The sequence below is a fragment of the Streptomyces sp. NPDC093801 genome (assembly GCF_040701585.1).
Taxonomy (GTDB): Bacteria; Actinomycetota; Actinomycetes; order Streptomycetales; family Streptomycetaceae; genus Streptomyces.
On sequence record NZ_JBFBDP010000051.1, the window covers coordinates 1 to 53,448 of the forward strand.

Here is a 53,448-nt window from a genome sequence, read left to right on the forward strand (position 1 = left end):
GACGCCTTCCCCCAGTGGCTCCACACCTACAATCACCACCGCGGACACACCGCGCTCGCAGGCAAACCACCCGCCAGCCGCGTCCCCAACCTCACTGGGCAATACACCTAGCCGGCGCCGCGGGCCAGGATCAGCAGGACGTCGCCCGCCGCGACCGCGATCACCCCCAGGAACGGGATCCGGCCCGGGGCCCCGCCCGTGGCCAGGAGCAGTACCCCGGTCAGGGCGAGGAGGGTCCAGCCGTACGGGGTGACGGGACCCGGCGGGCCCAGCAGCAGCAGGGCCGCGGAGCCGAGGACGAGCAGGGCTGCCACCGCGGCGGAGGTGCGGGCGCCGAGCCGCTGCGGCAGCCCGCGCACCCCGGCGGCGAGGTCGTCGGCGATGTCGGGCAGCACGTTGGCGAAGTGGGCGCCCGCGCCGAGCAGGGCGGCGGCGCCGGTCAGCCAGAGCGGCGGCCGGGGCGCGCCGGGCAGGCCGAGCGTGACGAAGGCCGGGAGCAGGCCGAAGGCGAGGGCGTACGGGAGCCAGGAGGCGGCCGTGCCCTTGAGCCGCAGGTTGTAGGCCCAGGCGGCGGCGACCCCGACCAGGTGCGCGGCCCCGGCGGCCGGGCCCGCGGCCAGCGACAGCGGTACGCACAGGGCCAGCGCCGCGAGCGCGGCGGCGGTGACGGCGCCGGCCGGTACGCCGCCCGTGGCGAGGGGTTTGTCGCGGCGTCCGGCCGCCCGGTCGCGCCGCAGGTCGACGCGGTCGTTGCACCAGCCGACCGAGAGCTGGCCGGCCGCCACGGCGCCCGCCGTGAGGGCGGTTCCGGCGGGCCCCCTTCCGGCGGCGGCGGCGAGCGCCGCTGCGAAGAGGGTGACGGCGGCGGCCGGGAGCGGGTGGCAGGCCCGCAGCAGTCCGGCCACCGGGACGGTCGGCGCGGACAGGACGGGTGAGGGGGCGGGCACGACGTCACGCTACGCCGTGACGGCACGTTAATTTCATACCTTCGCGCGCTTAGCCCGAGTATGGGCGCTTCTTCCCTATGTTGGGCCAATGACCCGTGTCCTTGCGGTGAGCAGCGTGTTCCCGCCCCACCTGTACCCGCAGGCCCAGATCACGGAGGCGCTGGTCCGCTGTCTGCCGCCCGGCGCCGACGCGGCCCTGCTGCGCCGGGTGCACGCCTCGGTACGGGTCGGCTCCCGCCATCTCGCGCTGCCGCTGGAGCACTACGGGCCGGACCGCGACTTCGGCACCACCAACGCCCTGTTCCTCCGCACGGCCCTGGAACTGGGCGCCGAGGCGGTCGGACGCGCCCTCGCCGGGGCCGGCCTGGCGGCCGCGGACATCGCCCTGGTGGTGTCGACGACCGTCACCGGGCTCGCCACCCCCTCCCTGGAGGCCCGGATCGCCTCCCGGACCGGGCTGCGGCCGGGCGTGCGGCGCGTGCCCCTGTTCGGACTGGGCTGCGCGGCGGGCGCCGCCGGGCTGGGGATGCTGCACGAACAGCTGGCCGGCCGGCCGGCGCAGGCGGCGCTGCTGCTGTCCACGGAGCTCTGCTCGCTGACGCTCCAGCCCCACGACACCTCGATGGCGAACCTCGTGGCGGGCGCCCTCTTCGGCGACGGGGCCGGGGCCCTGGTCGCGGTGGGGCCGGAGCACCCCCTCCACGACGGCCCCGGCGGGCCGTCGGTGGTGGACGCGCGCAGCCGGCTGTACCCGGGCACCGAGCACCTCCTCGGATGGGACATCGGCCACTGGGGCCTGCGCATGGTGCTGGGCCGGGAGCTGCCCGAACTGGTCGGCCTGCACGTGGTGGAGGAGGTCGAGTCCTTCCTGGCCGGGCACGACCTCAAGCCCGCCGACGTCGACGTCTGGATCTGCCACCCGGGCGGCCCGAAGATCCTCGACGTGCTGGCCGGCTCCCTGGGGCTGTCCGGGCAGGCCCTCGCGGCGAGCCGCGATTCGCTCGCGGCCGTCGGGAACCTCTCCTCCGCGTCCGTCCTGCACGTCCTCGGCGCCGTCCAGGCCGCCGGGCCGCCCGCGCCCGGATCGGTCGGGCTGATGCTCGCCTTCGGTCCGGGTTTCGCCTCCGAACTCGTCCTGCTGCGCTGGTGAGGTCCCCATGCCGCTGATCCCGTCGATCCCGTCGACCCCGCTGACCTGGTACGTCCTGCTCCTCCTGCTGGTGGCCGCCGAGCGGCTGGCCGAGCTGGCCACGGCCCGGCGCAACGCCGCCTGGAGCCTGGCGCGCGGCGGCCGCGAGTACGGCCGCAGCCACTATCCGGTCATCGTCGCCCTGCACGCCGCACTCCTTCTGGGCTGCGCGGCGGAGGCCGTGCACCGGCCCTTCCTGCCCGCGCTCGGCTGGCCGGCGCTCGCCGTCGTGGCGGCGGCGCAGGGGCTGCGGTGGTGGTGCGTCCTGTCCCTCGGGCCGCGCTGGAACACCCGGGTCATCGTGGTGCCCGGGCTGCCGTTGGTGGCCGCGGGCCCCTACCGGCTGCTGCGCCACCCCAACTACGCGGCGGTGGTGCTGGAGGGGCTGGCACTGCCGCTGGTGCACACGGCGTGGGTGACCGCGCTCGGCTTCACCCTGCTCAACGCCGTACTGCTGCGGGTGCGGATCCGCTGCGAGAACAGCGCGCTCACCTACGCCCGTACGGCCGATCCGCTGCTGGGCCTGGTGCGGTGATCGACCTGCTCGTGGCGGGCGGCGGGCCGGCGGGGCTGGCGACCGCGATCCACGGGGCGCTGGCCGGGCTGGAGGTGGTGGTCCTGGAGCCGCGCCCGACGCCGATCGACAAGGCCTGCGGGGAGGGGCTGATGCCGGGTGCCGTCCGCCGGTTCGAGGAGCTGGGCGTGGCGGTGCCGGGCCGCGCGTTCCACGGCATCCGCTACGTGGACGGGGACACCGGGCTGCGCGCGGAGGGGCTCTTCCGCTCCGGCCCCGGGCGCGGGTGCCCCCGTACGGACCTCCAGGCGGCCCTCGCCGACCGCGCGGAGCGGCTCGGCGTACGGGTGCTGGCACGGCGCGTCGGGGAGGTCCGCCAGGACGGGCGGCGGGTGTGCGCGGCCGGGCTGACGGCCCGGTACCTGGTGGCGGCGGACGGACTGCACTCGCCGGTGCGGCGCGGTCTGGGCCTGGCGGTGCCGGCCGCGCCGGGGCGGCCGGCCCGGTACGGGCTGCGCCGCCACTACGCGGTGGCCCCGTGGAGCGAGCTGGTGGAGGTGCACTGGGCGCGCGGCGCGGAGGCGTACGTGACCCCGCTGGCCCCGGACCGGATCGGGGTGGCGGTGCTGACGTCGGAGCAGGCGCCGTTCGACGTGCAGCTGGCCCGGTTCCCGCTGCTGGCGGCCCGGCTGCCGGCGCCGCCCGGCCGGGGCGCGGGGGTGCGCGGCGCGGGGCCGCTGCGGCAGCGGGCGCGGACCCGGGTGGCGGGGCGGGTGCTGTTCGTGGGGGACGCGGCGGGGTACGTGGACGCGCTGACCGGGGAGGGGCTGACGCTGGCGGTCTCGGCGGCGGGGGAACTCGTCCGGTGCGTGCGCGCGGGCCGGCCGCAGGAGTACGAGCGGGCCTGGCGGGAGCTGTCGCGCGGCTACCGCGCCCTGACCTCGTCCCTGCTGTGGGCCCGGCGGCGTACGCCGCTGGCGGGCCGGATCGTCCCGCTGGCGGCCCGGATGCCGCGGGTGTTCACGGGGGCGGTGAACCTGCTGGCGCGGTGAGGCCCCCGGCCGCGCGTGCGGCCGGGGGCCCCTCGTGCGGGGTCAGGCCCCTTCGCCGGTCCGGCGGTCCGGCGGACGGTGGGTCAGCGCGAGGCCGGCCAGGACCGCCGAGACCCCGGCGCCGAGCACCACCGCGACCCAGGCCCACGGGTAGGGCGCGCCGAGCGTGGCGTCGAGGGGGTCGAAGTACGCGACCCCGCCCACGATGTGCAGCGCGACCACGGCCAGGGCGGCCACGGCCGCGCCCCGCCACACCGCCGGCGTGTCCCGGACGGCCAGCAGGACGCCGAGCGGCAGGCAGACCAGGGCCACCGCCAGCGGCGCCAGCCGGGCGGGGCCGGGCGGTTCCGCGAGGTTCCCCGGCAGGTGCAGCACGCCGCAGAACAGCAGGGCGGCGGCCGTCGGCCAGCGCAGGACGTGGCCCAGTACGCCCCCGCGCCGGGCCGCGCGTTCCGCTATGGCGTCGGCCGCGGCGGGGAGGGGGACGGGGACCGCGGCGCGGACCGGGGCGGGCCGGGGCGCGGGTTCGGGCGGCGGGGCGGTTCCGGCAGGGGGCCGGTCGGACCGGCCCCGCCACCCGGGCGTGGCCGCCGGGCCGGTCGAAGGGCCGCCGCGGGGGGCGGCGCCGGGGGCTTCGGGGCCGAGGATGGCGGCCAGCAGGGCCACGTCCTCGATGGGCCGGCCGACGGCCGCCGCACGCAGGGTGATGTCGGCCTCGGCCTCCTCCTCGGGGTGCTCGCCGAGCAGGGCGACCATGCGGCGGACCTCGTCCACGGGCCGGGAGACGGCGGCCGCGCGGAGGGCGTCGTGCCCGGGGTCGGCGAGCCGGCCGGAGTCCTTCAGCAGGCCCACCAGCGCGGTGACCTCCTCGACGGGCCGACAGGTGGCGGCCGTCTCCAGCAGCGTACGCAGGGGCTCGGGGTGGGCTGCGGGGCCGGTCCCGGCGGCCGCGGGGAGCACCTGCGGCACCGGGCCGGTGTCGGGCCGGTTCACCGAGGCCGCCGCGAGGGGCGGAAGACCGCCGGGGACGGCAACACCGGATCCGGGCCCGTCCACCGGGCCCTCGGGGAAGGGGCGGAGGCCGGCCGGCGCCACCGGGCCGGTGCCGGGCCGGCCCGCGGAGGCCGCCGCGAGGGGCGGGAGGCCGCCGGGCAACGCGGCCCCGGCATCGGGCCGGTTCACAGGGGTGTCGGGGAAGGACGGGAAACCGGCCGGCAGACGGCCGGAATCGGGGGCGCTCGCCGAAGCCGCCGCGGAGGGCGGGAGGCCTTCGGGGAAGGCGGCGCCGGGTCCGGGGCGGTTCACCGGGGCGCCGGGGAGGGGCTGGAGGTCGGCGGGGGGTGCGGAGGGGGGCTGGGGTGTCGGAGGTTCGGGGAGGGGGCCGTCGGTCGGTTCCGGGGTGGGGATGGGCAGGCCGTCGCGGTCGCCGTGGTCCGTCGCCGCGAGGGTGCTGGGGTCATTCATGGAAAGCTCCGTCTCGCCGACGCACGGGTCTACACATCGCACGCCGGTCATCGTGCGTCATGGGAAGCGCACGCTTGGTCACATTCAGCGGCAGGGGTGCTGACTGCGCCATTCGGGGCGGGCAAACGGGGGGCTCCCCCGGCGTGTCCGGGGCGCCGGCCCCGACACGCCGCGCCCCGGAGGACCCGCGCGGCGGCGGGCGGGCGCGGGGGCCGGGGACCCCCGCGCGCCGCGGGACCCGGTCGGGGGGCACGGCCTCCCGACCGGGTCCCGTGGAGGGTTACAGCCGGACGTCCCAGCTCGCGGTGGAGGACAGGGTGCGTGCGATCGCGGGGTCGCGGACGGCGGGGGTGGCGTCCTCCGCGGTCACCGACAGGCGGTGGGTGCGCAGGTCCAGCAGCCACAGCTCGGCCACCCGCACCTCGGTCCGGCCCGCGAACCGCTTGAGCTCGCGGCCGTCGAGGTACCAGCGGACCGTGGGCTGGCGCCCGTCGGGCGTGGCCAGGTGCGGGACGGCCGCCTTGGCGGTGTGCCGCAGCCGCAGGACCCGGTCGGTGGGGGTGAGCGGGGTGACGAGGCTCGCGTGCCGCCGGAAGCCGGCGATCATCGCCTCCACTCCGGGGAGGTTGAAGGGCTTGCCCAGCACCCGCATGATCGAGCCGTCGGTGGGCCGGTTGAGGCCGGTCACGTAGTAGCCGCCGCCCTCGTAGGCACCGACGGTGCCCCCGTCGGGCGAGGTCTCGCCGAGCCAGCGGTACCACTTGGCCCGCTGGGCGGCCATCGCGCCGGCGTCGAGGGTGGAGGCGTTGGCGTCGGCGGGTTCCGGGCCGGTGTACTTCTCGTAGTCGGGGACGCCCGGGTAGAAGTACTCGTCCGCGAGTTTGCCGAGGGAGTGGCCGGTCTCGTGGATGGCCACCTGGCCGGACTTGGGGTGGCCGGCGGAGGCGGTGGAGATGCCCTCGTAGCCGAGGGTGGGACTGGGCTCGTTGTAGCCGGCGCCGCCGTACTTGGCGCTGTTGGCGAGGACGACGACCAGGTCGGCGGCGGGGGCCTTGGCCACGTAGGCGTCCACCTTGGGCTGGTCCACGCAGAGCAGCCGCTCGATGGACCCGCACCAGAAGTACGAGCCGAGGGCGGTGTCGCGGACGGTGTCCGGGCCGGGGTCGCCGGAGACCCCGGACTGGGCGGACACGGCGTCCACCGTCCACACGTTGAAGAGGTCGCGGTAGGTCGTGTAGGGCTCGACGGCGGTGATCTCGGCCCACTTCGCGCGGACGTCGGCGTGGTAGCGGTCCAGTTCGGCGGCGGTGTAGCCGTCGCCGACGAAGACCACGTCGAGCCGGTCCGCGGTGGGTCCGTTGTCGACCGTCTTGGCGACCTGCCCGTCGGCGGCCCGGGCGGACTCGGAGAGGCGGGGCGCGGCCTTCGCCCGTCCGGCGGCGGGTACCCGGGTACGGCCGGATCCGGCTTCGCCGCCGTGTTCCGGCCCGGGTATCTCGACCTCGACGCCCGGGCGCGCGGCCGGGCCGGCCGGCGGCGCCGCTCCGGCGGGCACGGCCGACGCGGCCAGGAGCGCGGCGCTCGCGCAGGCGGCCGCGAGCGCCGCGCGCAGGGACGATCGGACGGTTCTCTTCATGAAGTCCTCCGCCGGGGCAGGGAGTTGAGGGGGGTTAAGTGAACGGTTAACTCGACTGAACCGGCTGCTTAAACTAGGGGGCGCCCGAGGGCGTGCGCAATGGCTGACTCCCGTCGGATACTCGGGAGTTGAGGAAACCTCGCGGACAGCAGGGGGAGTTCATGGACGAACCGGCCGAGATCGGACGCCGGGTGCAGCGGCTTCGGACCGAAAGGGGCCTGACCCAGAGGCAGTTGGCCGAGCCCGCGTACACCCCCGCATACGTGTCCACCCTGGAGGCGGGCAAGGTGCGCCCCTCGGAGACCGCGCTGCGGTTCCTCGCTGGCCGGCTCGGCACCTCGTACGAGGAACTGGCCACCGGGCGCCCCGCCTCCCTGGCCACGGAACTGCGGCTGGCCCTGACCGACGCCCAGCGGACCCTCGCCACCGGCTCGGCGCGGGAGGCGGCCGGGCCCTTCCGGCGTCTGCTGGAGGAGGCGGAGCGGCTCGGGCTGCCGGACGAGCGGGCGGAGGCCCTGCTGGGGCTCGGCGACTGCGCGCTGGAGGCGGGCGAGCTGACGGAGGCGGCCGGGCACTTCGAAGCGGCCGAGCTCCTGCTGGCCGGCCAGCCGCTCCCCCGCCGGGCCCGGCCGATCCGCGGCCGGGCCGTCGCGCACCTGCTGGCCGGGGAGCTGCGGTACGCCTGCTACCTGCTGGAGTCGGCCATCGACGGCCTCAACACGGGCGGGATGGCCGACCCGGAGGCGCTGGTCCTGCTGTACTCGGCGGTGATCGGCCCGTACATCGACATGGGCGCGCACGCACGCGCGGCCCACGCGGCGGAGCTGGCACTGGCGCTCGCCCCGCAGGTCGGGGACCCGGCGCTGGTGGCGGGGATGCACCGGCAGGTGGCCCGCACGTTCCTCGCGGAGGGCCGGGTGGCGGACGCCGACGCCTCACTGGCGAAGGCGCAGGCCGTCTACCGGCAGCTGCGGTTGCGCACCGACCTGGCGCACTGCCACTGGATGCGCGGCTACGTCCAGGCGCAGCACGGGGAACTGGCGGCGGCGGAACGGGAGCTGCGGATCGCCCGGGAGATGCTCACGGCCCGGCGGGCCGCCCTCTACACCGCGCAGGTGGAGGTGGAGCTGGCGGACGTGCTGCGGCGCCTGGGCCGGTACGACGAGGCCGCCGAGCTGGTGTCGGGGCTGCTGGCCGAGGGGTCGGACCCGGGCGCGGTGCACGCGGGCGGGGCGCACCGGCTGCTGGGGCTGATCGCCGAGGAGCGGGGGCAGACCGAGGCGGCCGAGGAGCACTACGTGCGGGCGCTGGCGCTGCTGGAGCCCAGCGGGGCGGGCGGTGACCTGGCGGACCTGTGCCGGCTGCTGGGCGACCTGTTGCGGCGGGCCGGGCGTACGGAGGCCGCGCTGGACGCGTACCGCACGGGGCTGGGCCACCGCGCGGCCCCCGGCACCACCACCCTGGGCCCGGCCCCGGCGGCCCCGGCGTTCCGCTGAACCGGACCGCCGCGCTGCGCCGGGCCGGACCGCCGCGCGGAGCCGTCTCCCCGCCCCGCCCGTCACCGGCTCCCCCGGGGCACCCCCCGGGCCTCGGACTCCCCCGGCTTCGGCCGGGGGAGGAACGGGGAAGCGGCGGGGTGCGGAGACGGTTCCGCGCAGCGGGGTCCGGCCGGGGACGGGCGGCTACGGTTCGCCCGGGGTGCGGCCGGGGACGGGGGCTACGGTTCGCCCGGGGTGCGGGCGCGGGCGCCCTCCCGGGTGCGGCCCGAGGCGGGGGCGCGCTGCGGGTGGCGCCGGAGGTACTCGTCCTCCAGCTCCTTCAGCCGCTGCGTGTGCGTGGCCAGCGCGTCGTCCGAACCGTGGAGCAGGGTCTCGTGGCGGGTGCGGTGGATGGTCTCCAGTTCCCGCAGCAGCCGGCCGTCCTCGAGATCGCGCGGCGCCGCTCCGCCGGAGCGCTCTGCCATGGCAACCACCTCCACGTCCTACGGTAGACGCGTCGCGGCGGTTCAGCCGTCCGGCCCGGAGCGCACCTCCGGCGGGGGTTCCGGCGGCGGCAGGGGCGGGGCCGCGGCCGCGTGGGCGCGCAGGGCGCAGCGCACCGACCAGGTCACCGAGACCAGCGGCACCGCCACCACCGCGCCGACCACCCCGGCGGCGATGGCCCCCGCGACCACCGAGACGGCCACGACCAGCGGGTGCAGCGCCACCGCCCAGCTCATCACCAGCGGATGCAGCAGATGGCCCTCGATCTGGCCGATCACGACGATGAGGGCGAGCACGACGGCCGCGATGAACGGCCCCTTCGACGCCAGCGCGACCACCGTGGCGATCGCGAGCGCGACCGGGGAGCCGATCAGGGGGATGAAGGCGGCGAAGAACTCCAGCAGGGCCAGCGGGAGGGCCAGCGGGACCCCGAGGAAGTAGAGCGCCACCCCGACCAGGATCGCGTTGGTCGCCGCGACCAGGAGGATCCCGTGCGTGTAGCCGGTGAACGTGCGCCACGCCGCGCGCCCGGCGAGGCCCACCCGCTCGCGCGCCGCCTCGGGCAGCTGGGCGCAGAACCAGGCCCACTGCCGGTCACCGCCGTGCAGGAAGAAGACGGAGGAGAACACGGCGAGGGCCAGGACGGTGAGCCACTGCACCACCTGCCCGGCGCCGCTGACAGCCGTGTTCAGCAGGGTCGAGCGGTGGGAGGACACGTACTCCCCGAGCCGGGCCTGGAGGTCGGAGAGGGCCTCCGACCCCAGGCGGAACGGCGGGCGCTCCAGCCATTCCTGAATGCTGACGAGGCCCTCGCGGAACTCCCTCACGAGGCGGGCGCTCTCCCCCGCCACCGCCTCGCCGACGAGTGCGAGCACGCCCATCAACAGGACCGCGCTGCCGATGAGGCTGACGGCCACCGCCATCGAGCGGGGCACCAGCCGGGCCAGCCGGCGGGACAGCGGCGACAGCAGCGCGGTGACGACCAGGCCCAGGAACAGCGCCACGCCGATCTCGTGGAAGCGGCCCAGGACGGCGAAGACCGCGTAGACGGCACCCCCGACGACCAGAAGGCGCCAGGCGTAGGACGCCGCCGTGCGCAGGAACGGGGAGACCGGGGGCATGACCCATGGGTGCCACCGGGGGCGGCCGCTGCCACGCGCCGGGTCCCGTTTTGACCCGTCCGGGGCGAAAATCCGTTGCCGGGGCGCACGCCCTGCCCGCACGATGGCCCGTTGTGAGTAGCTCCCGTCTGTCCTCCGTACTGCCCGACCTCTCCCCCTGGCGTTCCAGCCGCGACTTCCGGCTCCTCTTCTTCCAGGGCACGGTCACCTTCTTCGGCTCGTTCATGGCGATGATCGCCCTGCCGCTCCAGATCAAGCACCTGACGGGCTCGCCGCTCGCGGTCGGTGCGATGGGTGCGGTCGAGCTCGTTCCGCTGGTGGTGTGCGGGCTGTACGGGGGCGCGCTGGCGGACGCGGTCGACCGGCGGCGGCTGATCCTGCTGACCGAGGCCGGGCTCGGGGTGCTGGCGCTGGTGCTGCTGGTCAACGCGCTGCTGCCGGACCCGCTGCTGTGGCCGCTGTACGTGGTGGCGGCGGGGGTGTCGGCGCTCAGCGGGCTCCAGCGGCCGGCCCTGGACTCGCTGATGGCGCGGATCGTGCCGCACGACCAGCTGACCGCCGCCGCCGCGCTGAACGCGCTGCGCTACCAGTTCGGGGCGATCGCCGGGCCGGCGCTGGCCGGGGTGGTCGTCGCGTACTTCGGGTACGCGCCGGCGTACGGGGTGACCGTCGTGGGCTTCGCCGTCTCGGTGGTCCTGTGCGCGCGGCTGCGGCCGGCGCCTCCGGCCGGCGGCGGGCAGCGGCCCTCGCTGCGCGCGATGGCCGAGGGCGCGCGGTACGCGTGGAGCCGGCCGGTGCTGCTGGGGACGTACGCCGTGGACCTGGCGGCGATGTTCTTCGCGTTCCCCAACACGATCTTCCCCTTCCTCGCGGACGAGCTCGACGCCGAGTGGGCGCTGGGCCTGATGTACGCGGCGGGTGCGGTGGGATCGCTGGTGCTGGGTCTGACCAGCGGCTGGGTGTCGCGGGTGCGCAGGCACGGGCTGTTGGTGGTGTTCGGGGCGGCCGCGTGGGGTCTGGCGATCGCCGCGGCGGGCTGGTTCTCGAACATCTGGCCGGTGCTGGTGTGCCTGGCGGCGGCGGGCGCGGGCGACATGCTGAGCGCCCTGGGCCGCTCCACCATCTGGAACCAGACGATCCCGGAGGAGCTGCGGGGGCGGCTGGCGGGCATCGAGGTGCTCTCGTACAGCGTCGGGCCCCAGCTCGGACAGGTCCGGGCGGGCACGATGGCGGGCTGGACCGGGACCCGGCCGGCCTTCTGGAGCGGGGGCCTGGCCTGTGTGGCGTCGGTGGCGCTGCTGGCCGCGGTGCTGCCGAAGCTGATCTCGTACGACGCGGACACCGACGAGGACGCGCTGCGCCGCCGGGCCGCCCGGGAGGAGTCCGCCGCGCAGGCGGATCCGGCGGGCGCGGCGGCCTGATCCGGCGTCCGGTCCGGCGGTCTGATCCGGCGTCCGGTCCGGGCGCCCGAACGGCGGTCCCCGCGGTGCGGGGGCGGGCCGGCGCCGGGAGGGTGACGGCATGGGCGACTGGTGGTACCGCAACATCGTGGAGCCGGGGAAGCTGCCCCTGCTCCTCGCGCTGGCCTCGTTCGTCGTCACCTTCGCGGCGACCCGGGTGGTCACCCGGATGATCCGCGCCGGGAGGGGCCCCTTCCGCAACGTCACTCCGGGCGGGCTGCACGTGCACCACTGCGTGCCCGGGGTGGTCCTGATGACCGTGGGCGGCTTCACCTCGATCGCGGGCGGCCGGGAGGGGTGGGGCGCCGGGCTGGCGGCCGTGCTGTTCGGAATGGGCACCGGCCTGGTGCTGGACGAGTTCGCGCTGATCCTGCACCTGAGCGACGTCTACTGGAGCAGGGAGGGAACGCTCAGCGTGGAGGTCGTCCTGCTGACCACGGCCCTGGCGGGGCTGCTGCTGTGCGGGTTCCTGCCGCTCGGGGTGGACGGCCTGACCGACGACCAGACGGAGAACCGGTGGTTCCTGATGGGCACGGTGGTGCTCAACCTGCTGCTGGCGGTCGTCGCCCTGTTCAAGGGGAAGCCCCGGATGGCCGTCCTCGGGGCCGTGGTCCCGCTGATCGCCCTGGTCGGGGCGGTGCGCCTGGCCCGGCCGGTGTCCCCGTGGGCGCGCCGGTTCTACACCCGCCGGCCCCGGACCCGGGCGCGGACCATCCGGCGGGCCTACCGGCACGACCGGCGCTGGAGCGGGCTCCGGCGCCGGATCGGCTACATGATCGGCGGTGCGCCCAGCCGGTGAGGCCCGCCCGGCCGCCGGGAAGGCGCTCAGGCGGAGGCGGGGGCCTCGTCGAGCTCCCAGGCGTGGCGCTTGAACTCCTTGCGGAAGTCGGCGTGGTCCTCCCACTGCCGGGCGATGCCGCGCAGCACGTCCCAGTGGTGCTCGACCGACTGGTCGATGACCTTGCGCACGAGCGGCTCGGCCGTCTCGCGCGTCGCGATGAGCCCCTTGACCGCGGAGGCCTCCAGCACGCTGTTGCGCAGCGCGCGCAGGGCCCGGGAGGTGTCGTCCATGGCGAAGCCGCGCTCACTTCCGGTCTCCGCGTCGAACAGCGGGGCCAGCCGCGCCTCGATGAACGCGGTGATCCGCTCGAAGTGCTGCACGTCCATCAGGGTTCTCCCGTTCCCGCCGGTCCGGCGCGGGGCGCGGCACGGCTCGTCTCTTCGAAGCTGCTCGGGGGTGAGCTCGGGTGCAGGATACGAGGTCACGGGCGCCCGGGGTGACGCCGGGCGGCCCGGGGCCGCCCGGCTCAACGGCGCAGCGGGTCCGGTGCGGTGACGGCGAGGAGGGGCGGGGCCGGGGAGCCGTGGCGGTGCCCGCAGGGCTCGAAGACCAGGAGCACGGGCTCACCGGGCCGCTGGCGCCAGGAGATCCGCCGCGGCGGGGTGGCGCAGCGGGGGCAGTCGGGCAGCGGGCCCGGCTCGGTCCGGCACTCGGGGGCGGCCGTCAGCAGCGGCGGCACGGCGTGCGGGTCAGGCATGGGGGCTCCCTGGTCCGGAGGTTGCGCTCCTGGCACTGTGCCATGGGGGGTGCCTCCTGCGCACGGGTGAACCGGCCCGCGTTCCGGCAGGTCAGCGCCGTATCTGCGGGTGAAATCCGGCCGTCTGCGGGCACTTGGTGATCAAGTGGTCCTCCGTTCGGCCTCGACCAGCCCCGATTCGTAGGCGGCGATCACCGCCTGCGCCCGGTCCCGCACCCCCAGCTTGGCGAAGACGCCGGTGATGTGGTTCTTGACGGTGGAGACGCTGATGTCCAGTTCCGCGGCGATCTCGGTGTTGTCGAGGCCGCGGGCGAGCAGCCGCCAGATCTCCAGCTCGCGGGGGGTGAGTCCGGCGGGGTCCGCCGGGGCGGGCCGCGGCTCGCGGGCCGCGGCCCGTACGTAGGTGGAGATCAGCCGGGTCAGCAGCCTGGGGGCGACGGCGGCCTCTCCGGTGTGGACGGTGCGGACGGCGGCGATCAGCTCCTCGGGGGAGACGTCCTTGGGCAGGAACCCGTAGGCGCCGGCGCGCAGGGCGGCGACCACGTACTCGTCCATGTCGAAGGTGCTCAGGGCCAGGACCCGGGATCCGGGGTGGGTGCGGGCCAGTTCCCCGGTGGCGCGGACGCCGTCGAGGACGGGCATGCGGATGTCCATCACCACCACGTCGGGGTGCATCCGCCCGGCGAGCGCGACCGCCTCGGCGCCGTCCCCGGCCTCGCCGACGACCTCGACGTCCGGGTGGGGCGCCAGGATCAGGCTCAGGCCGCGCCGCACCAGCGGCTGGTCGTCGGCTATCAGTACGCGGATCATCGGCGCTGTTCCTCTCCTCGTGCCCCGTCCGGGGCCCCGGCGGCGGCCGGGACCGGGAGGCGGGCCGCGACCCGGAAGCCGCCGTCCTCCCGGGGGGCGGCCTCCAGGGTGCCGCCGTGCAGGGCGACGCGTTCGCGCATGCCGATCAGACCGTACCCGCCGCGGGCCGGGTGCCGCGAAGCCGAGCGGCGCGGGGGCCCGTCGCCGGGGCCGTCGTCGCACACCTCGACGGCCACCTCCTGCGGACGGTACGTCAGCCGGACCCGGGCGCCCGCGTTCCCGGCGTGCTTGCGGGCGTTGGTCAGGGCCTCCTGCACGACCCGGAACACGGTCAGGCCGACGGTGGGCGGCAGCGGGCGGACCGTTCCGAGCACGGTGAACTCGGTGTCCATGCCGGCCAGCCGGGACTCGGCGACGATCCGCTCCAGGTCGGCGGTCCCGGGCTGCGGGGCGGGCGGGGCGGCCTCCGCCTCCTCCCCGGCCCGCAGCACGTCCAGGAGCTGGCGCATCTCGCCGAGGGCCATCCGGCCGGAGTCCTCCAGGACCACCAGGGCCTCCCGGGCCGCGCCGGGGTCGTGGGCGAGGTTGGCGCGGGCGCCGCCGGCCATCAGCTGCATGGTGGTGATGTGGTGGGCCACGATGTCGTGCAGCTCGCGGGCGATCCGGCGGCGTTCCTCGGCCACCGCGCGCTCGGCGAGCAGCAGGCGGTTGGCCTCGACCTCCCGCTGCCAGCGGTTGGCGACGAACGCGCCGCCCACGACCAGGCCGACGGCGAGCGCGTTGGCGAGGAGGTTCCAGCCGGAGGGCAGCAGGGAGCCCCCCAGGCCGACGGCGGCCAGGGGCACGGCGGCCACGCCCGCGGCGGCGACCACGGCGGGCCGGCAGCGGCGGGCCACGGTGAAGAGGGCGATGGTCATGGCGAGGCCGAAGTGCGGCGGGGCCGGGGTGGCGACGTTCACGACCAGGCCCAGGGCCAGCACGGCGCCGAGCACCGGGACCGGGTGGCGGCGCCGGAAGAGCAGGGCCAGCGCGGCGAGGACCAGGCCGAGGACGGCGGTGACCGTGAAGGGGGTCCCGTCCACCTGGGCGCTGAGGGAGAAGCCGGTGAGATCGGTGGCCGCCGCCCCCACGGCCACCAGTCCGTCGCCCCGCGTCCACTCCAGGCGCTCGGCGCGCGTGCCCATCGGTTCCCGCCTCCTCCGCGGGCCGCTCCCGCCCGGCCGGTCCGGGGCGGGTCGCGGCCGTCGCGCGGAACCCCATTCTGGCAAGAACCCCTGGTCCGGGCACCGGCCCCGGGTCGCGGCCCGGACCAGGACCAGGGTCCTGGTCCGGGCCCGGGGCCGGACCCCGGTCCCGGTGGGCGGATCCTCCCGTGCCCGGACGCGCGGGGCCCGGCCGGCTGATGGTCTGGAAGCCCGTCGGCGGTGCGCCGGCGGTGCACGTCGCAGAGACCGGAGGAGAGAAGTGATCCGCGCCCTGACGGGATGTTCGACGAGACACGCGTGGAAGGTGATCGCCGTCTGGGCGGTGGTGGGCATCGCGCTGGCGATCCTGGGCCAGGCCTTCGTGCACCGCGCGACCCAGTCCGGCAACGGCGGCTTCCTGCCGGCGGGCTACGATTCGGCCGCCGCGCTGCGGATCGCCGAGGAGGACTTCGGGATCCGGCCGGACGCCGACCCGCTGACCGTGCTCGTGGCCCGCGCGGACGGGGCGGCCCTGTCGGCCGCCGACGAGCGGCGGATCGGGGAGGTGGCCTCGCGGCTGGCCCGGCAGCGGGTGGTCATGCCCCGGTCGAAGGACGACCCGCCGCTGATGCAGGACCACTCCCAGGTGCCCCGCGTCGGCGCGGGGGCGACGGCCCCGGACCGGGCCTTCCGGCTGCTGCCCGTGGAACTGACGGGCAATCCGCAGGATCCCGGGGTGCAGGGCACCTACCGGGCCTTCCGCGAGCAGGCGCGCGGCGCCTTCCAGGAGGCGGGGCTGCGGACCGGGTTCACGGGCGGGCTGGCGACCACCGTGGACACCGTCGACGCCGAGGAGACCCGCACGATGGTCGTCGGCCTGGTGATGACCGGGCTGATCGTGCTGATCCACGTCCTGGTGTTCCGCAGTCTGGCGGCGGCCCTGCTGCCGCTGGTGACGGTGACGATCGTCGGCGGGGCGGCGTCGGGCGCGGTGGTCGGCGCGGCCCTGCTGACCGGGATCGACCTGGCCCCGTCCACGCCCGGGCTGATCAACGTGGTGCTGATCGGCATCGGCATCGACTACTTCCTCTTCCTGCTGTTCCGCTTCCGCGAGCAGTTGCGCGCCCATCCCGCGCAGTCGGGCCGCGAGGCGGCGGCCGAGGTGGCGGGCCGGGTCGGCACGGCGGTCACCTCGGCGGCGCTGACGATCGTCGCGGCGTTCGCCACGCTCGGGATCGCCTCCTTCGGCCAGTTCCGTGTCCTGGGCCCGGCCATCGCGGTGGCGGTGCTGGTGATGCTGCTGGGCAGCCTGACGCTGATGCCGGCGCTGCTGGCCGTGACGGGCCGCCGGATGTTCTGGCCCTCGCGCTCGCTGCGGCGGGCTCCGCGCCCGGGTGCGGCCGGGCGGCTGGGCGAGCGGATCGCCCGGCGGCCGGTGGCCCACGCCGTGGCCGCGGTGGTGGTCCTGGGCGCGCTGACGGCGGGGGCCGCAGGGGTGCGGATGGACTACGGGCAGGGCGGCGACGGCGGTGAGCGGACCGCGGCCGTGCGGACGGCGCAGGAGATCGCCCGGTCGATGCCGGCCGGGGCCTCGGATCCGGCGACCGTGTTCGTCCGGGCGCGGGACGGCGCCCCGATGACCGCCGAGCGGGTGGCGGGGCTGGCCGGGGCGCTCGCGCGGGTCCCCGGGGTGGGGCAGGTCGCCCCGACGGTGCTGAGCGAGGACCGCCGGGCGGCCCGCATCGACCTGGTGCTGGCGGCCGAGCCAGGCGGGCAGCGGGCCCGCGACCTGGTGTCCGGTCCGGTGCGCACGACCGTGCGGGCGCACGTGCCGGACGGGGCCGAGGCCCACGTCGGGGGCACCGCCGCGGTCTTCGCCGACATCGCGGTGGCGGTGGGCGAGGACCTGGAGGTGATCTTCCCGGTGGCGGCGGTGCTGATCGCGCTGATCCTGCTGGTGCTGCTGCGCAGCCTGCTCGCGCCGGTGGTGCTGATGGTGGCCGTGGGGCTCGGGTTCACGGCCACGCTGGGCGCGGCGACGCTGGTGTTCCAGCAGGCGCTGGGACGGCCCGGGGTGGACTTCACCCTGCCGCTGGTGCTGTTCCTGTTCGTGGTGGCCCTCGGCACCGACTACAACATCCTGATCGCCGACCGGATCCGGGAGGAGATGGAGCGCCCCGGCCCGGCGCGGGCCGCCGTGGGCCGGGCGGTGCGGCACACGGCGCCGGCGATCGCGGCGGCGGGCCTGGTGCTGGCCGCCTCCTTCGGAAGCCTGGCGGTCAGCCCGCAGCCGGGCCTCCAGCAGACCGGTTTCGCGACGGCGGTGGGCATCCTGCTGTCGGCGTTCGCCCTGTCGGTCGTCCTGGTCCCCGCCCTGGCGGCCCTGCTGGGCCGCTCCCTGTGGTGGCCGGTGCGCCCCCGCCCGAAGGAGGCGGCGCCCCCGGCGGAACGGCCCGAGCCCGGGCGGGTCCCGGTCGGCTGAGGCCCGGGGCCCGGGCGGCCGCCGGACGGTACGCCACCGGGTCGCCCGGCGCCGTACCCGGGTCGCCCGGCGCCGTACCCGGGTCGCCCGGCGCCGTACCGAAGGGCCGGCGCCGTACCGAAGGGCCGGCGCCGTACCGAAGGGCCGGCGCCGTACCGAAGGGCCGGCGCCGTACCGAAGGGCCCGGCGGCCGCCGGCGACCGGGCCCCTCGGTGGCGGGCCGCCGTCCGCGGGGCCTCAGCTGACGCGGAAGGCGATGGCCGCGGGCTCCCGGTGGAAGGTGACCCGGTCCCAGGCCGGGAAGGCGAGGTCGGTGACGGCGACCAGCCGGCCGGAGGCGTCGTGCACGGTGCGGCGGACCGACAGCCCGCAGGCGGGGGACACGGCGGCGGGGTGGCTGGTGCGGGTCATCGTGATGGTCTCGGCGGTGCGGCCCCGGGCCGCGGCCCGCTCCAGCCAGCGGTGCAGGGGCCGCAGGTCCTCCTCGCGGGCGGCGGCCAGCCGCTCCAGGTAGGCGGCGAGCTGCGGGGTACGCGCGACGGTGCGCGGGTCGAGGTGGGTCACGGTGTGCTGGAGGACGCGGCCGTCGGAACCGTACACGCGGTGGTGGTGGACCAGGGTGCGCTCCCCCGCGCCCGTGCCGAGCAGCGCCGCGAGCGCGGGCGGCACGGGGGCCAGGGCGAGGTGGGCCCGGGCGTGGGCCGCGGTGTGCGCGGGGCCGGGCGCGCCCGGCCGGCCGGCGGGCCGGGGCGGTCGCGGGGGCTCCGGGGGCGGAGCGGCCCGGGTGCCCCGGCGGCCGGTGACGACCAGTCCGTCGGCGCGCAGCTCCTGGAGGGCGGCGCGGACGGTCTGCCGGTTGACCGCGTAGCGGGCGGCGAGGGTGCGTTCGGAGGGCAGTCTGCCCCCGGCGGTCCGGGCGGCGTGGTCGAGTTCGTCCCGCAGCGCTGCGGCGATCCGCTGGTACTTGGGCACGGCGGGGCCGATGCCCCGCGAAGGGGAGGGCATGGCTTCTCCTCTGACGGGTGGTCAAGGATGGCGCGGTCTGCCCCACCAACCTAGCATTGGTCTATACCTTTCGATACGGGATCCCCGCCGACCAGCGCCACCTTGGCCGGATCCGGCTCCGCCGCCACCCCCGCGCCCTACCCCCGCAGCGGGTTCGGCAGCTCCAGGTAGCGCGCGTCCGCGCCGTCCGCGCGGGTCCAGCGCAGCAGCAGGTTCGTCTTGGCCGGAAGCGCGGGGGCGTCCAGGAGCCGCGCGACCTCGGGCAGACCGTGCTCGGCGTCGTAGCGCAGGAACTCCTCGCGGACCGCCGGCCACACCCGGCCGGCCAGCTCCGGACGGTGCTCGGCCAGGGCCCCGGCCACCTCCGCCAGGTGGTTGACGACCAGGCAGTACACGAGCCGTTCCCAGGCCGCCTCCCGCGGCATGTCCTGCGGGAGTTTGACCCCCTCCGCGTCGCGGAAGAGGGCCTGCACGGGCGTGCCCCGCCCGTCGACGGCCACCAGGCAGTTCTGGAGGTGTGCCTCCAGCACGATCCCGTGCCGCGCGAACAGGTCCAGCACCGGGGGCACGACCTGGCGCAGGTAGGCCCGCCACCACCCCCACGGGTCGGGCGCGGCCTCCAGCGGGCTGCCGGGGAAGCCCTCGGCGAGCGCCGCGCACAGCAGCGGCGTCGCCCCCGGGATCACCCGCCCGCGCAGGCCGTCGCGGACCAGGACGGCGAGTTCCTCGAAGGCGAAGGCGGCGGTGCGGTAGCCGCGGTCGCACAGCCAGACGGCCTCCGCGCCGGTCCGGCGGCGCAGGTCGGCGAAGCCCTCCTCGACGGCGGCGTCGGTGCGGCGCAGCTTGAGCAGGTCGTGGCGCCACAGCCGGCGCACGTCGTTGGTGATCCGCACGTCCAGGCTGAACTTCGCGAACAGGTCGGCGTCCGGGCCGGCCGCGTGCACGGTGCGGATCGAGGCGGTGGGCCACACCGGCAGCCGGGTCGGGCCGAGCCGCAGCAGGCGCCCGTCGGCGAGGGCCTCGCGCACCTCCCGCCGGCCGGCGACCAGGTCGAGCTGCCACGGGTGCGCGGGCAGCGCCCGGTAGCCGGCGGGCGGGCGGGGACCGTCGAGGATCCCGGCCAGCTCGTCGACCGCCGCGGCCGCGGCCGGGCCGCCCTCCTCCACCGCCTGGTCCTCGCGCAGCCCCAGCATCACGAGCGGGAAGCGCGCGTGCGCCTCGGGGGCGTACGGCAGCCAGCTCGCGGCGGGGCCGCCGCCGCGGGTCTTGGGCGCGGGGTGGTGCGGGTGGCCCATGAGCAGGGACTGCTCGGAGCGGACGTAGGGGTCCCCCGGCACCTCGGCGGCGGCCCGGGCGGCCAGCAGCGCGGCGACGGTGTCGCGGCTGTCGGCCATCTCCACCGGCAGCTCGTCGTTGGAGACCCCGGTGTGGCGGAGCAGTTCGTCGGAGGCGAGCTTGACGAGTTCGGCGTGGCTGAGCGGGTGCCAGCCGTCCGCGGTGCGCAGCTCGGGGTCCGCGGGCCGGCGGCCGCCGGCGACCCGCAGGAGCCGGCCGCTGCCGCGCAGCCGGTGGACGCGCGCGCCCTCGGCGTCGGCCACCTCCCGCAGCAGGCAGTTCAGGAGCGGGGCGGCGGCGTAGGCGTCGGCGGCGGCGTTGAGGTCCACTGGATCCATTCGGGGCTTCGGTGCTTCGGTGCTTCGGTGCTTCGATGCTCGGTGCTTCGGTGCGCCGGTGTCCGCGGGTGGGGCCACCGGCCGTGATCTTCAGTATCCGGGATGATGACTTGATCATCGGGTAGAGCCCTCCGTCAGCAGCCATCCGAAAGGAACGGGACCCTGGACCGCAGCACGCACGTTCCCCCGCCCGACCCCCGGCCCTCCCCGGCGGGCGCCGCCGAGGAGGCCGTCGCCGCCGCTCTGGCCGGCGTACGGCCCGGGCTCGGGTCCGCGTACGAGGCCGCGCTGGACGGCGCGCGCTCCGCCGTGCTGACCCGCCTCTGGCGGGCGCTGGCCTTCGAACCGCTGCCGTGGGTGGTGGGCCGGGAGCAGGGGCCGGACTCGCTCAGGCTGCTGCTGGCGGGCGGCGGACGCCTGGAGGGGCCGCGCCCCGACCCGTACGCGACGGAGGCCTACGTCACCGAGGTGCGGCTCGACGGGCGGCCGTACCGGCAGGCGGCCCGGCTGGTCGGGGCGCTGCGGGTGCCGCACGGCGCCGCCGGACCCCTGGGAGCCGCCTTCGCCTCCTTCGCCGCCGAGCTCGACGGCAGCACCGCCTCCCTCGCCCTGTCCCGTGCCGGGCAGCCGCCCGGGGGGCGGGCGCAGCCGCGCACCACCTGGGAGTGGGAGCAGCGGGTGGTCGACGGGCACCCGTACCACCCCAACTGCCGCTCCCGGCCCGGGTTCTCGGTCGCGGAGCAGCTGGCCTACGCGCCGGAGCACGGGCCGCTGGTGGAGCTCGGGCTGGTCCCCGTGCGGGCGCGGGAGTGCCTGGTCGCCGGGGACTGGCCGGAGCACCTGCGCGACGGGGACCGGATCCTGGTCCCGGTGCACCCGTGGCAGGCCGAGCACGTCCTCAAGGGCGAGGAGCTCCTGCCGGGGCCGGCCGCCCACCCCCTGATGGCGCTGCGCACGCTCGCCCCGGCGGCGGGCGGCCCCCATGTGAAGACGGCCCTGAGCACGCGGCTGACCTCCTCGGTGCGGGACATCTCCGCCTACTCCGTCGAGACGGCCGCCGTTGTCTCGGACTTCGCGCACGCGCTGGCCGAGCGCCTGGACGGCCGCCTGCACATCACCCGCACCCTGGGCGCGGCCACCGCCTACAGCCCGGACCTGGCGGCGGTGCTCCGCGAGCCCCCGGAGGCGTACGCGCGGGCCGGGGAGCGGGTCGTACCGGTGGCGGCGCTGGCGGGGACCGCTCTGGCCCGGTCGGCGGACTGGCAGGCGCGGTTCGCCCGGCTGGCGCTGTCGGTGTGCCTGCGGGTGCTGGACCTGGGGGTGGCGCTGGAGGCCCACGGGCAGAACCTCCTGGTGGTCCTGGCCGCCGACGGCACCCCGCTGCGGCTGGTCTACCGCGACCTGGCCGACATCCGGATCAGCCCGGCCCGGCTGGCCCGGCACGGGCTGCCGGTACCGCCGCTGTCGGGACGGCTGGTGACCGACGACGAGACGGTGCTGCGGCGCAAGATGTTCGGCTCCCTGGCCGCCGGGGCGCTCGCCGCGACGGCGGGCTCGCGGCGGGCCTTCGGGGCGGCCCTGGCGGCCGGGCTGGACGGGCTGGCGCCGACCGCCGACTCGGAAGCGCTGCGGGGGCCGCTGCCGGTGAAGGCGCTGACCCTGATGCGTCTGAGCCCGGGGGTGCCCGGGGACCAGTGGACGCGGCTGCCGAGTCCGCTGGCCGGGGGGTGAACGAGGGGGCGGGCACCGGTGATTCCGGCCGTCCGTCCCACTAATGTGCAGGAGCATGACAGCAACCTCGCGTCACCACGCCGTACGGGCGTCCCATGACCGCGACGCCGTCGGCCGCGCCCGGATGCTGCGGGACGACCCGGCGGTGCGGCCCCTGGACCGGGCGATGCTGGACGCCTTCGCCGCGTACGCGCGCGCCGGCGGCGGGGCGGTCGCCGACCTGGGCTGCGGTCCGGGCCGCACGACGGCGTACCTGGACCGGTGCGGCGTGCGGGCCTTCGGCGTCGACCTGTCCCCGGCGATGGTGGCGGCGGCCCGCCGCGCGTATCCGGGGCTGCGGTTCGAGGTCGGGCGGATGGCCGGGCTGGACGTGGCCGACGGGGCGCTGGGCGGTGTCCTGTCCTGGTACGGGACCGTCCGCACCCCGCCGACGGAACTCCCGGAACTCTTCGCCGAGTTCGCCCGGGTACTGGCACCCGGCGGCTACGCCCTGGTCGCGTTCGAGGCCGGAGAAGGGGAGGGGGCCGGGGACGGGCGCGCCCCCGCGCACCCGGTCGACCCCGACGTGTACACGACCCCGCCCGGGCTGATCGCGGGCCTGCTGGCGGGGGCGGGGCTCGCGGAGACGGCCCGCATGGTCCGGCAACCGGACGAAGGGGAGGCCGGCCCCCGGGGCTTCGTCCTGGTCCGCAGACCGCCGGGGTCCTGACCCGGCCGGAGACCCGCGGCGCGGGCACGGGCCCGGCCGCCCTCCCGGGCGGGCCGGCACACCCGCACGGACGGGCCGGCACACCCGCACGGGCGGGCCGGCACACCCGCACGGCGGCCCGCGGCCGCGGCGACCGCCCACGGGTCCGGGATCGGGACCCACCGGGCCGCGTGCGACGAGGGCCGGGCCGGCCCCGTGCCCGCGGCGCCGCCCGTCGGCACGCCGGTTCGGCGACCGGCCGCCGGCGTCCCGGACCCACCGGTGACCCGCCCTCCGGGGCCGGCCCCGGGCGGGGCCCCGACAGGCGGGGCTGACGCCACGACAGCCCTCCCGCCCGGGCCTGCGCCCCCGGGGACGGGGGTCTGACGTCACGACACCTTCGCGCGTCGGCGGCCGGGATTACGCCGCCCGGGGGACAACTCGGCTCCGGCGGGCCCGCCTTCGACTCGATCGGGGCGGGCGGTGGCAGGAAGGAAGTATGAATTTCCCACGCCGCCGGGTCCTCGCGGGCGCGGCCGCCGCCGTGCTCGGCGCCGCCGGGGCGGGCCCGTCGGCCTCCCCCGCGCCGGCCGCCGCCCGGGCGCGCGCCCCGCGGGCCGGCGCCGCGGCCGGGCCGGACTTCGGGGCGCTGGCCCGGTCGATGGACGGGCGGGTGGTCCTTCCGGGGGACCGCGACTACGCCGAGGCCCGGCAGTCGTTCCAGCCCCGCTACGACTCCGTCGCCCCCGGCGCCGTGGCCTATCCGCAGCACGCCGGCGACGTGGCCGTCTGCCTGGACTTCGCCCGGCGCTCGGCCGCCGCGGTGGTGCCGCGCGGTGGCGGACACGGCTACGCGGGGTGGTCCACGGTGGCCGGCGGACTCGTGGTCGACGTCGGGGCCATGGCCCGGGTGGCGGTCGAGGGGGACGAGGTGCGCGTCGGCGCGGGCGCCCGGCTGGCGGACGTGCACGCGGCCCTCGCCGGGCGCGGCCTGGGCGTCCCCGCCGGGCTGTGTCCCTCCGTCGGCATCGCGGGGCTCGCCCTCGGCGGCGGCCTGGGCCTCTCCTCCCGGGCCCACGGCACCACCTCCGACCGGCTCGCCGGCGCCCGGGTGGTCACCGCCGACGGGATGCTGCGCGAGGCCGGCCCGGACCGGGACCCGGAGCTTTTCTGGGCGCTGCGCGGCGGCGGTGGCGGGAACTTCGGGGTGGTCACCGAGTTCCGCCTGCGCACCCATCCGGTCGGCGACGCCGCCTTCGCCGAACTGCACTGGCCCGGCGCGGACTCGGCAGCGGTGGTGCGCGGCTGGCAGCGCTGGCTGGGTGCGCTGCCGGACCCGTTCTGGAGCCAGGCCGAGTTCACGGTGGAGGCCGGCTCGGCCGCCGCCCTGGCCGTCCGGGCGGTGTGCCTCGACGGGCGCGCGGAGCTGGAGCGGGAACTGGCCCGGCTGACGGGCCTGGTGGGGCGGGAGCCCCGGGACGACTGGATCTCCGTGCGCGGTTACGGGGACACCGTGCGGGCCATGGCGGGCTGCCCCGAAGGCGGCCCGGAGCTGTGCCGGCTGCCGGGGCGGCTGCCCGGCCGGGATCCGCGGGGCCGCCTGGGCCGGGACTCGTACGCGGCCCGATCCGACTTCTGGGGCGGGGCCGGGCTGCCGGACGCGGCGGTCGGCGCGGTCCTGGACGCCCTCGGGCGGTACGGGCGGGCGGTGCCCCCGGGCGGGCGGGGCGTGGTCCAGTTCGACGGGGTGTGCGGCGGGGCCGTGAACCGGGTGCCCGCCGGCGCCACCGCCTTCGTCCACCGCGACAGCGCCTTCCTGGCCCAGTACCTCGCGTACTGGCCGCCGTCGACGGACGCCGCGGGGGCGGCCCGGCACCAGGACTGGCTCGACGGGCTGTGGCGGGCCCTGCGCCCGTGGGCGGGCGGCCGGGCCTACCAGAACTACGCCGACCCGAAGCTGACCGGCTGGCGGGAGGCCTACTACGGGCCGAACCTCCCCCGCCTGGAGCGGGTCCGGCGCACCTACGACCCCGACCGGCTGCTGCGTTTCCCCCAGGCCGTCTAGGCCGTCACGAACAGGAACGAGACATGCTGCGAACGTTCACTCTGGCGGCGGCGACCGCCGCCCTGCTGCTGCCGGGCGCGCCGCTGCCCGGAGCCGGCTCCGGGAGCGCCGAGGCCTCGGCCGGACGCTGGACCGCGCGGGAGGCCGCCGCGTTCTGGACGCCGGCGCGGATGGCCTCGGCGGTCCCCGTACCCGACCCGCCGGCACCCGGCACGGCGGCTTCCGGCACGACGGCACCCGGCGCAACGGCCCCCGGCACGGCGACTTCTGGGGCGGCGACTTCTGGGGCGGCGGCGCCCGGCACGACGGCACCCGGCACGGCGACCCCCGGCGCGGCGGCTTCCGGCGCAACGCTCCCCGGTGCGACGGCGCCGGGCACAACGGCCCCCGGCACGGTGACTTCCGGCACAACGACCCCCGGTGCGGCGGCGCCCGGCACGGCGACAGCCGGCACGGCGACTTCCGGGACCACGGCTTCCGGGACCACGGCTTCCGGCTCAGCGGCGCCCGGCACCACGCCCCCCGGTGCGGCGACGACGGCGGCCGCACCCGCCGCGCCCTCCGCCCCGGAGGCAGCCGCCGCTTCCGCCGCCGCGGCAGCGGCGGCGCTGCCCGCGCCCGCACCGGCGGCGAGCACCCCGCCCGCCCCCGTGCCCCCCGCCCCGACACCCGCGCCCTCCCCGCTGCCGGCCCGGGTTCTCCCGACGGGCCCGGCCGGGGTGGGGCAGGACTTCGACGGCATCCCGGTCGTCGGCCGGATGTTCGTCATGAAGGGCGCCGGCGCCTATTTCTGCACCGCCAGCGTGGTCTCCTCCCCCGGCCGCAACATGGTGCTCAGCGCGGCGCACTGCCTGCTCGGCAGCGACACCCGCCAGATCGCCTTCGTCCCGCAGTACACGCGCGCCAACCCGCGCCCGTACGGCATGTTCCCGGTCCTGCGGGACGCGGCGGGCCGCTCGAAGATCTGGATCGCCTCCCGCTACCGCACCGAGGGCGCCGCCAAGGCCGCCACCCTCGACGTGGCCTTCGCCCAGGTCGGACCGGACACCGACGGCGAGGACGTCGAGGACGTGGTCGGCGGGAACCGGCTCGTCACCGGGGCCACCTTCAACCACCCCAAGGTCGTCCTCATCGGCCATCCGGCGCCGGCGCCGCGCCCCCGCGTGTGCGTCAACAAGACGACCAAGTTCACCAGCACCGACCCGGGCAGCCCCGGATCCTTCCTGCGCATCGACTGCACCGGCTACCCGGGCGGGACCAGCGGCGGCCCCTTCATCACCCGCTTCGACGAGGACACCGCGACCGGGGACGTGGTCGGGGTGATCGGCGGCTGGGAGACCGGCGGGCCCACGGCCGACACCTCGTACAGCGCCTACTTCGGCGCGGAGGTCAGGAAGCTGTACCAGTCGGCGGTCGCCGGGGTGCGGGCGGAGTGAGCACCCGCACCCACCGGGTCCGGCGCGGGTTGCCGACCGTCCGCGGGGTCGCCGGCACCCCGTCGGCGGTCAGCGCGTCGGCCGGGGGCAGCTCCAGCTGACGGCGCAGGTCGGCGAGGGCCGCGTGCACGGGCGCCAGGATGACCTCGGCCCGCGGGTGGATGTGCGCCAGGGCGTGCGCGGTGGTCTCGATCGCCTCGGCGGCGTCCTCGGCGGCGGTCCGGCTCCACCCGCCCGGGCCGCCGCCGCTCCAGGGCGCGACGGCGTCGTAGAGGTGGCACGCGGCATCGGCCGCGGCATCGGCCCGTTCGCCGACACCCGGCGCCGCGATCATCGGCAGCAGCTCCATGACCGGTCAACGAGCGGAACCCGCCGGGGGAACGAGCCTCCGGCGGGCGCTACGACGCGACGGTCTGGAGCCAGAGCGGCAGCAGCAGGAGGGACACCACCGAGCTCTTGATCACGACGGCGGCGGAGAGGTCGACGCCGATGTCGTAGCGCTGGGCGAAGATGAAGAGGTTCTGCGGGGTCGGCATCGCGGCGATCAGGACGAGGTACGCGAGCCACGGACTCCCTATGCCGAAGAGCCCCCCGCACACCGCCCAGGCCAGCAGGGGGAAGGCCAGGCACTTGAAGGCGATCAGGGCGGCCTCCTCCCGGGTGGTGCCCCGGACGTCCAGGCCCGTGCCGCCGAGGTGCAGGCCGAGGGCGAACAGGGCCACCGGCGAGGCGCTGTCGCCGACGAACGCCGCCCCGTCGAGCAGCACCTTCGGGACGTGCACCGAGAGCAGGTTGAGCAGGATGCCCGCGTTGCAGGCCAGGACGAGCGGGGTGGCGAGGGAGGCGGCCAGGGCCCGGGAGAGCCGGGTACCGGGACCGCCGGCGCCCGCCCGGCCCAGCTCCATCAGGGCGATCACCACGAGCGAGAGCACGCACACCTGGAACAGCAGCACCGGGAAGATCGGGGCCGCCGTCCCGAAGAGGGTGATGAAGACGGGGACGGCGAAGTAGGCGGTGTTGACCTGGACCCCGGCCATCACGCGCAGCGCCACCGCGCGGGGCTCCCGCACGCCGTACGCGGCGGCGCCGAGGGCCACGGCGAGGACCGCGAGGGCGGCGGCGGCCGCGTAGCCGCCGATGGCACGCCAGTCGAACAGGGCGCCGAGGTCGGCGGCGTAGATGTTGCCGAAGAGGTAGCAGGGGACCGCGAAGAGGAAGGCGTAGTCGGAGAAGGCCTTGGAGGCCTCCGCCGGGACGGTCTTGCGGCGGGCGAGCAGGACCCCGCCGCCGAAGGCCAGCAGGACCGGCACCAGCTTCTCGAGTGCGGCTGCCCCGCCCATGTGCACCGGCTCCCTGGTTCGATTTTCGGACGGCGTGCAGCCTATCCGTCCGCGCTGGCGTCCCCCTCGGACGCCCCGGCGCATAGGCTGGCGGATCATGAGGTTCCCCCCGCGCTTCCCGAACCGGTCCCGGAAGACCCCGGCCGCCCGGCCGCCCGACACCGACGGCCGGTTCGCGCAGCTGGCGGTGGCGCTGCGCACCCCGGCCCGGGCGGGCGAGCCGCTGCTGGCGCGGGCGCCGCGCCGCTGGCAGCGGGTGGCGCCCTTCGCCGTCGCGGCCGTCTTCGTGGTCGTCCTGCTCCCCGTGACCATCGCGGTGCTGACGAACGACTACCGGGTGGGCGGCGGCTGGGCGGGGGCGCTGGGCGTGGCGCAGACCGTACCGCTGCTGCTGGCGGTGACCCGGCCGGTGCCGGCCTGGGCGGCGGTGCTGGCCGCTGACGTGGTCGGGGCCGTGCTGCTGGTCTCCGCCGCCGGGGTGGCGGGGCGCCCCTGGCCGTGGACGCCGATGGGGATCGTCGGGTACCTGGTGCTGATGGCCTGCCTGGGGCTGCGGGAGTCCGTCCGGACCCTGGTCGGGGTGTGGCTGGCGACGGGGGCCGCCGGGGTGGTGCTGGGCTTCTTCGCACCGGCCGGGGTCGTCGACACGGTGGCCCTGCAGTTCGTCCTGGCCGGGGTGGTGCTGGCGCTGACCGGTGCGCTGCGCGGGCTGGGCGACGCCCGGCAGCGGATCGCGGAGCAGGAGAGCATCAGCGGGGCGGAGCGGGCACGGCGCACGCTGTTGGAGGAACGGGCGCGGATCGCCAGGGAGTTGCACGACGTGGTGGCCCACCACATGTCGGTGATCACGGTGCAGGCCGACTCCGCGCCGTACCGGCTGCCGGGCATGGAGGAGCCGGTGCGCGAGGAGTTCGCGGCGATCGCGGCGAGTGCGCGCGAGTCGCTGGGCGAGATGCGGCGGCTGCTGACGGTGCTGCGCGGGGACGGGGCCGGCGACGGAGCGGGGCCGGGCGGCGGGGAGCGGGCGCCGCAGCCGGGCGTCGGACGGATCCAGCAGCTGGTGGAGGCGACCGTGCGGGCCGGGCAGCCGGTGGAGCTGTCGCTGGCCGCGGGCGTGGCCGAGGCGGCGCGGGCGGTCCCGGCCGTGGACCTGTCGGCGTACCGCATCGTGCAGGAGGCCCTGGCGAACGTGGTGCGGCACGCCCCGGGGGCGCGGACGCGGGTGTCCGTGACCCGTTCCGCCGGGGACGGCGAGGTGCTCGTGCTGGTGGTCAACGGCCCGGCGGAGAACGGCGCGGCGGCGCTGGAGGCCGCGGGCACGGGGCACGGTCTGGTGGGGATGCGCGAGCGCGTACGGTTGACCGGCGGGACCCTGGACACGGGCCCGCTGCCCGAGGGCGGCTTCCGGGTCGCCGCCCGGCTGCCGCTCGACTCCCGGACCGAGGAATCCAGTTGACCATCCGAGTGATCGTCGTCGACGACCAGGCCATGGTGCGGGCGGGGTTCGCCGCGCTGCTGTCCGCGCAGGCCGACATCGACGTGGTGGGCGAGGCCCCCGACGGCCGGGAGGGCGTGCGGCTCTCGCGCACCGTGCACCCGGACGTGGTGCTGATGGACGTACGGATGCCGGAGCTGGACGGGCTCTCGGCGGCCCGGGAGCTCCTGGACCCGCCCGCGGGGGTGGCGCACCGGCCGAAGGTGCTGATGCTGACCACCTTCGACATCGACGACTACGTGTACGAGGCGCTGCGCGCGGGCGCGTCCGGGTTCCTGCTGAAGGACGCCCCGCCGGCCGACCTGATCGCGGCGGTCCGGGTGGTGGCCTCGGGCGAGGCGCTGCTGGCGCCGTCGGTGACGCGGCGGCTGATCGCGGACTTCGTGCGGCAGCGGCCCGCGCCGCGCAAGGACCCGGCGCTGCGGCTGAACGGCCTGACCCCGCGGGAGACGGAGGTGCTGGAGCTGATCGCGCGGGGGCTGTCGAACCAGGAGATCGCCGCGCACCTGGTGCTGGCGGAGCAGACGGTCAAGACCCACATCGGGCGTGTGCTGGGCAAGCTGGACCTGCGCGACCGGGCGCAGGCGGTGATCTTCGCGTACGAGGCGGGCCTGGTCCGCCCGGGGGACCCGGCCTGACCCGGTCCGGCCGTGCGGAGGGCGGGGCGGGCCCCTTCCGGCGGGAGCTAGACTTGCAGAGTTGTGCAATTCGGCAAGGGAGCCCTGCGGTCATGACGGACGACACCTCCGGCCCCGACACCTCCGGCCACGGCGCCTCCGGGGAGCGGGCCGCGGCGGAGCAGGAGAAGTGGAAGGCGAAGGGCGTCGCCCTGCGCGCCTTCTTCTACATCGCCGGCACCCACGTGTTCGCCGCGTTCGTCATGCTGCTGTTCTACCTGGGGCAGCACGCCGGCAAGTGAGGCGGCTCCCGGCTACCCGCCGGGGCGGGCGGCCCGGAGGTCGGCCAGGATCTCGGCCTGGCCCTCCAGGACTCCGGAGAGGATGCCGCGGGCGACGCGCAGCAGTTCGACGGTCTGCGGGTGGGTGAGCCGGTAGTACACGTGGGAGCCCTCCCTGCGGGTGACCACGAGGTTGGCCCTGCGCAGGACGGCCAGCTGCTGGGAGAGGCTCGCGGGCTCCACCCCGACCTCCGGCAGCATCTCGGCGACGGCGTGCTCGCGCTCGCTGAGCAGTTCCAGGACGCGGATGCGGACCGGGTGCCCGAGCGTCTTGAAGAACTCGGCCTTCAGCTGGTACAGCGGCGTGCCGACCCGGGGACCCCCGCTTGCACTGCCCATCTCGTCCATCCGGAACCGTTCTCCGCGGGGACCGCGCGGTCCCCTTCCACACCCTTGCGGCCTCCACGATGGCAGATCCCCGCGGCGGGCGGACAGGGTGGTCCGGGCGGCGCGCACGCGGATCCGGGGACCGCGCCCCTCCTCCACCCCCTACCGGGGTATGACATCGGGCTTGGCTCCCCGGTCCGACGCGCGTCCGGGCACCTCCTCCCTACCTTCCCCTCCGTCACGAGGAGAGAGGGGACGGGCCATGGGCCGCTTCGGGAGGACGATCGTCACGGCCGCACTGGCGGTGGCCGTCGTCGCGGGAACCGCCGGCTGGGCCGCCGGCGACAGCCAGAGGCCGGTCACCGGGCCGCCGCCGGGGGCCGCTGCCTGGCGGGCCGACACGGTCTCCGGCCGGCCGCTGCCCGATCCGGCGGACGCGGACCCGCACGAGGTGGCCCGGTTCTTCGCCGGGCTGGACGGGGCGGTGCGGCGGGAACTCGTGCGGGCGCACCCGCTCGTGGTCGGCAACCTGGACGGGGCTCCGCTCCCCCTGCGGTACGAGGCCAACCGGCTGGCCGCCCTCGCCACGGGTGAGGCCCGCTACGCCTCCCTCGCGGCGCCGGGCCGGCGGATCCTGGCCTTCGACCCGCGCGGGCGGGGCCAGGTCGCCGAGGTGTTCGGGGACCTCGGAGGGGCGGCGCACGTCGCGGTGGTCGTGCCCGGCTCCGACAACGACGCGCTGTCCCACGACGCCCCGCGCAGGCCGGACACCGGCCCGGCCGGGATGGCCCGGGCCCTGTGGACGGCGACGGGCGGGGCCGCCGGGGACACCGCCGTCGTGGCGTGGACGGGGTACACCACCCCGGTCGGGGTCGGCCTGGACGCGGCGGGCGGGCGGCTGGCGCAGGCCGGCGCGGTCCGGCTGGCCCGGTTCACGGCCGGGCTGGACGCGGTCGGCGCCCCCGACCCGGTGCTGCTCTGCCACAGCTACGGCTCGGTGGTCTGCGGGCTGGCGGCCCGGCACACCGACGCCCGCGACATCGTCGCGCTCGGCTCCCCCGGGATGCGCGCGGACACCGCCGCGGCCCTGGGGACCGGGGCCCGGGTGTGGGCGGCCCGGGGCCCGTCCGACTGGATCGCCGACGTGCCCAACGTGGAGGTCGCGGGCATCGGGCACGGCACCGACCCGACCTCGCCGGCCTTCGGCGCGCGCCGGGTGCCCGCCTCCGACGTGGTGGGGCACACCGGGTACTTCGCGCCCGGCACCCGCTCGCTGGCCGCCTTCGCCGCGATCGCGAAGGGGGACGTCCGATGAGCGCCGCGGGCGTGCTGCGGCGGGCCGCCGGGCGGATCGACCGGCGGACGCCGGCCCACCGGGACCGGGCGCTCGACGGGCTGCGGGCGCTGGCCCTGCTGGCGGTGCCGACCGGCCACTGGCTGCTCGGCGGCTTCACCCTCGACGCGGAGGGCGGGCTGCACAACGCCAGTCCGCTGTCGGCCGTCGGCGCCCTCGCCCCGGCGAGCTGGCTGCTCCAGATGCTCGGCGTCTTCTTCCTCGTCGGCGGCTACGCCTCGGTGCTCTCCTTCCGCCGCCGCACGGGCTCCACCGGTGCCTGGCTCAAGGGGCGGATGGTCCGGCTGGGGCGGCCGGTGCTGGGGGTGACGGCCGTGTGGGCGCTGGCCGCGCCGGTGCTGTACGCGGCCGGCGTACCGGAGGCCACGCTGCGGACGGGGGCGACCCTGGTGGTGCAGCCGCTGTGGTTCGTCGGCGTGTACGCGGTGGTGACGGCGCTGACCCCGTACTGCGTCCGCGCCGCGGGCCGGCTCGGCGGCTGGGCGGCGGCCCCGCTGCTCCTGTCGGTGGCGGTGGTGGACTTCCTGCGCTACGGGCCGCTCGCCGCCTCGGCGCCCTCCTGGCTGTCGGTGCTGAACGTCCTGCCGGGCTGGCTGTTCGCCTACCAGCTGGGCGTGTCCTGGGGCGAGCGGCGGATCGGCCGGCCCGGTGCGCGGCTGCTGCTGGTGGGCGGGGCCGCCCTGTTCGCGGTGCTGCTGGCGGTCTTCCACTACCCGGCGTCGATGGTCGGCGTGCCGGGCGCGGCGCGGACCAACTCGCACCCGCCGTCGCTGCTGGTCCTGGCGCTGGCCTCGGCCCAGTCAGGGGCGGCGATCCTGCTGCGGGACCGGCTGGCGCGGCTGCTGGCGCGGCCGGCGCTGTGGGCCCCGGTGGTGGTGGTCAACCTGTCGGCGATGACCGTCCTGTGCTGGCACCAGACCGCGATGCTGGCGGCGGCCGTGCCGGCGTCCCTCGCCGGCGGCCCGGTGGCCGGGCTGACGACCGCGCCCGACGGGCTGGGCTGGGTCGCGGCGCGTGCGCTGTGGCTGCCGGTGTTCGCGGCGCTGCTGGTGGGGATCGCGCGCTTCGCCCGCCGGTTCGAGGCGCCGCCGTCGCCGGGGCGCCGGGGGGCGGCGGTGCGCGGGGCCCTGGCGGGGGTGCTGGCTGCCGGGTTCGGCGCGTTCGCGCTGGGTCTGGCGTAGGGAACGCGGGGAGGGCGCCGCTCCCGGTGGGGAGCGGCGCCCTCCTGTGGTTCGGGCGCGGGTGGCGGGCCGGGCGGTCAGGCGATGGAGGCGGCCACGATCGCGGCGACCGCGAGGTTGCAGGAGGCGGTGACCCAGACGGCCGGGTGCGGCTCCGGGTCGACCACGATGGCGCCGAGCTTGCCCGGGGTCACCAGGTCCAGCACCAGGAAGGCCACGGCCATCAGGACCAGGCCGAGCAGGCCGAAGGCCGCCGTGGACAGCAGGCCCTTGCCGAAGTCCTCGTACGTCGTCCAGATCGAGGTGAAGACGATGCCGCCGATGCCGAGGAGCGCGGAGCTGAGCAGGAGGGCCGCGTTGCGGTTGCGCTCCTCCCAGATCTGCCGGGGGAGCTTCCCGGGGGTCAGCACGTCCACCAGGACGATGCCGAGGACGAGCAGCACCAGCCCGAGGGCGCCGTAGGCGGTCGTACGGCCGAGTCCGTCGACGATGTCGCTCATTGAGAAGCCTGTCTCCGCGGGGGTGGGATAGGGATGTGCCAAGGACGTGCCGTGGGGAGGCCGAATGTATCGCACGGCCCGGCCCCGGACCATGGGGAGGTCAGGAGATGGCAAAGGCCAGGCCCGCGCGGCCCGGTGAGGCGGCGGCACTGACCGCGCTGGTCATGCGGTCCAAGGCGCACTGGGGGTACGGCGCGGAGTTCCTCGCCGAGTGCGCCGCGGAACTGCGGGTGCGGGAGGAGGAGCTGACGACACGGCGGATCGTGGTGGCCGAGGACGCCCGGGGGGAGGCACTGGGCGTGGCCTCCCTGGAGGACGGCGGGGACGCGGGCGGCCCGGACGGCGGCGGCTCCCCCGGGACGGCACGGCTCGGGCTGCTGTTCGTGGAGCCCTCGGCCATCGGCCGGGGGCTCGGGCGGCTGCTGTACCTGGACGCCGTGCGCCGCGCGGCCGCGCTGGGCTTCCGGCGGCTGCTGATCGACGCCGACCCCCATGCGGCGGGCTTCTACCGGGCGATGGGCGCGGTCCCGGCGGCGGGTTCCCCGCCGGGGCTGGTCCGCTTCGAGGTGGCGCCCGCACCGCTCGCCGCCTGGGCGCGGGCCTGGACGGGCGGGACGGCGGCGGTGCACGTGGGCAACGTGGCGGAGTTCAACGCCCAGTTCGCCGACGCCTCCCTCGACCCCGCGCAGGGGCCCGCGCACGACTACGCCTGCCTGGCCGCCTTCTACAGCCCCCGCCCGGCCGCGCTGCTGCTGCCCAGGCCGGTGCCGCGCTGGTGGGCCGGCGCGGTCGGGCGGCCGTTGGGCTGGGGGCCGGAGGTGGAGGTGTACGACGGCCTGGTGGAGCGGGGCCCGGGCCTGTCGGAGGCGGTGCTGGCCCGGCCGGCGCTGGCCGGGCGGGTGACGGGGTACGGGCTGCCGCTCGTACCGTGGGGGCGGACGGGCCCGTACGCGCGGCTCGCGGGCGTGCCGTGGCGGCCGGACGCGCTGCGGTACGAGTCGAAGTCCGCGGCCCACGCCCTGTTCGCCCGGATCCTGGCGGGCGGCGGCCATCCGGCGATCGCGCTGCCCGCGCAGTGGCGGGCCGGGAGCCGGCGGGCGGCGGTCCGGCGGGTGGCGACGCGGGCCCGGGCGGGTGAGAGCACCGTCCTCAAGTCGGAGCACGGGGTCGGGGGTTCGGGCACCACCGTGGTGACGCCCGGGCGCGTACGGGCGGCCGGCGGGGCCCGGGCCCTGCTGCGCCGGCTGCCGCGCGGCCCGCTGCTGGTGGAGGAGTACGTGCACGGCCCGGCGGATCCGGACGCCCCGCGGGACCTGACGTACGACGGATTCGTGGACGGCGCGGGCCGCCCGCACACGGTCGGCGCGGCCCTGATGGACGTGGCCGACGGCGGGTACCGGGGCGCCGTGGTGGGTCCCGGGGCGGTGCCCGCCCGCCTGGAGGCGCCGCTGCTGGAGTTCGGGGCGGCGGTGGGCCGGGAGCTGGCGGCGGCCGGCCACCGGGGCTGGTTCGACGTGGACTTCGTCGTGGACGCGGCGGGGCGGCTCGCGCCGACCGAGGCCAACCTGCGGCTCACCGGCCCGTCGGTGGCGTTCATGGCGGCCGCCCGGCTCGACGAGCTGCGGGGCGGGGGCCACCTCGTGCGGACCACCGACCGGGTGGAGCTGGGCGCCCGGCTGTCGGAGGCCCAGCTGGAGGAGGTGTGCGCCGGCCTGGCGCGGGACTGCGCCGGGCTCGGGGCCGTGTTCGTGCCGGCGATCCCGACGGGCGCCTTCGACCCGGAGCCGTGGCTGGGCGTGCTGGTGGCCGCGCACAGCCGGGAGGTGCTGGACGCGGCCGGGGCGCTGGTGCGGGAGCGGGCCCTGGCGGTGGGCGAGGGCTTCGCCGGGGCGGAGCGGGGTCAGTCGTCGAAGTCGAAGGGCGAGGCGGGCCTGCGGGTGAGGTAGAGCGCCACCACCAGCCCCGCGACCATCAGCGGGACGTTGAAGGCGTAGACGAGGGCGGCCTGCCGGGGCCAGTCGTGCTTGGCCGCCAGCCGGTAGAGGTTGTCCTGCGGCCACCAGGCCATCAGCAGGTAGGCCACCGCCAGGTGGGCGGCGGCCGTCCACCGCCGGCCCGGCCCCGGGCGCCGCATCCGCTTGCGGCCCGCACCCAGGAACAGCAGTCCCGCGGCGAAGGCCGCGCACTCGAAGAAGTACAGGACGGAGAAGAGGAACGACCACGGGCCGGGCACCCCGGTGAGGTCGGTGGAACCGGGCCAGATCAGGTCGGTGACCAGCAGGGCGAGGACCGTCAGCGGAACCGCCGCACAGCCGAAGCCGAAGCAGCCGGGCAGCTCTCCGCCCGCCGCGGACCCGTACTTGCCGCTGCGCGCGGGCCGCGGCGCCGGTTCCGGGGGCTGCGGCACCGCCGCCCGGTCCTCCTGGCCCGCCCGGGTACGGGGCAGGGTGCGCAGGCGCACCAGGCCGGTCGGGCTCCCGGCGCGGGGCACCCGGCCCGCCAGGTGCTCGCGCAGCCCCTCCATGTCCACGGGCGCGCCGGCCCCCGTCCAGGCCGGGTCGTCGGGGGGCGGGGCGACGTACGCGACGAGCCGGGTGCCGCGGCGGCTGCGGACGGGGGCCACGACGGCCGCGCCGATGCCGGGGTGGGTGCGGATCGCGGACTCGACGGGGTACGGATCGAGGGGGCTGCCGTCGTCGAGGGTGATCCGGTCGCGCAGGCGTCCGCCGAACTCCAGCAGCCCGTCGGGGCGGAGCGCGGCGAGGTCTCCGGTGGCCAGCGCGTCGCCGCCGCCCGGCGGGGTCAGGAGCACCTCGCCGTCGCGGAGTTCGGTGCGGCAGCCGGGGAACGGGGTGCCGAGCAGCGAGAGGCCGCCGGGTTCGTCCAGCGGGCGGGGCAGCTGCGGCAGTTCGAACCAGGTGCCGGTGCCGGCGGCCTCGGCGGGGGCGTAGACGTTGAGCACGCGGGCACCGGGGCGCAGCCGGTCCTGGAGGGCGGCCTGCTCGTCGAGGTAGAGCCGGTCCCCGGTGACGGTGAGCAGGCGCAGGGTCGACAGCAGCGGTGCGGGTTCGCGCCGTCCCCGGGGAGCGGCGCCGGCCGGGTCGAGGCTCCGGTCGAGGAGGCGCAGGGCGCCGGCGGGGTCGGTGTGCAGCACGCTGGCGTGGTGGTCGGCGACGGCCCCGGCTATCCCGCCGGTTGCCCAGGCCGGGCCTTCGGGGAGGACGAGGGCGCCTCCCGAGCACAGGGCGCGGGTCCAGCCGGCGGCGAAGGCCGTGAGGTCCGGGCCGCCGGTGAACAGGTGGCGGTCCTCGGGGGCCGGCCGGGTGACCCGGTCCCAGGCCTCGTGGGCGGCGAGCAGCAGGTCGTGGCCGACGGGGACGGGGCGGGGCCCGGCGGTGCCGGTGAACAGCACGGCGGCCGCCGCCGGCTCCGGGGCGCGGGCCGGGGGCCCGCCGGGGCGGGCGGCGATCGGTGCGGCCTCCTCGTCCGTGAGCAGGGTCCGCGGGCCGTCGCCCCGGTCCAGGCGGGCCCCGCCCGCGGCGTCGGTGACCAGCAGGTCGGGTTCCAGGGCGGTGAGCTGGAGCCGGGCGGTGCGGGTGTCGCCGGTGTCGACCAGGGCGTAGGCGGCGCCGGCCTTGAGGGCGGCGAGGAGGGCGACGACGCCGTCCTCGCGGCGGGTGGGGCCGACGGCTATCCGGGCGTGCGCGGGCAGGTCCAGGGCGAGGAGGTGGTGGGCGAGCCGGTTGGCGCGCGCGTCGAGTTCGGCGTAGGAGAGGGCGTCCGGGCCGACGAGGACGGCGGGGGCCCCGGGAGTGTCGCGGGCCCACCGTTCGAAGCGCTCCAGCACGGTGTCGGCGGCGGGCCGGCCGGGGCCGGCGGAGTGCGATGCCTGCGTCATTCCCCGATGATGCCACCACGGCCGGACCGGGCACGGGGTTCTCGGAATTCCCTTCCACGGCCGGAAGTTGACGGGCGGTGGAACGCCGGTCGGCCCTCCGGCGCTCCCTTGACCTCAAGCTTGGTCGAGGTCCTACCGTGGGGGTCATGGACATGGAAGTCACCGCCTGGCACTCACTGCACAGCGCGATCAACGCCCAGCAGGGCGGCAGGCCCCCGTTCTCCCGGGCGAGCCTGCGCCGGATCGCCTCCTTCGCCCGCCCGCACCGGCGCGGGCTGGCCCTCTTCCTGCTGCTCAGCGTGGTGGGGGCACTGCTCGCGGTGGCCACGCCGCTGCTGGCCAGCCGGATCGTGGACGCGATCGTCCAGGGCGCGGCGGCGGGCGGCGACGGCGACACCGGCAGGGTGACCCGGCTCGCGCTGCTGATCGCGCTCATCGCGGTGGCCGAGGCGGGACTCGGCCTGCTGACCCGCAAGCTCTCGTCCACCCTCGGCGAGGGCCTGATCCTCGACCTGCGCCGGGCGGTCTTCGACCACGTCCAGCGGATGCCGGTGGCGTTCTTCACCCGGACCCGGACGGGGGCGCTGGTCAGCCGCCTCAACAACGACGTGATCGGCGCCCAGCGTGCCTTCAGCAACACCCTGTCCGGGGTGGTCTCCAACCTCGTGACCCTGCTGCTGACGCTGGCGGTGATGCTGGGCATCTCCTGGCAGATCACCCTGCTGGCACTGGCACTGCTGCCGGTGTTCGTGCTGCCGGCCCGCAGGATGGGAACCCGGATGGCCGGGATGCAGCGCGAGGCCTCGGCACTGAACGCCGCGATGGGCACGCAGATGACGGAGCGGTTCTCCGCTCCCGGCGCCACCCTCGTCAAACTGTTCGGGCGCCCCGCCGACGAGTCCGCCGAGTTCGCGGCACGCGCGGCGCGGGTGCGCGACATCGGCGTTCGTACGGCGATGGCCCAGTCGGCGTTCATCACCGCCCTCACCCTGGTCTCGGCGCTGGCCCTCGCCCTGGTCTACGGCCTGGGCGGCTACTACGCCCTGCGCGGCAGCCTGGAGGCCGGCTCGGTCGTCGCCCTGGCCCTGCTCCTGACCCGGCTGTACGCCCCGCTGACCGCGCTGGCCGGGGCGCGGGTCGAGGTGATGAGCGCGATGGTCAGCTTCGAGCGGGTCTTCGAGGTCCTCGACCTGGTGCCGCTGATCGCCGAGAAGCCGGACGCCCGCCGGGTGCCCGACGGCCCGGTGGCGGTGGAGTTCGACCGCGTCTCCTTCGGCTACCCCTCCCCCGACAAGGTGTCCCTGGCCTCCCTGGAGGAGGTGGCCGTCCTCGACGGCCGGGGCGGCACCCGGGTGCTGCACGAGGTGTCCTTCCGCGCCGAGCCCGGCCAGATGATCGCCCTGGTCGGCTCCTCCGGCGCCGGCAAGTCCACCATCGCCCAGCTGCTGCCGCGCCTGTACGACGCCGACGCGGGCGCGGTGCGCCTGGGCGGGGTCGATGTGCGCGACCTGACCGCCGACTCGATCCGCGACACCCTGGGCATGGTCACCCAGGACGGGCACCTCTTCCACGACTCGGTACGGGCCAACCTGCTGCTGGCCCGGCCCGACGCGGCGGAGGAGGAGCTGTGGGAGGCCCTGCGCCGCTCCCGCCTGGACGGGCTGGTCGCCTCCCTCCCGGACGGCCTGGACACCGTCGTCGGCGAGCGCGGCTACCGGCTCTCGGGCGGGGAGCGGCAGCGCCTGACCATCGCACGGCTGCTGCTGGCCCGGCAGCGGGTGGTCATCCTGGACGAGGCCACCGCCCACCTGGACTCCACCTCCGAGGCGGCCGTCCAGGAGGCCCTGGCCGAGGCACTGGCCGGACGGACGGCCGTGGTGATCGCGCACCGGCTCTCCACCGTGCAGGCCGCCGACCTGATCCTGGTGGTGGAGGAGGGACGCGTCGTGGAACGCGGCACCCACACCGAGCTGCTGGCGTCGGGCGGCCGCTACGAGGAGCTGTACCGGACCCAGTTCGCGACCCGCGGCACGGCCGCGGCCGGCTGAGCGGCCCGCACCGGCCCGCCGGGCCGGGCACTCCCCCGTGCGGGGTGCGCGGTGTGCTTCAGTGGTCCCCGGCAACGAGGCGGCGAGAACGGCGGGACGGGACGTGGACTTCGGGCGCGTGATCGTGGTGATGGGCGTGGCCGGCACGGGCAAGACGACCGTGGGCCGACGGGTGGCCCGCGCGCTCGGTGTCCCGTTCGCCGACGGCGACGCCTTCCACCCCGCGGCCAACGTGGAAAAGATGTCGGCCGGCATCCCGCTGGAGGACGCCGACCGGTGGCCGTGGCTGGACGCCCTCGGCGCGTGGATGCGCGCACGGGACGCGCGGGGCGGCGGCGTGGCCGCCGCCTCCTGCCTCAAGCGCGCCTACCGCGACCGGCTGCGCGCCGCGGTCCCCGGGGGCGCGGTGTTCGTCCACCTCACCGGGGAGCGGGCGCTGATCGAGGAGCGGATGGCCGCCCGGACGGGGCACTTCATGCCCGTCTCCCTGCTGGACTCCCAGATCGCCGCGCTCGAACCGCTCCGGGCCGACGAGCCGGGGGTGGCCGTCGACGTGGCCGGCACCGCGGACGAGGTCGCCGAACGGGCACTGGCCGCCCTGCGCGCGTACGGGGGCTGAGGGAGCGGCGGCTGCCGGGCGTGCCGGCGGGGAGGTTCACCCGCGCCGGGGGTCCGGACCGTCGAGCTGGGCCGCCGCGAGGGCGAACCCGTCGGCCGCCCGGGCGCAGCGGTCCGCGAGGGCGGCCACCTCGGCGCGGAACGCGTCGGCCTGCGGGCCGCGCCACTCCAGTGCAGCCGCGCCCGCGCGCAGCCGCCGGGCGTGGGAGCGCAGGAGGGCGCAGTGCCCCCGCAGACCGTCGGCCGGGGCGGACGGGGCGGGGCGCGGCGGGCGGCGGTCGCTCACGGGTTCCTCCAGGGGGCGGGGGACGTACGGAACCGGCCCGCGCGGGTTCCGCTGGTGCCGGGCGCCCTCGGCGGGACGGCCCCGGGGGTCCGCGGGCCCTCGTTCCGCCCGCCCGTGCCCGGTCCGCGCGCGCAGAAGGCCCGTACGGCGGCGCCGAGGCCCGCCAGCGGTGCGGCGGGGACGGCCCGGCCGGTGGCGACCTGCCAGCCCGCGTGGTCGTTGAAGGGGTTGTCGTCGGTCAGCGCGTGCCAGGCCAGGATGTCCGCGAAGGCGGGGGCGAGCAGCGAGAAGGCTGGCCCGGGGCCCCGTTCGCGCAGGAGGGTCCGGAAGGCACGGGCGGCGTCGGCCTGCCGCCCCCGGTCCACGGCCGTCAGGACGGCGGCGCAGCCGGGGTCCGCGAGCAGCTCGGGCCGGCCCGTGCGGGCGACGCGGATGCGGGCCTTCAGTCCGCAGACGGCCGCGCTGACGGCGAGGCTCTCGCGCCCGGCCAGGACCCCGGCGAACCAGCCGGCCCGCGCCACCCCCCGCCCGCGCGGGGCCCAGCCGAGGCCGGCCGGGTCGGTGAGGGTGCGCAGCAGGGTCCGCCAGGCGCGGCGCCGGCGGCTGCTGCGGGCCACGAGGGCCCCGGCCGGCAGGCGCGCGCCGAAGGCGAGCCCGGAGGCGTACCGGGCGGCCTCGCCCACGGCGTCGGCGGCCTCGGCCAGTTCCCGGCACAGGGCGTCGAGCGTGTCGACGTCCGGGTCGGTGGCCGGCGCGGTCACGGCGTCGGACATGGGCTCCTCGCGGGGGCTGCGTACGGCGGCTTGGGGCGCTGACGGGATCACCGTACGTCGGCCCCGCGGGAGGCGCGCTCCGACTGCGCTACGGGAGTGGGCCGCCCGCCGCGGCCGGGGCGGCGGGCGGGGCGGCGAAGGTGCCGGGGGCGAAGGCGGCCTCGCGGAAGGCGGTGCGCAGCCGGGAGCCGGGCGCGCAGGCGGTTCCCGGGAGCAGGGCGGCCCAGCGGTCGCGGCGCGGGGCGATCCAGAGGGCGGGGCCGGACGGGGGGTGGTGGGCCCACACCCCGGCGGGCGCGGGGTGCCAGAGCAGGCCCCGGGAGGGGGTGAGCTCGCCGGTGCGGATGCGCAGCGACTCGGCGGTCCAGGCGCGGGGTACGGGGTGGTCGGCCGGTGACAGCAGGTGGCGCAGGAAGCGGGCGAGGTCGGCCAGGGTGGTGTGCAGGACGCCGTCGGCGAGGCGGGTGAGGGTCATGCCGAGGGGCTGCCAGATCCGGGTCGCCGCGCAGTCGCCCAGCGGGGCGCCGGCGAGGTGTTCGGCGAGGCGGGTGAGGGTGGCGAGGGCGGCCGGGCCCTCCGCGTGCGTGAGGAGCTGGTGGGCGGTGGCCCCGCCGTGCGGTCCGCCCGCGGGCGGTTCCCCGTAGGCGGTGAGGGGGGTGTGGAGGCTCAGCTCCCCCTGGGCCACGAGGGTGCCGAGGACCGGCCACAGCGCGAGGGCGGGGGTGAGGGCGCCTGCGGCGTGGGGGGTGTCCCAGTCGCCGGGCGGGCCGGGCCGGGCGGTGTGGACGGATTCCGCCGAGCCCACCGCCCAGACCGCGTCCGGATCGGCGGTGCGCATGAGGGCCTCGATCTGCGGCGTCATGCCCGGCACGCTACGTCGGCCCGGGCGGCCCGCCGGGCAGGTCGCGGGGAAGTCGCGGACGCGTTGCCGCCCGCCACCCGAATGCCGGGGGCGGGCGGCCGCGTTCCTCCCGGGACTACGTCCGGTCGGGGCGGTCGGTGACCCGGAGGCTGTTGACCAGGGGCTTGCCGAATCCGCCGTGGGTGACGAAGCGGAGGTCGAGCACCCCGTCCGTGACCTTGACCGTGTAGGTCCGGGTCAGGGCGGTGTACGTGCCGGCCTCCAGGGCGATGTCCAGGGAGGGCAGGATCTGGGCGCCCTCGGCCATGACGTCGAAGACCCGCTTGTCGGGCCGGGTGGAGGAGAGCTCGGCGAAGCCCAGCTCCACGGTGTAGGTGCCGTTCGGCACGTTGTCGAAGCGGTACTCGTACATGCCCTCGCGGGCGTTGCGGAACAGCCGCTGGTCCTCGGTGCCGGCGATGGCGCGGCCGGTGGACCGTACGGAGGCGCTGCCCCGGTAGCCGTAGGAGCCGGGCGTGTAGGCGCGGTCCGGGGACCAGGAGTCGCCGGCCGCGTCCGTGGAGGCGTAGTCGGATCCGGCGTCGACGGCGGCCTGGTAGCGCGGGACGACGAGCTTGACGGGGACGGTGAGCACGGGGGTCCGGCCGCTGGCGGAGGTGATCCTCAGGTCGGTGGTGAGGACCGTGCCGGGGGTCAGGCCGGCGGTGTCCGCCGTCAGGGTGATCGCGGCCCGGCCGCCCGTGGGGAGGTTCCCGTCGGCCGGGGCGGCCGTCAGCCAGGGGGCGTCCTCGGCGGCCGTGAAGGCGGTGCCGAGGCCGGAGTTGGCGAGGTCCAGGGTGCGGGTGCGGCGGGTACCGGCCGGCAGGACGAGCTCCACGGCCGCCCGGTCGGCGGTGACGCGGCCCGTGCGCAGGGAGCGGTCGACGGTGGTCACGTCGGCCGCCCTGACGTCGACCGTGCCCCGCGCGTCCTCGTACGCGGGGGCGGCGAGGGTCAGCGGGAGCGGCCCGGAGGGGCTCTGTACGACGTAGCCGCCGTCGGCGGCGGTGGTGGCGGAGACCGCGTTGTCGCCGGTGCCGACGGTCACGGTGGCCCCGGCGACGCCGTTGCCGTCGTTGGCGTCGAGCACCCGGCCGGTGACCACGCCGCTGCGGGTGGTGCGGAAGCCGATGGACAGGCCGTCGGTGAGGACGGGGGAGTTGAAGGAGTAGGCGAAGGCGTCGGTGCCGGCCGCGTTCTCCAGGCCGACCGTGGCCGAGGAGCCGCCCTTGATGCCGGTTCCGCCGGTTCCCTTGTAGGAGTAGGTGACGGTGCCGTCCTCGCCGATGGCGGCCGAGAAGGAGAAGGTGTCGGCCTGGGCCGACCAGTGGGACACCTGGCGCCACTCGATCACGTAGCTGCGGTGGGGTGCGCTGCCGGTGACGGCGGTGAAGACGCCGGAGCCGCTGCCGGGCGCGCCGACGACGAGGTCGTCCCAGAAGGGGTAGAGGGCCGCGTTGGGCGTGGCGGTGCTCGGGATGTCGCCGTTGACGTCGCCGGTGTGGTTGCCGCCGAAGCTGACGGTGCCGTTGGTGCCGATCCAGGCCTGCCCGTACGTCTTCCCGTACAGCGGCAGCGGGAAGGGCAGGTCGACGCGCTCGGTGGTGTTGTCGCCGGTCAGGGCGAGCCGGTGGTCGCCGGCGGCGTAGGGGCGGCCGGTGGCGGCGCAGGCGTAGCCGTAGCCGTCGGTGCGTTCGGGGAGGGTGAGGGCGACGGTGGTGTCCCCGGCGACGGTGGCCTTGGCGGTGGCGCCGGTGAGGCAGCGGGAGGGGTGGGTGGCGGAGAGGTCGTAGCTGCCGTGGGGCAGGGTGACCTCGAAGCGGCCCTGTGCGTCGGTGGTCGCGGTGACCGGGGTGTCGGCGACGGCGACGGTGGCGCCCGCGGCGGGGCCCGCGGCGGAGGAGACGGTCCCGGCGAGCTTGCCGGAGGGTGCCGGGACGAGGGTGAAGTCGCCGGTGGCGGTGGCGTGTTCGGTGACGTCCGCGGTGGCGTGCTGCTCGCCGTAGCCGAACTTCGAGGCGGTCAGGGCGTAGGCGCCGGCCGAGAGGGAGGGGAAGCGGTAGGTGCCGTCGGCGGCGGTGGTGGCCGTACGGTCGATCGGGCCGTGGGCGGTGACCTTCGCACCGGCCACGGGCTCGCCGGCGGGGCCGCGGACGGCCCCCGCGAGGGCGCCGACCGGTCCGCGGGGGGCGGCGGTCACCGCGGCCAGCGCGTCGAGGCGGCCCTCGCCGAACACGTTGTTGTCGGCGGGGGTGCCGCCGCACTGGTCGGCGGCGGTGTCCTGGGCGGTGCCGTCGAGGAGGGCCTCGGTCTGCGCGACGTCGCCTTCGAGGGCGGGTGCGGCCGACCAGAGCAGGGCCACGGTGGCGGCGGTGTGCGGCGAGGCCATGGAGGTGCCGGAGAACGCCTCGTAGGCGCCGCCGGGGACGGAGGAGCGGACGTTCACGCCGGGCGCGGCGATGTTCGGCTTGACGATGCCGCCGGGGCCGGCTCCGCGCGAGGAGAAGGAGGCGATGGCCCCGTCGCTGCCGAACGCGCCGGAGCTGTAGGAGTTCGCGTAGTCGCCGGGCGAGCCGCTGGTGGCGCAGGCGGGACCGGAGTTGCCGTTGGAGAAGGCGGGGAAGATGCCGGCGGCCCGCCAGGTGTCGACGACCTGGCGGTACCAGTCGTCGTGCGCGGGACTGCCCCAGGAGTTGTTGACGATGTGCGGGGCGAGGTCGGGCCGTGGGTTGCGTCCGCCCAGGTCGGTCGGGGCGACGATCCACTGGCCGGCGGCGAGGAGGGAGGCCTCGGAGCAGGAGTTGGACTCGCAGCCCTTGGCGGCGATCCATCGGGCGCCCGGCGCGACGCCGATCCGGTTGGCCCCGCCGTCGTCGCCGACCATGGTCCCCATGGTGTGGGTGCCGTGGTCGTTGTTGTCGCAGGGGGCGGCGCCGGCGCAGATCCCGGCGGGGTCGAACCAGTTGTAGTCGTGGTCGTAGCCCCCGTCGGCCTTCCGGCCCCGGTACTGGGCGTTGACGGCGGGGTGGGTGTAGTCGACCCCGCTGTCGATGTTGGCGACGACGATCCCCTCGCCGCGCACGCCGAGCCGGTCCCAGACCTCGGGTGCCTTGATCCGGTCGATGTTCCACTCGACGGCGTCCGCCGCGGTCTTCTCCCGGGTGCCCTCGGCCGGCTTGGGGAGGGCGACCTTCTCGTCGGCGTCGATCCGCGCGACCTCGGGGCGCTGGGCGATGGTCCCGGCGAGCTTGCGGTCGCCGACGACGCGGACGGCGTTCACGATCCAGAACGGGGTGTACTCGGCCCCGGCCCCGTCCAGTGCCTTGAGCAGGTCGGCCTGGGTGCGCCCGGCGTGCTCCCGCTTGGCGCGCAGAACCGTTTCTGCTTTGGCGGCGCGCGTCTGCTGACGGCCCGCGGCGGTGAGGTCGGCGGCGCTGTCGAGGTAGACCCAGAAGGCCGCCTTGCCGGCGCCGTCGAGCTGGGCGCGCAGTGCGGGCTCGACCTTGCGCTCGGCGGGGCCGGGCGCCGGCCCGGGGGCGGGGGCGGCGGCTGCGGCGCCGGCGCCGGCGCCGAGGGGCAGGAGGAGGGCGGAGGTGAGGGCGGCGAGCGCCGCGCGTAAGGATCGCCGTCGGGTGGGTCGGGCCACGTGTGGTCTCCTCGTACGCCGTGTGCGGAACGTGCGGAAAGGATGTGCGTGACGTGCGCGGGTCATGCTGGAGGAGCCCGCGGGCCCCTCACAAGACCGCCTCCCGAGCCATCCCGGGCGCCGCGGGCGGCCGCCCGCCGACGGGGTGCTCCGGGCGGGCGGGCCCGGTGGGAGCCCGCGTCCGGCCCGCCCACTGGCCCTTCGCGGGCGGGCGGGCCAGCCTGGGGGCATGGACGCGACACCCGCCGGACCCGGGCCTGAACCCGGGACTCCACCGCCGCCCGGCCCCCGTCCCGGACCGGCCCCCGGACCGGCTCCACAGCCGGAGGTCGTGCTGCGGTCCGCGCGGGGGCGGTGGGTGCTGCTCGCCACCGTCCTCGGGTCCGCGATGGCCCTGCTGGACTCGACCGTGGTCAACGTGGCCCTCCCCCGGATCGGGCGCGACCTGGACGCCGATCTGGCGGTGCTCCAGTGGACGGTGAACGCCTACCTGCTGACCCTGGCCGGGCTGATCCTCGTCGGCGGGGCGCTCGGCGACCGGTTCGGGCGGCGCCGGATCTTCGTCCTGGGAGTGGTGTGGTTCGCCGTGGGCTCGCTGCTGTGCGGCCTCGCCCCGAACGCCGGGGTGCTGATCGGCGCCCGCGCCCTCCAGGGCGTCGGCGGGGCCCTGCTGACCCCCGGCTCGCTCGCACTGATCCAGGGCTCGATCCGGCCCGGCGACCGGGCCCGGGCGGTGGGCCTGTGGTCCGGGTTCGGCGGTGTGGGCGCGGCCGTGGGGCCCTTCCTCGGCGGCTGGCTGGTGGACGGGCCCGGCTGGCGGTGGGTGTTCCTGCTGAACGTGCCGGTGGCCGCGCTGTGCGTGCCGGTGACGCTCCGGCACGTACCGGAGTCGCGGGACCCGCGGGCCGGCGGGCGGTTCGACGTGGCCGGAGCGGTGCTCGGCGCGGCGGCCCTGGCCCTGCTCACCTACGCCCTGATCGAGGCCCGCTCCGCGAGCGCGCCCGTCATCGGGGCCGCCGTGGGCGGGGTGCTGCTGGCGGCCGCGTTCGTGTGGGTGGAGCGGCGTCGCGCGCATCCGATGGTGCCGCCGGACGTCTTCTCCTCACGCCAGTTCACGGCCGTCAACCTGGTCACCCTGTGCGTGTACGGGGCCTTCGGCGGATTCTTCTTCCTCTTCGTGCTCCAGCTCCAGGTGGTGTCCGGATACTCGGCCCTGGGCGCGGGGGCGGCGCTGCTGCCGACCACCGTCCTGATGCTGCTGCTGTCGGCCCGCGCCGGGGCGCTGGGCGAGCGGATCGGGCCGCGGATCCCGCTCACGGTGGGGCCGCTGCTGTGCGCCGCCGGGATGCTGCTGACGCTGCGCGTGGGGCCGCACGCCTCGTACGTCCGGGACGTGCTGCCGGCGATGACGGTGCTCGGTCTGGGCATGGCCGCGCTGGTGGCCCCGCTGACGGCGGCCGTGCTGGCCGCCCTGGACCCGGGCCGGGCGGGCCTGGCCAGCGGCATCAACAACGCCGCCGCCCGCGTGGCGGGACTGCTCGCGGTGGCGGCGCTGCCGCTGCTGTCCGGTATGGGCCCGGACGCCTACCTGTCGGCCGATGCCTTCGACGCGGCGTTCGGCCGGGCCATGGCCTGGTGCGGGGGCCTGCTGGTGGCCGGTGCGGTCGTGGCGTGGGCGACGGTGCGCTCCCCCCGGCCCGGGGCCTGCCACCCGCAGTGCCGGACGGCCTGCGCGGTCGTGTCCCCGCCCCTGGAGGACCCGCGGGAGTCCGCTCCCTGACTACTGGTTCTCGCCGCCCAGGACGAACAGCAGGTACACGAAGAAGGCGAAGAGGTGGCCGACGAACAGGTACGCGATCAGCCGGATGACCAGGCCGCGCGGGAACTTCGACTCGAAGCGCTGGAATACGGTCAGCTGGGCCGGGCTCTCGGGCGCGGTGGACATGTTCTCTCCCTCGGACATGCGGGTGACTCCTCGGCGGGTCGACTGGTCGACGGCTAGCGGTGGTGTTGCGCGGCCCCGCCGAGGCACACCCCGGCGAGGCTGCTCTGCAGCAGGGTGTGCACGAACAGGAGCTCCGCCCCGCCCGGGCCGGCCGCGCCGATCCGGTGCGGGGTCAGCGAGTCGAAGTGCGCGCTGTCCCCCGGCTCCAGCAGGTGCTCGGCCTCCCCCAGGTGCAGCCGCAGGCGGCCGCCGAGCACGTACAGCCACTCCTCCCCGGGGTGGACGCGGACCAGCTCGCCCTGGCTGCGCCCCGGCGGGACGTGCACGCGCAGCGCCTGCATCCCCCGCCCGGAGCCCCCGGCCTGCCAGTACGTCCACCCGTCGGCCTCGCGGGCCCCGGGGCCTCCGGCGCGTACGATGGGATCGGCGACGGCCGGGGTCTCGCCGAGCAGCTCGGAGACGGTCGTCCCGTAGGTGCGGGCGAGGCCGAGCAGCAGCGGCAGCGAGGGCTGGCGCCGGCCGGTCTCCAGCCGCGACAGGTGCGCGGGCGAGAGCCGGGCCCTGGCGGCGGCCGCCTCCAGGGTGAGGCCGGCGCGCCGGCGCAGCTCGCGCAGCTGCGGGGCCATGGCGGGCAGCTCGCCGGCGGGGCCGCCGGGGGCCGGTGGGGCCTCGGTGTCCGAGGGTTCCTCGGGACGGGGGGTCATGCCCCGATTGAGCCAGAGTCTTGCCCAGCTGGCAATCTTCCTTGCCCCTGAGGCAAATTCCGGGCCCGCCGGGTTCAGCTGCCGCGCCGCTCCAGCACCGTCGCCACCGTGTCGGCCTCCTGCGGCCCCTTGTCCGGACGGTGGCGCAGCACCCGCGCGAAGCGCAGGGCCACCCCCGCCGGGTAGCGCGGGGAGCGCTGGAGGCCGTCGTAGGCGATCTCGACGACCAGCTCCGGCCTGACCCGGACGGTGAACCCGTCGTCCTCCACCGCGAGCTCGCGCAGCCGGTCGGTCTGCCAGCGCAGCATCTCGTCGGTGAGGCCCTTGAAGGTCTTGCCGAGCATGGCGAAGGCGCCGTCGGCGGCCCGGGCGCCCAGGTGCAGGTTCGACAGCAGGCCGGTGCGGCGGCCGTGGCCCCATTCGGCGGCCAGCACGACCAGGTCGAGGGTGTGCACCGGTTTGACCTTCAGCCACTGCTTGCCCCGCCGGCCCGCCGCGTACGGGGAGCCGAGCCCCTTGGCCATCACCCCCTCGTGGCCCCGGCGCAGGGTCTCGGACCAGAACGCCGCCGCCTGCTCCGCCTGCGCGGCCGGGTCCTCGACCACCAGGCGGCGGACCCGGGCGGCCCCGGGGACGAGGCCGGCCAGGGCCGCGTACCGTTCGCCGACCGGCAGGTCCAGCAGGACCCGGTCGCCGAGGGCCAGCAGGTCGAAGAAGTACGCGGTGACGGGAAGGGCGCGGCGGGCGGCGGCCACGTCCACCCGGGAGCCGACCCGGCTCGCGATCTCCTGGAAGGGCACCGGCCGCCCGTCGGCGTCGTGCCCGATGACCTCCCCGTCGAGGACGAACCGCTCCCCCGGCAGGCTCCGGGCCAGCTCGGCGACCTCCGGCAGCCGGTCGGTGATCTCGTCCAGGGAGCGGGTGTACACGTGGACCTCCGCTCCCTCGCGGTGGACCTGGACCCGGATCCCGTCGAGCTTCTCCTCCACCGCGCACGGGCCGAGGGCCCTCAGGGCGTCCTCCAGCGAGCGGGCGGTCCCGGCCAGCATGGGCTGTACGGGCCGCCCGACGCGCAGGGTCGCCCCGCTCAGCGCCGAGGCGCCCTCGGCCAGCACCGCCGCGGCCACCCGGGGCAGCGAGCCGTCGAGCATCACCGCCCTGCGCAGCGCGGCCGCGGGCACCCCGGCGGCCGCGGCCACCGCCTCCAGGGCCACCGCGTCCAGCGCGCCCTGGCGGACCTCGCCGGAGAGCAGGCTGCGCAGGAACCGCTGTTCGGCCGCGGTGGCGGCGCCCAGCAGGGCGGCCACGATCCGGCGCCGGGCGGCCTGCGCGCCCGGGCCGGAGACGGCGGCCAGCTCGTCCACCGCCGCGTCGACGGCCCGCACCGTCAGGGTGGGCCCGGAGGCGGGGCCGACCTCCTCGGCGAGGGTGCGCCAGCCGACGCCCGGCCGGCCCTGCGGGAGCCGGCCGGACAGATAGGCGATGACCAGGCCGGCCTCGTCGGCGGGGGCGGCCGCGAAGAGCTCCGCGAGCAGGGCGGTCTTCCGGGACCGGGCGGAGGTCCCGGCGACCTCCCGGGACACGCGCGCGACCTCGGCCAGCAGCATGCGCCCCATCCTGCCGCCGCCGGCGCCTCCCCGCAGCCCGGGTACCGCGGACGCGGTACGCGGGGCCGCGCGGGTACTCCTGGAGAAGGGGCGGGGCTCCCCCTGAGGGAGCTCGGGGAAGGCGGTCAGGGGCTTTAGGGTTCCCCCATGAAGCTCCGACTGCCCCGGCGGCCCCGGGGCCGCCTGCTCGCCGGCGCCGCCGCCCTCGCGGTCCTCGCGGGCGCCGGCACCTGGACGGCCGCGGCCGCCTCCGGGGACGAGCCGGCCGTGCACCGCCTGGACCAGGTCCTGCGGATGCCCGGCGCGGACGCGGACGGTTCCGCCGGCACCGACATCGACACCTCCTTCTTCACGGCGGGCGACGCCTCCGGGCGCCGTCCCGCCGTCCTCCTCGGGCACGGCTTCGGCGGCAGCAAGGACGACGTCCGCGCGCAGGCCGAGCGTCTGGCCCGCGACGGCTACGCGGTCATGACCTGGTCGGCGCGCGGCTTCGGCCGCTCCGGCGGGAGGATCGGGCTCAACGACCCCGAGCACGAGGTCAAGGACGTCTCCGCGCTCGTCGACTGGCTGGCCCGCCGCCCCGAGGTGCGGCTCGACGCGCCCGGCGACCCGCGCGTGGGCGTGGCCGGCGCCTCCTACGGCGGGGCCGTGGCGCTGCTGGCCGCGGGGTACGACCGGCGGGTGGACGCGATCGCCCCGCAGATCACGTACTGGAACCTCGCGGACTCCCTCTTCCCCCAGGGCGTGTTCAAGAAGCTCTGGGCCGGGATCTTCTTCACGAGCGGCTCGGCCGACGGCCTCGGGCCGCCCGGCCGCCCGGCCGGCGCGGCCGGGTCCCCGGCGGCACCCGGCTGCGGACGGTTCGAGCCGCAGCTGTGCGCCATGTACGAGCGGGTCGCCGTGGCCGGGAAGCCCGACGCCGAGGCGCGCGAGCTGCTGGAGCGGCGCAGCCCCTCGGCCGTCGGCGACCGGATCAGGGTGCCCGCGCTGATCGTGCAGGGGCAGGACGACTCCCTCTTCCCGCTGGACCAGGCCGACGCCATGGCGAAGGCCATCGCCGCGAACGGCGCTCCGGTCGCCGTGGACTGGGCGGTCGGCGGGCACGACGGCGGCATGCGCGAGTCCGGCCGGATCGAGGCCCGGGTGGCGGCCTGGTTCGACCGCTACCTCAAGGGCGACGCGGGCGCGGACACCGGCCCGGCCTTCCGGGTCTCGCGCACCGGCGGCATCGACTCCACCGACGGGCGGATCATGGTGCGCAGCGCGACCGGCGACCGCTACCCCGGGCTGGAGTCCGGTCCGCGGGCGTTCGCCCTGGCCGGACGGGAGCAGACCTTCGCGAACCCGGCCGGCGGGGCTCCGCCCGCCCTGTCGGCGCTGCCCGGCATCGGCGGGCAGCTCGCCTCCCTCGGAACCGGGTTCTCCCTGGACTTCCCCGGGCAGAACGCCCGCTTCGACTCGGAGCCGCTGGCCGCGGAGGTACGGGTCACGGGGACCCCGACGGTCACCCTCGACGTGAGGTCGACCGCCGCTGACGGTTCGGCCGTGCTCTTCGGGAAGCTGTACGACGTGGGGCCCGACGGGCGCCAGCAGGTGCTGCCGAGCCTGCTCGTGGCGCCGGTGCGGGTGGCGGACGCCGGGCAGGGCCGGAGCGTGCGGCTGCGGCTCCCGGCCGTCGACCACGCCTTCCAGGCCGGGCACCGGCTGCGGCTGGTGGTCGCGGCCACCGACCTCGGCTACGCCTCCCCGGCCGAGCCGGCCTCGTACACCGTCGCGGTGCGCGAGCCGCTGCGGGTGCCCGTCGCGGACGCAGTACGGGCCGCCCCCGCCGGACTGCCCGGCTGGGTGTGGTGGCTGCCGCTGGGCGCGGTGGCGCTGGCCGCCGCGCTGCTCGGGATCCGCCGGACGGGCGGGACCCGGGCCGCGGCGCCGCCCGAGCCCGCGCTGGCCGGCGTACCGCTCGACATCACCGGGCTGACCAAGCGCTACGCGAAGGCGCAGGACCGCTACGCCGTGCGGGACCTCTCCTTCCGGGTGGAGCGCGGCCAGGTGCTGGGCCTGCTGGGGCCCAACGGGGCGGGCAAGACCACGACCCTGCGGATGCTGATGGGGCTGATCACGCCGGACGCCGGGGAGATCCGGGTGTTCGGGCACGCGATCCGTCCCGGGGCCCCGGTGCTGTCGCGGGTCGGGGCCTTCGTGGAGGGCGCCGGGTTCCTGCCGCACCTGAGCGGCCGGGCCAACCTGGAGCTGTACTGGCGGGCCACCGGCCGCCCCGCCGAGGACGCGCACCTGGCGGAGGCCCTGGAGATCGCCGGGCTCGGCGACGCCCTGGACCGCGCGGTGCGCACGTACTCCCAGGGCATGCGGCAGCGGCTGGCGATCGCGCAGGCGATGCTGGGGCTGCCGGACCTGCTGATCCTGGACGAGCCGACGAACGGTCTGGACCCGCCGCAGATCCGGGAGATGCGCGACGTGATGATCCGCTACGCCGCCGCCGGGCGGACCGTGATCGTCTCCAGCCACCTGCTGTCGGAGGTGGAGCAGTCCTGCACGCACCTGGTGGTCATGGACCGCGGGCGGCTGGTGCAGGCCGGGCCGGTCGCCGAGATCACCGGCGGCGGGGACACCCTCCTGGTGGCGCTGGAGGGGCCGGTGGACGAGGTGGCCGTCGGCAAGGTCGCGGCGCTGGAGGGCGTCGCCTCCGCGGTGCCGGCCGAGGAGGGGCTCCTCGTACGGCTCGACGGCGCGTCGCCCGCCGCCCTGATCGCCGAACTGGTGCGGCTGGAGCTGCCGGTGTCGGCGGTGGGCCCGCACCGGCGGCTCGAGGACGCCTTCCTGACCCTGATCGGAGGTGCGGCATGAGCGCCGTACGGGCCCCGGCTCCCGCCGGGGAGACCGCGCCCGGCTACCGGCCGGGGCGGACGCTGCCGCTGCGCGTGGAGGCGCTGCGGCAGTGGCGCAGGCGGCGGACGCTGGTGATGGGCGGGGTGCTGGCCGCCCTGCCGTTCGTCATGATCATCGCCTTCGCGGTGGGCGGCGGCGCGGACGACGGCCGCGGCGGGGCCGACGGCCGGGTGAGCTTCATCGACACGGCGACGGCCTCCGGCGCGAACTTCGCGGCGACCTGCCTGTTCGTGTCGGCCGGCTTCCTGCTGGTGGTGCCGGTGGCCCTGTTCTGCGGGGACACCGTCGCCTCGGAGGCGAGCTGGTCCTCGCTGCGCTACCTGCTGGCCTCGCCGGTGCCCCGGGCCCGGCTGCTGTGGAGCAAGCTGGTGGTGGCGCTGGGGTTCAGCCTCGCCGCGATCGTGCTGCTGCCGGTGGTGGCACTGGCGGCGGGCACGGCCGCGTACGGGTGGGGGCCGCTGAAGCTGCCCGCGGGCGGGGCGCTGCCCGCCGGGGAGACCGTGCCGCGGCTGGCGGTCGCGGTGGCCTTCGTGTTCGTGTCGCAGCTGGTCACGGCCGGGCTGGCGTTCTGGCTGTCGACCCGGACGGACGCGCCGCTGGGCGCGGTCGGCGGGGCCGTCGGGCTGACGATCGTGGGCAACGTGCTGGACGCGGTGACCGCGCTCGGGTCGTGGCGGGAGTTCCTGCCCGCGCACTGGCAGTTCGCCTGGGTGGACGCCCTGCAGCCGCAGCTGGAGTGGGGCGGGATGCTCAAGGGGACGGTGGTGTCCGTGTCGTACGCGCTGGTGCTGTTCGCCCTCGCGTTCCGCGGCTTCTCCCGCAAGGACATCGTGTCCTGAGGGACTGCCCAGGACACGGGCCGAGGCGCCGAGGGCCCTCCCGGGAATTGGCGGTTTCTAGGGGTCGTTGCAACACGTGGTCGGTTTGATCAGGCCGCGAGGAGTTTATGCAGGCGCTCGGCTGGGGTTTCCCAGTCGAGCGTT

The 53,448-nt window shown here is 76.9% G+C and carries 45 protein-coding genes and 1 pseudogene; 23 read left to right on the top strand and 23 right to left on the bottom strand.

The window, feature by feature from the left end:
* Positions 1–111 (top strand): annotated as a pseudogene (locus tag AB0469_RS37315) (IS481 family transposase); the annotation flags it as partial.
* Here AB0469_RS37315 and AB0469_RS37320 read toward each other — a convergent pair.
* Positions 108–947, bottom strand: coding sequence for a UbiA family prenyltransferase (locus AB0469_RS37320; RefSeq protein WP_366456022.1), 840 nt, complete (start codon positions 945–947; stop codon positions 108–110). The pseudogene AB0469_RS37315 and the gene AB0469_RS37320 overlap by 4 nt on opposite strands.
* Positions 948–1,035: 88 nt before the next feature.
* On the opposite strand from AB0469_RS37320, the gene AB0469_RS37325 reads away from it, so the two are divergent.
* Genes AB0469_RS37325 through AB0469_RS37335 form a run of 3 tightly spaced genes read left to right on the top strand, consistent with a single transcriptional unit; the run spans position 1,036 to position 3,702 of the window.
* The gene (locus AB0469_RS37325) at positions 1,036–2,097 is read left to right on the top strand and encodes a 3-oxoacyl-[acyl-carrier-protein] synthase III C-terminal domain-containing protein (RefSeq protein WP_366456023.1); all 1,062 of its coding nucleotides are present in this window, start codon (positions 1,036–1,038) and stop codon (positions 2,095–2,097) included.
* Positions 2,098–2,137: 40 nt separating this feature from the next.
* Positions 2,138–2,671, top strand: coding sequence for an isoprenylcysteine carboxyl methyltransferase family protein (locus AB0469_RS37330; protein ID WP_366456066.1), 534 nt, complete (start codon positions 2,138–2,140; stop codon positions 2,669–2,671).
* On the top strand, positions 2,668–3,702 hold the full coding sequence (locus AB0469_RS37335; protein WP_366456024.1) for an NAD(P)/FAD-dependent oxidoreductase: 1,035 nt from the start codon (positions 2,668–2,670) through the stop codon (positions 3,700–3,702). Before AB0469_RS37330 ends, AB0469_RS37335 begins: the two co-directional genes overlap by 4 nt.
* A 42-nt stretch (positions 3,703–3,744) precedes the next feature.
* On the opposite strand, the gene AB0469_RS37340 is transcribed toward AB0469_RS37335, so the two are convergent.
* Positions 3,745–5,166, bottom strand: coding sequence for a hypothetical protein (locus tag AB0469_RS37340; RefSeq protein ID WP_366456026.1), 1,422 nt, complete (start codon positions 5,164–5,166; stop codon positions 3,745–3,747).
* A gap of 280 nt (positions 5,167–5,446) precedes the next feature.
* Positions 5,447–6,802 carry a M64 family metallopeptidase gene (locus AB0469_RS37345; RefSeq protein WP_366456027.1) on the bottom strand — a complete coding sequence of 452 codons (1,356 nt, stop codon included), beginning with the start codon at positions 6,800–6,802 and terminating at the stop codon, positions 5,447–5,449.
* 161 nt (positions 6,803–6,963) lie between these two features.
* On the opposite strand from AB0469_RS37345, the gene AB0469_RS37350 reads away from it, so the two are divergent.
* Positions 6,964–8,298: a tetratricopeptide repeat protein gene (locus AB0469_RS37350; RefSeq protein ID WP_366456028.1), complete on the top strand. Its 1,335-nt coding sequence runs from the start codon at positions 6,964–6,966 to the stop codon at positions 8,296–8,298.
* Positions 8,299–8,519: 221 nt separating this feature from the next.
* Here the strand turns inward: AB0469_RS37350 and AB0469_RS37355 are convergent, their stop codons facing one another.
* Positions 8,520–8,765 (bottom strand): DUF6158 family protein, encoded by a 246-nt coding sequence (locus tag AB0469_RS37355; protein WP_366456029.1) that lies wholly within the window; start codon positions 8,763–8,765, stop codon positions 8,520–8,522.
* Between the two features lie 42 nt (positions 8,766–8,807).
* Positions 8,808–9,905 carry an AI-2E family transporter gene (locus AB0469_RS37360; RefSeq protein ID WP_366456030.1) on the bottom strand — a complete coding sequence of 366 codons (1,098 nt, stop codon included), beginning with the start codon at positions 9,903–9,905 and terminating at the stop codon, positions 8,808–8,810.
* Positions 9,906–10,018: 113 nt separating this feature from the next.
* On the opposite strand from AB0469_RS37360, the gene AB0469_RS37365 reads away from it, so the two are divergent.
* Both AB0469_RS37365 and AB0469_RS37370 read left to right on the top strand, forming a co-directional pair.
* Positions 10,019–11,326 carry an MFS transporter gene (locus tag AB0469_RS37365; protein ID WP_366456031.1) on the top strand — a complete coding sequence of 436 codons (1,308 nt, stop codon included), beginning with the start codon at positions 10,019–10,021 and terminating at the stop codon, positions 11,324–11,326.
* Positions 11,327–11,426: 100 nt separating this feature from the next.
* Entirely contained in the window at positions 11,427–12,164 is a 738-nt protein-coding gene (locus tag AB0469_RS37370) for a hypothetical protein (protein ID WP_366456032.1), read from the top strand.
* Positions 12,165–12,190: 26 nt separating this feature from the next.
* Here the strand turns inward: AB0469_RS37370 and AB0469_RS37375 are convergent, their stop codons facing one another.
* The 4 genes from AB0469_RS37375 to AB0469_RS37390 form a co-directional block, all read right to left on the bottom strand.
* Positions 12,191–12,532, bottom strand: coding sequence for a hypothetical protein (locus AB0469_RS37375; protein ID WP_366456033.1), 342 nt, complete (start codon positions 12,530–12,532; stop codon positions 12,191–12,193).
* 140 nt (positions 12,533–12,672) lie between these two features.
* Positions 12,673–12,903, bottom strand: a complete 231-nt coding sequence (locus AB0469_RS37380; protein WP_366456034.1) for a hypothetical protein — start codon at positions 12,901–12,903, stop codon at positions 12,673–12,675.
* Between the two features lie 141 nt (positions 12,904–13,044).
* On the bottom strand, positions 13,045–13,713 hold the full coding sequence (locus AB0469_RS37385) for a response regulator transcription factor (RefSeq protein ID WP_366456035.1): 669 nt from the start codon (positions 13,711–13,713) through the stop codon (positions 13,045–13,047).
* On the bottom strand, positions 13,710–14,897 hold the full coding sequence (locus tag AB0469_RS37390; protein WP_366456036.1) for a sensor histidine kinase: 1,188 nt from the start codon (positions 14,895–14,897) through the stop codon (positions 13,710–13,712). The genes AB0469_RS37385 and AB0469_RS37390 overlap by 4 nt, the downstream gene beginning before the upstream one ends.
* 280 nt (positions 14,898–15,177) lie before the next feature.
* Here AB0469_RS37390 and AB0469_RS37395 point away from each other — a divergent pair, with 280 nt between their 5' ends.
* On the top strand, positions 15,178–17,379 hold the full coding sequence (locus AB0469_RS37395; RefSeq protein WP_366456037.1) for an MMPL family transporter: 2,202 nt from the start codon (positions 15,178–15,180) through the stop codon (positions 17,377–17,379).
* A 237-nt stretch (positions 17,380–17,616) separates the two neighbouring features.
* Here the strand turns inward: AB0469_RS37395 and AB0469_RS37400 are convergent, their stop codons facing one another.
* Together AB0469_RS37400 and AB0469_RS37405 are read right to left on the bottom strand one after the other, a co-directional pair.
* Positions 17,617–18,384 (bottom strand): GntR family transcriptional regulator, encoded by a 768-nt coding sequence (locus AB0469_RS37400; protein ID WP_366456038.1) that lies wholly within the window; start codon positions 18,382–18,384, stop codon positions 17,617–17,619.
* A 137-nt stretch (positions 18,385–18,521) separates the two neighbouring features.
* A complete protein-coding gene (locus AB0469_RS37405; protein WP_366456039.1) occupies positions 18,522–20,057 on the bottom strand; it encodes an IucA/IucC family protein in 1,536 nt (511 codons plus the stop codon).
* 243 nt (positions 20,058–20,300) lie between these two features.
* Here AB0469_RS37405 and AB0469_RS37410 point away from each other — a divergent pair, with 243 nt between their 5' ends.
* The 4 genes from AB0469_RS37410 to AB0469_RS37425 all read left to right on the top strand — a co-directional run bounded on the left by AB0469_RS37410 (position 20,301) and on the right by AB0469_RS37425 (position 25,977).
* Positions 20,301–21,788: an IucA/IucC family siderophore biosynthesis protein gene (locus tag AB0469_RS37410; protein ID WP_366456067.1), complete on the top strand. Its 1,488-nt coding sequence runs from the start codon at positions 20,301–20,303 to the stop codon at positions 21,786–21,788.
* Between the two features lie 55 nt (positions 21,789–21,843).
* Entirely contained in the window at positions 21,844–22,497 is a 654-nt protein-coding gene (locus tag AB0469_RS37415; protein WP_366456040.1) for a class I SAM-dependent methyltransferase, read from the top strand.
* Positions 22,498–22,975: 478 nt separating this feature from the next.
* Positions 22,976–24,541, top strand: a complete 1,566-nt coding sequence (locus AB0469_RS37420; RefSeq protein WP_366456041.1) for an FAD-binding oxidoreductase — start codon at positions 22,976–22,978, stop codon at positions 24,539–24,541.
* Between the two features lie 23 nt (positions 24,542–24,564).
* Positions 24,565–25,977, top strand: a complete 1,413-nt coding sequence (locus AB0469_RS37425; RefSeq protein ID WP_366456042.1) for a hypothetical protein — start codon at positions 24,565–24,567, stop codon at positions 25,975–25,977.
* Here the strand turns inward: AB0469_RS37425 and AB0469_RS37430 are convergent.
* Together AB0469_RS37430 and AB0469_RS37435 are read right to left on the bottom strand one after the other, a co-directional pair.
* A complete protein-coding gene (locus AB0469_RS37430) occupies positions 25,931–26,326 on the bottom strand; it encodes a hypothetical protein (RefSeq protein WP_366456043.1) in 396 nt (131 codons plus the stop codon). The genes AB0469_RS37425 and AB0469_RS37430 overlap by 47 nt on opposite strands.
* 49 nt (positions 26,327–26,375) lie before the next feature.
* Positions 26,376–27,317 (bottom strand): AEC family transporter, encoded by a 942-nt coding sequence (locus AB0469_RS37435; protein WP_366456044.1) that lies wholly within the window; start codon positions 27,315–27,317, stop codon positions 26,376–26,378.
* 97 nt (positions 27,318–27,414) lie between these two features.
* On the opposite strand from AB0469_RS37435, the gene AB0469_RS37440 reads away from it, so the two are divergent.
* The 3 genes from AB0469_RS37440 to AB0469_RS37450 all read left to right on the top strand — a co-directional run bounded on the left by AB0469_RS37440 (position 27,415) and on the right by AB0469_RS37450 (position 29,731).
* Positions 27,415–28,773, top strand: a complete 1,359-nt coding sequence (locus tag AB0469_RS37440) for a histidine kinase (RefSeq protein WP_366456045.1) — start codon at positions 27,415–27,417, stop codon at positions 28,771–28,773.
* Positions 28,770–29,450, top strand: a complete 681-nt coding sequence (locus AB0469_RS37445) for a response regulator transcription factor (RefSeq protein ID WP_366456046.1) — start codon at positions 28,770–28,772, stop codon at positions 29,448–29,450. Before AB0469_RS37440 ends, AB0469_RS37445 begins: the two co-directional genes overlap by 4 nt.
* A 92-nt stretch (positions 29,451–29,542) precedes the next feature.
* Positions 29,543–29,731: a DUF6126 family protein gene (locus AB0469_RS37450; RefSeq protein ID WP_366456047.1), complete on the top strand. Its 189-nt coding sequence runs from the start codon at positions 29,543–29,545 to the stop codon at positions 29,729–29,731.
* Between the two features lie 12 nt (positions 29,732–29,743).
* Here AB0469_RS37450 and AB0469_RS37455 read toward each other — a convergent pair whose 3' ends face one another.
* On the bottom strand, positions 29,744–30,118 hold the full coding sequence (locus tag AB0469_RS37455; RefSeq protein WP_366456048.1) for a metalloregulator ArsR/SmtB family transcription factor: 375 nt from the start codon (positions 30,116–30,118) through the stop codon (positions 29,744–29,746).
* 241 nt (positions 30,119–30,359) lie between these two features.
* On the opposite strand from AB0469_RS37455, the gene AB0469_RS37460 reads away from it, so the two are divergent.
* Both AB0469_RS37460 and AB0469_RS37465 read left to right on the top strand, forming a co-directional pair.
* Positions 30,360–31,412, top strand: a complete 1,053-nt coding sequence (locus tag AB0469_RS37460) for an alpha/beta hydrolase (RefSeq protein ID WP_366456049.1) — start codon at positions 30,360–30,362, stop codon at positions 31,410–31,412.
* Positions 31,409–32,632, top strand: coding sequence for an acyltransferase (locus tag AB0469_RS37465; protein ID WP_366456050.1), 1,224 nt, complete (start codon positions 31,409–31,411; stop codon positions 32,630–32,632). Before AB0469_RS37460 ends, AB0469_RS37465 begins: the two co-directional genes overlap by 4 nt.
* 77 nt (positions 32,633–32,709) lie before the next feature.
* Here the strand turns inward: AB0469_RS37465 and AB0469_RS37470 are convergent, their stop codons facing one another.
* On the bottom strand, positions 32,710–33,132 hold the full coding sequence (locus AB0469_RS37470; RefSeq protein ID WP_366456051.1) for a DUF350 domain-containing protein: 423 nt from the start codon (positions 33,130–33,132) through the stop codon (positions 32,710–32,712).
* 107 nt (positions 33,133–33,239) lie between these two features.
* Here AB0469_RS37470 and AB0469_RS37475 point away from each other — a divergent pair, with 107 nt between their 5' ends.
* The gene (locus AB0469_RS37475) at positions 33,240–35,078 is read left to right on the top strand and encodes a GNAT family N-acetyltransferase (RefSeq protein ID WP_366456052.1); all 1,839 of its coding nucleotides are present in this window, start codon (positions 33,240–33,242) and stop codon (positions 35,076–35,078) included.
* Here the strand turns inward: AB0469_RS37475 and AB0469_RS37480 are convergent.
* Positions 35,033–37,030 carry an AMP-binding protein gene (locus AB0469_RS37480; RefSeq protein ID WP_366456053.1) on the bottom strand — a complete coding sequence of 666 codons (1,998 nt, stop codon included), beginning with the start codon at positions 37,028–37,030 and terminating at the stop codon, positions 35,033–35,035. The genes AB0469_RS37475 and AB0469_RS37480 overlap by 46 nt on opposite strands.
* Positions 37,031–37,176: 146 nt before the next feature.
* Here AB0469_RS37480 and AB0469_RS37485 point away from each other — a divergent pair, with 146 nt between their 5' ends.
* Positions 37,177–39,078 carry an ABC transporter ATP-binding protein gene (locus AB0469_RS37485; RefSeq protein WP_366456054.1) on the top strand — a complete coding sequence of 634 codons (1,902 nt, stop codon included), beginning with the start codon at positions 37,177–37,179 and terminating at the stop codon, positions 39,076–39,078.
* Positions 39,079–39,181: 103 nt separating this feature from the next.
* Positions 39,182–39,697 (top strand): gluconokinase, encoded by a 516-nt coding sequence (locus tag AB0469_RS37490; RefSeq protein ID WP_366456055.1) that lies wholly within the window; start codon positions 39,182–39,184, stop codon positions 39,695–39,697.
* 36 nt (positions 39,698–39,733) lie between these two features.
* Here AB0469_RS37490 and AB0469_RS37495 read toward each other — a convergent pair whose 3' ends face one another.
* From AB0469_RS37495 to AB0469_RS37510, 4 genes are all read right to left on the bottom strand, one after another.
* On the bottom strand, positions 39,734–39,982 hold the full coding sequence (locus tag AB0469_RS37495) for a hypothetical protein (RefSeq protein ID WP_366456056.1): 249 nt from the start codon (positions 39,980–39,982) through the stop codon (positions 39,734–39,736).
* Positions 39,979–40,755, bottom strand: a complete 777-nt coding sequence (locus AB0469_RS37500) for a hypothetical protein (RefSeq protein ID WP_366456057.1) — start codon at positions 40,753–40,755, stop codon at positions 39,979–39,981. The genes AB0469_RS37495 and AB0469_RS37500 overlap by 4 nt, the downstream gene beginning before the upstream one ends.
* Positions 40,756–40,843: 88 nt before the next feature.
* Positions 40,844–41,617, bottom strand: a complete 774-nt coding sequence (locus AB0469_RS37505) for a hypothetical protein (protein ID WP_366456059.1) — start codon at positions 41,615–41,617, stop codon at positions 40,844–40,846.
* 115 nt (positions 41,618–41,732) lie between these two features.
* Positions 41,733–45,302, bottom strand: coding sequence for a S8 family serine peptidase (locus tag AB0469_RS37510; RefSeq protein WP_366456060.1), 3,570 nt, complete (start codon positions 45,300–45,302; stop codon positions 41,733–41,735).
* A 331-nt stretch (positions 45,303–45,633) separates the two neighbouring features.
* Between AB0469_RS37510 and AB0469_RS37515 the strand changes: the two genes are divergently transcribed.
* Entirely contained in the window at positions 45,634–47,082 is a 1,449-nt protein-coding gene (locus AB0469_RS37515) for an MFS transporter (protein ID WP_366456061.1), read from the top strand.
* On the opposite strand, the gene AB0469_RS37520 is transcribed toward AB0469_RS37515, so the two are convergent.
* The 3 genes from AB0469_RS37520 to AB0469_RS37530 all read right to left on the bottom strand — a co-directional run bounded on the left by AB0469_RS37520 (position 47,083) and on the right by AB0469_RS37530 (position 49,558).
* Positions 47,083–47,247, bottom strand: coding sequence for a DUF6126 family protein (locus AB0469_RS37520; RefSeq protein WP_366456068.1), 165 nt, complete (start codon positions 47,245–47,247; stop codon positions 47,083–47,085).
* A gap of 53 nt (positions 47,248–47,300) precedes the next feature.
* Positions 47,301–47,873 carry an XRE family transcriptional regulator gene (locus AB0469_RS37525; protein ID WP_366456069.1) on the bottom strand — a complete coding sequence of 191 codons (573 nt, stop codon included), beginning with the start codon at positions 47,871–47,873 and terminating at the stop codon, positions 47,301–47,303.
* Positions 47,874–48,025: 152 nt separating this feature from the next.
* The gene (locus AB0469_RS37530) at positions 48,026–49,558 is read right to left on the bottom strand and encodes an ATP-dependent DNA ligase (protein ID WP_366456063.1); all 1,533 of its coding nucleotides are present in this window, start codon (positions 49,556–49,558) and stop codon (positions 48,026–48,028) included.
* Between the two features lie 147 nt (positions 49,559–49,705).
* On the opposite strand from AB0469_RS37530, the gene AB0469_RS37535 reads away from it, so the two are divergent.
* Together AB0469_RS37535 and AB0469_RS37540 are read left to right on the top strand one after the other, a co-directional pair.
* Entirely contained in the window at positions 49,706–52,423 is a 2,718-nt protein-coding gene (locus tag AB0469_RS37535; protein ID WP_366456064.1) for an alpha/beta fold hydrolase, read from the top strand.
* Positions 52,420–53,304: an ABC transporter permease gene (locus AB0469_RS37540; RefSeq protein ID WP_366456065.1), complete on the top strand. Its 885-nt coding sequence runs from the start codon at positions 52,420–52,422 to the stop codon at positions 53,302–53,304. The genes AB0469_RS37535 and AB0469_RS37540 overlap by 4 nt, the downstream gene beginning before the upstream one ends.
* Positions 53,305–53,448 lie beyond the last annotated feature (144 nt).

Coding starts and splice junctions, on each gene's coding strand:
- AB0469_RS37325 (WP_366456023.1), top strand. CDS start 1,036: ATGACCCGTGTCCTTGCGGTGAGCAGCGTGTTCCCGCCCCACCTGTAC.
- AB0469_RS37340 (WP_366456026.1), bottom strand. CDS start 5,166: ATGAATGACCCCAGCACCCTCGCGGCGACGGACCACGGCGACCGCGAC.
- AB0469_RS37345 (WP_366456027.1), bottom strand. CDS start 6,802: ATGAAGAGAACCGTCCGATCGTCCCTGCGCGCGGCGCTCGCGGCCGCC.
- AB0469_RS37350 (WP_366456028.1), top strand. CDS start 6,964: ATGGACGAACCGGCCGAGATCGGACGCCGGGTGCAGCGGCTTCGGACC.
- AB0469_RS37355 (WP_366456029.1), bottom strand. CDS start 8,765: ATGGCAGAGCGCTCCGGCGGAGCGGCGCCGCGCGATCTCGAGGACGGC.
- AB0469_RS37360 (WP_366456030.1), bottom strand. CDS start 9,905: ATGCCCCCGGTCTCCCCGTTCCTGCGCACGGCGGCGTCCTACGCCTGG.
- AB0469_RS37370 (WP_366456032.1), top strand. CDS start 11,427: ATGGGCGACTGGTGGTACCGCAACATCGTGGAGCCGGGGAAGCTGCCC.
- AB0469_RS37375 (WP_366456033.1), bottom strand. CDS start 12,532: ATGGACGTGCAGCACTTCGAGCGGATCACCGCGTTCATCGAGGCGCGG.
- AB0469_RS37380 (WP_366456034.1), bottom strand. CDS start 12,903: ATGCCTGACCCGCACGCCGTGCCGCCGCTGCTGACGGCCGCCCCCGAG.
- AB0469_RS37385 (WP_366456035.1), bottom strand. CDS start 13,713: ATGATCCGCGTACTGATAGCCGACGACCAGCCGCTGGTGCGGCGCGGC.
- AB0469_RS37390 (WP_366456036.1), bottom strand. CDS start 14,897: ATGGGCACGCGCGCCGAGCGCCTGGAGTGGACGCGGGGCGACGGACTG.
- AB0469_RS37400 (WP_366456038.1), bottom strand. CDS start 18,384: ATGCCCTCCCCTTCGCGGGGCATCGGCCCCGCCGTGCCCAAGTACCAG.
- AB0469_RS37405 (WP_366456039.1), bottom strand. CDS start 20,057: ATGGATCCAGTGGACCTCAACGCCGCCGCCGACGCCTACGCCGCCGCC.
- AB0469_RS37415 (WP_366456040.1), top strand. CDS start 21,844: ATGACAGCAACCTCGCGTCACCACGCCGTACGGGCGTCCCATGACCGC.
- AB0469_RS37420 (WP_366456041.1), top strand. CDS start 22,976: ATGAATTTCCCACGCCGCCGGGTCCTCGCGGGCGCGGCCGCCGCCGTG.
- AB0469_RS37425 (WP_366456042.1), top strand. CDS start 24,565: ATGCTGCGAACGTTCACTCTGGCGGCGGCGACCGCCGCCCTGCTGCTG.
- AB0469_RS37430 (WP_366456043.1), bottom strand. CDS start 26,326: ATGGAGCTGCTGCCGATGATCGCGGCGCCGGGTGTCGGCGAACGGGCC.
- AB0469_RS37435 (WP_366456044.1), bottom strand. CDS start 27,317: ATGGGCGGGGCAGCCGCACTCGAGAAGCTGGTGCCGGTCCTGCTGGCC.
- AB0469_RS37440 (WP_366456045.1), top strand. CDS start 27,415: ATGAGGTTCCCCCCGCGCTTCCCGAACCGGTCCCGGAAGACCCCGGCC.
- AB0469_RS37450 (WP_366456047.1), top strand. CDS start 29,543: ATGACGGACGACACCTCCGGCCCCGACACCTCCGGCCACGGCGCCTCC.
- AB0469_RS37455 (WP_366456048.1), bottom strand. CDS start 30,118: ATGGACGAGATGGGCAGTGCAAGCGGGGGTCCCCGGGTCGGCACGCCG.
- AB0469_RS37460 (WP_366456049.1), top strand. CDS start 30,360: ATGGGCCGCTTCGGGAGGACGATCGTCACGGCCGCACTGGCGGTGGCC.
- AB0469_RS37465 (WP_366456050.1), top strand. CDS start 31,409: ATGAGCGCCGCGGGCGTGCTGCGGCGGGCCGCCGGGCGGATCGACCGG.
- AB0469_RS37470 (WP_366456051.1), bottom strand. CDS start 33,132: ATGAGCGACATCGTCGACGGACTCGGCCGTACGACCGCCTACGGCGCC.
- AB0469_RS37475 (WP_366456052.1), top strand. CDS start 33,240: ATGGCAAAGGCCAGGCCCGCGCGGCCCGGTGAGGCGGCGGCACTGACC.
- AB0469_RS37480 (WP_366456053.1), bottom strand. CDS start 37,030: ATGACGCAGGCATCGCACTCCGCCGGCCCCGGCCGGCCCGCCGCCGAC.
- AB0469_RS37485 (WP_366456054.1), top strand. CDS start 37,177: ATGGACATGGAAGTCACCGCCTGGCACTCACTGCACAGCGCGATCAAC.
- AB0469_RS37500 (WP_366456057.1), bottom strand. CDS start 40,755: ATGTCCGACGCCGTGACCGCGCCGGCCACCGACCCGGACGTCGACACG.
- AB0469_RS37505 (WP_366456059.1), bottom strand. CDS start 41,617: ATGACGCCGCAGATCGAGGCCCTCATGCGCACCGCCGATCCGGACGCG.
- AB0469_RS37520 (WP_366456068.1), bottom strand. CDS start 47,247: ATGTCCACCGCGCCCGAGAGCCCGGCCCAGCTGACCGTATTCCAGCGC.
- AB0469_RS37525 (WP_366456069.1), bottom strand. CDS start 47,873: ATGGCCCCGCAGCTGCGCGAGCTGCGCCGGCGCGCCGGCCTCACCCTG.
- AB0469_RS37530 (WP_366456063.1), bottom strand. CDS start 49,558: ATGCTGCTGGCCGAGGTCGCGCGCGTGTCCCGGGAGGTCGCCGGGACC.
- AB0469_RS37535 (WP_366456064.1), top strand. CDS start 49,706: ATGAAGCTCCGACTGCCCCGGCGGCCCCGGGGCCGCCTGCTCGCCGGC.
- AB0469_RS37540 (WP_366456065.1), top strand. CDS start 52,420: ATGAGCGCCGTACGGGCCCCGGCTCCCGCCGGGGAGACCGCGCCCGGC.